The following is a 50,859-nucleotide window of genomic DNA, read 5'->3' as shown; positions in this document are numbered from 1 at the left end:
AATATTTACAATTATACCTAAATGAGTTCGTTTACAAGCTTAATAGACGGTATTTTGAAGAAAAATTATTCGACAGGCTAGTGATAGCAAGGATTACAGGGTTATGACTAATAACGGACAATCAAAATTGTTTAAACAGTTTGGTTAGATAAGCTCGTGAATTACTTAATTTTGCAAGACATTTAATTGTATATGTTAGAAAAAGAAAAAATAAATTTTGAGAAAACTGTCGTCGTAGGAATTGTTACAAAAGAACAAGATGAATCTAAATTGAACGAATATTTAGACGAATTAGAGTTTTTGACCTATACCGCCGGTGGTGAAGTAATTAAACGTTTTTGGCAAAAGCTTGAAAAACCCAACCCAAAAACGTTTGTGGGGACGGGTAAAATGGAAGAAATCAATCTTTATATTAAAGAAAATAAAGTTTCTACCGTTATTTTTGATGATGAACTTTCGCCTGCTCAACAAAAAAATATTACTAAAATTTTAGATTGTAAGGTATTAGACCGAACCAACCTAATTTTAGATATTTTTGCTCAACGTGCCGAAACTTCCTATGCGAGAACACAAGTTGAATTGGCTCAATGTCAGTATCTATTACCACGATTATCAGGAATGTGGACACACTTGGAACGTCAACGGGGTGGGATAGGAATGCGTGGTCCCGGTGAAACGGAGATTGAAACCGATAGACGAATAGTGCGAGATCGAATTGCTTTATTGAAAGACAAAATCAAAACGATTGACAAACAAATGTCGGTGCAACGCGGAAATCGTGGTGCGATGGTTAGGGTAGCTTTGGTAGGATATACCAATGTGGGAAAATCTACGTTGATGAATGCGGTTGGAAAAAGCGATGTTTTTGTAGAGAATAAATTGTTTGCTACCTTAGATACCACCGTTCGAAAAGTAGTTATTAAGAATTTACCTTTTTTGCTTTCGGATACAGTTGGTTTTATTCGAAAATTGCCGACACAATTAGTAGAATCCTTTAAAAGTACGCTGGATGAAGTTAGAGAAGCGGATTTGTTATTGCATGTGGTAGATATTTCGCATCCGGATTTTGAAGATCATATTGCATCTGTAAATCAGATTTTGCAAGACATTAAGAGTGCCGATAAACATACAATTATGGTTTTTAATAAAATTGATGCTTATAAACCTGCTCAATTTGATGAAGATGATTTGATGATTGAACGAACATCCAAGCATTATTCGTTGGAAGAATGGAAAGCCACCTGGATGAGTACTGTGGGTGAAAATAATGCTTTGTTTATTTCGGCAACAAACAAAGAGAATTTTGAAGAATTTAGAGAAAAAGTATACGAAGCTGTTCGGGAAATTCATGTGACTCGTTTTCCTTATAATAAATTTTTGTATCCGGATTATAAGGATGCTGTGGATGAGGAATAGAATTTAGCACAGACTGCGACAGGGATTGAAGAGGAAAGCTTTTTTGATTTTTTTCATACAAATGCCCGATCGAGGAAGCGACCAACGGAAGCTCCCGCAGCCGGAGCAGTTGTTGAAAAAAATCAAGAAACTTGGAACGAAAAGCCCGACCGTTCGCCCCAAAAAACAAAAAGGCTTTTCCTATGATGGAAAAGCCTTTTTTTGTAAGCTTGTATGAGTTTAAAATCCGTAGTTCACACCTACACCCAATACTTGACGAGTTTGGAAACCACGAAAAGCATTGTCATCATAAATGGTTTGAAAAGACAGATTTGTTGACAAAAACTTGTTGATAGTCATCACAATATTTAGTTGATAATCAACATCCACATTTTGTGGGTCTTCTAAATAGTTGGTGTACAAATTCAGGATGTTTTCTGCGGATACGTTTTCGAATAAGTTGAATTTATAGTAACCTGCTGCATAGAAACCGAGTTCGTAACGCATTGTTTTCCCTTCATCTACACCGAAATAATTCACTCCTGTAAATTTGTCTCTTAAGTCTTTGCTAACAAATGTGAATTTTGATGATAATGGTGCTAAATTGAACTTTAGATTATCGCGTTTTTTCCACATCATACCAGGTCCAAAAGTTAAATATGCTGGAGAAAAAATATTAGTGTTTTCGTCTCTAACCTCAACACCGTCCACATTTGTATAAACAAATCCTTTGGTAAATTGCGTTCTAAAGTTTAGAAATGCTGAATAATACCAATACCCGCCTGCTTTTTTTCCGGCTAGGGAATTGAATTCAAAACGGTCATCCGTTTTCTTTTCAAATTCTGAATTTTTGGTTTTTACGATACCGTAAGAAGCAATCACTTTGTTATCCCAAGACCACTCATCACTTTTATAGTTGAAGTCATAATTAAGTCCGAGGTTTCCTGAAATATTGTTTTCACCTCCTGCAACCCAATTGTCAAATGTAGATTGATTAAACAAGAAAGAAATATTTCCTTTTTTAGTCCAACCATTGGTTCGTGTAGTGTCGTTTACAGCTTTTACTACCTCGTCAACACTTTTAACCACTTCTTGTTGAGCGGAAACATTAAATCCAAACAACAAACTTAGTACGATTACTAGTTTTTTCATCCTTTAAATTTTAAGATTTTGCGGGACAAAGTTAGTAATTGTTCTAAATTTAACAATTTTTTTTGCGTTAATGACTTTTATTTAGGTGCTTTATAGAGCGGAACTGCTGAACAAGCTTCGCCAAACATGATGCTTTTGGCTACTTTTTGTAACTGCTGAATCGCAAAAACATAGGCTGTTTCCGGAACAGGCTTTTTAGAACATCCTTTTAAAATAACCGGTTTATTAGTGTAGATAGAATAATCGATTTGATTGAGGATTTCACTATATAATAAGGTGTCGATTTCTTCTTTTTTGCCTAAAATGATTTTTTTTGCAAACGGCTGAAGATGAACCGTAACCAAAATAGTTGCCCAAGCCGGTAAAATCGCATCGGTAGAACAATGAATCGCCACAAATTGGTTTTGATATTGCGACCAATCATAGTTTTTTAAGGCTTCTCGAAAGTCTTTTTCTTTTAACAAAAAACCTTCTTCCAGCCATTGGGCAATATCGATTTGTGTTCGGATTCCTGTGGGATAATAATCCTCTAAATCGAATACTTCGAGGGATGAATTGGCTACTTTGTTGATGATTTCGTTCATGTCTTTTGTTTCAGGTTTCAAGTTTCAAGTTTCAAGTTGCTGAACCTGAAACCTGAAACTTGAAACTTTTTTACAACATTCCCAATTCTAATTTTGCTTCTTCGCTCATTAAATCTTTGCTCCACGGTGGGTCGAAAGTAATTTCTACTTCGCAAGATTTAACGGCATCAAGAGATTTGATTTTTTCTTCTACTTCTCTCGGCAATGTTTCAGCAACAGGACAATTGGGTGATGTTAAAGTCATTAAAACTTTCACGTCGTTGTCTTCGTTGATCATTACGTCGTAGATTAATCCGAGTTCATAAATATCAACTGGTATTTCGGGGTCGTAAATGCCTTTTAGGACTTTAACCACTGATTCCCCTAAGTTTATTTCGTCTTTATATTCTTCCATTTTGTTTACTTAAAAAATTGACTATTTTCTTAACCATATAAGTAGTATAAGGGAATATAAGTTAATCCCAAATTTGATTATATAAGTTATTAATATACGTTTTCTGGCCTTCTTTGTAAATGTTTGTTACATTAAAATTGATTAATAAGCCGATTGGTATTTTTAATAAATTCATGTAAGATAAAATTTGAGCTTCAAAAATCGGCTTCATTTCTGTAACTGATTTTAATTCAACCACTAATTTTTCTTCAATTAAAAAATCACACCTTAATTCAGCATCAACCTCAATACCTTTATATTGAATAGGTATCAATAATTCCGATTGAAATTTAATTTTTCTTAATTCAAGTTCGTGTTTAAGACATTTGTGATAAACACTCTCAAGTAATCCGGGACCAAGACTTTTATGAACTTCAATGGCCGCTCCATTCACTTGATAAACTAAATCTTTTACATCTTGTTTCGTATAATTCATAAATCTTATAATATCTTATATGGCTTATATGGTAAAAAAATTATTGCTTCGCTTCAAAAGCTAACGCATACATTTTTATCTGTTTTATCATTGATACTAAACCGTTTGCTCGTGTGGGAGACAAATGTTCTTTCAATCCTATTTCATCAATAAAATCGGTGTTGGCTTCTAAAATGGCAGACGGTTTTTGGTTAGAAAATGTTCGGATTAAAATAGCGATGATTCCTTTGGTTAAAATAGCATCACTATCGGCTGTAAATGCAATTTTTCCATCATTTTCTTCACCTTGCAACCATACTTTTGATTGACAACCTTTGATGATGTTCTCCTCGGTTTTATATTTTTCATCAATCAACGGCAAAGTTTTTCCGAGTTCGATGATGTATTCATAACGCTGCATCCAATCATCAAACATTGAAAACTCGTCAACGATTTCGTCTTGTATTTCTTTAATTGTCATTGCTTTCTGTTTTTACAAACGAAACTATTTTATTTACAAAAGCTTCGATTTCAACTGGCGGACTATCATGATCGAAGGTTTGTGATTGGTAAACTTTTCCTTCATATACAATTCTGACATTAGCCATTGCTGCACCGTCATAAAAACGTTTTTCTTCCGGTCCTTTATAATTTTCAAGTTGATTTAGATCAATTTTTACAAACAAATCTGTTAATTCTTTAAAATCCTCTTTTGCCAAATGATAGCTTTTTGCCTTTTCTTCTCGTTTTCTAACAATGGAAAGGGTTTCGTTCTGGATTTGTATATTCACATAACTTCCTCTCGAAATGGCTTGGTATTCGATGGTCGCTTTTTTCATTTCTTCTTTTTCCTTTTGACTGCAATCTTTCGTTAAAAAAAGTGAAAGAAAAATTATTGTAATCGTTTTCATAATCTGTTTTTTTAAGACAACATTCGTTTTGCTTTTTTAACGGCTTCTACCAAGGCATCAATTTCTTCTTTGGTGTTATAAAACGCAAACGAAGCTCTCAATGTTCCGGGGATTTGATAAAAATCCATAATCGGTTGAGCACAATGGTGTCCGGTGCGAACCGCTATTCCTAACTTGTCAATTATCGTACCAACATCATACGGATGAATGCCGTCAATATTAAACGAAATTACGGAAGTTTTTTGGTTTGATGTACCATAAATTTTTAATCCTTCTATTTCCAGTAATTTTTTAGTTCCGTATTCGAGTAATTCGTGTTCGTAGGCGGCAATGTTGTCAAAACCAATTTCATTGAGATAATCGATGGCGGTTCCGAGGACAATTCCTCCCGCAATATTGGGTGTTCCTGCTTCAAATTTGTGTGGCAATTCCGCATACGTGGTTTTTTCAAAAGAAACCGTAGCAATCATTTCGCCTCCGCCTTGGTAGGGTGGCAATTTGTTTAACCATTCTTCTTTTCCATATAAAATTCCGGTTCCGGTTGGTCCGCAGATTTTGTGTCCGGAAAACACATAAAAATCACAATCTAAGTCTTGAACATCCGGTTTTAGATGCGGCGTTGCTTGTGCTCCATCGATTAAAACAGCTGCTCCAACTTCGTGGGCTTTTTTAATCATCCATTTGATTGGATTGATGGTTCCCAAAGCATTGGAAATATGATTTACGGTTACAATTTTGGTTTTATCTGAAAGTAATCGTTGGTATTCTGAAAGAATTAATTCACCCGATTCATTCATCGGAATCACAACTAATTTGGCTCCGGTTTTTTCGCATAACATTTGCCATGGAACTATATTGCTGTGGTGTTCTAAGGCAGAAACCATCACCTCATCGCCTTGTTTTAGGAATGATGCAAATCCATTCGCAACTAAATTAATTCCGTGCGTAGTTCCGGAAGTAAAAAGCACTTCGTGACTAAATTTTGCGTTGATGTGCTGTTGAATTTTCAATCGTGAAGCTTCATACGCATCTGTGGCCAACTGACTCAACGTGTGTACACCACGATGAATATTGGCATTAATTTCTTTATAATAATTGGCTTCTGCATCAATCACCACTTGAGGCTTTTGCGAAGTGGCGGCGTTATCGAAATAGACAAGCGGTTTTCCGTTTACGGTTTGAGAAAGTATCGGAAAATCGGCTCTTATTTTTTGACTATCTATCATTTTTATTTAGAAAAATTCTAAATACAAAAGTAGTAAAAAAGGAAGTCGTAACCGCCACAAATTCAAGAATTTTTATGAATTGTGACAGCTGAAATACCTCAAATGCTGTTTTTTTTTCTTATTATTTTATACATTGCACGAAATAACATTTCAAATGAAAAAGATTTTCAAATTTTTAAGTGTTTTGCTTTTATTGGTTGTCGTTTATGTGGGCGTAACAACTTATCCTAAATTAGATATTGTGTCCGGATTTTCTGCCAAAAGTGTGGCATCTGGTCATTTTATTGATAGTCGTTCTCTGGAAGTTATTGAAAGTGGCGATAATGACATTGACAATGTTCGTTTAGCAACCAATGAAATCCATGAAGAAGGAAAGTTTGTTATTTCTTCAGCTTTCGGGTTAAAAAAACGCAAAGCCATTTACCGAGAAGGTTTGGGAGCTACTTTAATAAATGATGATTTTGATGAAACAAAACCGTATTTGGTTCCGAAACGAAATAAAACAGTAATTAATTTACCTTTTCCATATGGAAATCTTGAACAAAAAGACACTCTTTTTCCGGAAGTGAATTACGAAAAACTGAATTTAGCAGTTGATAATGCTTTTGATAAAAAAGGTAAAAAAATAAAGCGAACCAGAGCTCTTTTGGTCATTTACAAAGACAAAATTATCGCCGAAAAATACGAAGATGGTTTTTCTAAAAACACCAAATTCTTAGGTTGGTCAGTGATAAAAAGTATCACGGCAACTTATTTTGGAATTTTGCAAAAGCAAGGAAAAATCGACATTAACAAACCTGTTGGTTTACCGGAATGGGCGAAAGATGAACGTTCTAAGATTACATTACACCATTTGATTCAAATGAATTCCGGTTTGGAATGGGAAGAAGATTACGGTTCAATATCGGATGTAACGAAAATGTTGTTTTTAGAAGATGATATGGCGAAAATTCAATTGGAAAAACCGGCCGCTTTTGCTCCAAATAAGCATTGGAATTATTCTTCGGGAACAACAAATCTGCTTTCGGGAATCTTGCGAAGACAATTTGCAACGCATCAGGAATATTTAGATTTTTGGTATTCGTCATTAATTGATAAAATTGGTATGCATTCGATGTTGATTGAACCGGATATGGCCGGGAATTTCGTGGGTTCATCGTATGGATGGGCAACCGCTCGCGATTGGGCGAAATTTGGCTTGCTTTATTTGCACGAAGGCAATTGGAATGGTGTGCAGATTTTCGATAAAAGTTGGGCGAAGTATGTGGCAACACCTACTCCTACTTCCAACGGTGCTTATGGTGGTCATTTTTGGTTAAATGCCGGCGGAACGTATCCTGATGTTCCAAAAGACATGTATTACGCGAGTGGTTATCAAGGGCAAAAAGTCATCATTATTCCGAGTAAAGAAATGGTGATTGTTCGTTTTGGATTGACGGAAGATGAGGATTTTGATTTTAATGGGATGATGAGGAGGGTTTTGGGGAGTTTGAGGAAATAGACTTTTAATCCTCATAAATCCCTATAAACTAAAGAATTAAGAAATGTTTCCCTTATTTATGAGGGAAACATTTTTTATAAAACATCATTACTTGTTGGGACTTTATACTTCAGAAAATTTTGATTTATAGGCTATTATAAAATATTTTACTTATTTTTATTAACTATCAGGAATATTTATGTATATTTGCATCTGTAAGTTCTTTGAAAGTGTTTTGATAGCACAATACTAAATAGAGTTCACTTAATAGTCATAATTATGACAACCCAAACGGGTATATTAACAGCAGCAGTAACCCTCTGAAAAGACAAAATGATGATGATGTCATCAAGCCGATATTCAAGAGATAATTGAAGTTGTTATAATCTGTTTTATTTTTTGAAGCAGGGGATTTTAAGCGAGTGTAATGGAGAACATTGTTTACGTATTTAGTATTGGGCTTATTGGCAAGAAGCAGGACGATATTGTCCTAATTTAAATATAAAGCAAAATGTCGAGATTAAAAAGAAATCAAAACATCGATGGTTTAATCGAAAGTATTAAAACCATCAAAAAGAGCCAGTGTTCTCTTTCGGTAGAAGACTTAAATGTCTTAAATGAAGCAATTTCTAAACTTCAATTTCTGAAAAAGAAAAAAGGATTAACAAATAAACATCTTCAGCAACATGTTGTTGAAATAGTTGAATTGATTAATAAGTTTTTCATTTAAAATCAGAAATTATGAAATCAAGAAATTATTCTATTAAAAAACTCCGACACTCCTTAAATTATTCCAAAATCATTAAGTCATGAATTTAGGTACAGTTATTAAAAATATCCGCAAACAAAAAGGTCAAACTCAATCAGAGTTTGCCTCTTCTTGTGGTATTACTCAAACTTATCTTTCTCAAATAGAAGGCAATCTAAAAGAACCCAATCTTTCTACATTAAAAGAGATTAGTACCAATTTAGATGTTCCTTTACCAATTTTATTTTTTCTTTCTTTAGATGAAAATGATATTGATCCAGAAAAAAGAAAGGCTTTTGAAATTATAAATCCATCTGTTAAATCTTTGGTAAGTGAATTCTTCGCAGTTTAAAAAATCTCAATTTAAATACTTTTGCTCAAAAGTAGGTTTTGATACTAAAACTGTTGAATTTATACTTGAAAATATTGATAGTTTTTGTTATGAAAAACCTCCAGAACTAAAACCTGATAAAATAAACGGAGGTTTTAAAAAATATAAAGATGGAACTTTGAAAACGCGAATTATTCGGCCATCAAAGGGAAAATTGAAAGTAATACAAAAGAAAATCAAGTCTAATATTCTATCTGAGATTTCCCTACCTGATAATGTTCATGGTGGTGTAAGAAGAAGAAGTAATATATCCAATGCAAAACCTCATCAGGGAAAAAAATTTCAGTTTACAACTGATTTACAAAACTTTTATCCATCAATAAAAAGCAAACAAGTTTATGATTGTTTTCTAAAACTAGGTTTTAGCAATCATTTTTCTTCATATATAACAAAACTTTCAACCTGGAAAGGTGAAGTTCCACAAGGAGCTCCTACCAGTACTGCTGTTTCTAATTTAGTATTCTTAAAAACCGATATAGAATTAATTGATTTTTGTAATAGAAATCAAATTACCTACACAAGATACATCGATGATTTAACATTTTCGTCTCAAAGTGATTTTAGAAATTTGATTCCTGAATTAATGAGTATTGTAATTAAAAGTGGATTTAAAGTTAGCTTCAGAAAAACTCTTTATGCTGGAAATCAAAATGTAACCGGAGTAGATGTGTTTTTAAACAAAATTGATGCTCCAACGAAAATCAAGGAAAAGGTAAATGATGAGAAATATAAAGATATGAAAAGCAATCCTATACAGAATTACATTAATCAGATTCAAAAAACGAATATAAAAAAGAAATAAAATTTTTATTTAGATGGATAACAATGATTGTAAATAAAATCCAAATATTCTTGAGCTTTCAGAGCTTCTGCTGGTTGTAATTTATATGTCTTATATCTTGCATTTCTAGACTGGTCATCTAACCATTTATATTTTGCACCAACTGCATAGTTTATCTTATCAAATACTAATCTCTCTCTCGCCGCATGTCTTCCGTCCATATGATATGCGGATTTTACATCAGAGATATCATTACACATCCTCCCTGATATTTCTATAGGCAAAATAAAATCTTCAACAAAATGAATGCATGAGTAAAAAGCAGTTGTAACAACCCAATCATAATATTTTTTCCCACTAAGTAGCTCGTAACATAATTCTCTGTTACGTTCTCCAAAATCTTTCTTTTTAGCCATAACTTTAGATTTCTTCTGAATAATCAAAACCATCTTTAGCCAATAGCTCCTCATCTAAATCAGTAGTACTAATTAGACTTAAATCTAATGTGTTTTGAAAGAGAGAATGAAAAGAACATTGCATTTCATGAATTTTAGTATATGCAAATTCAACAAACTCATCATTTAATAACAATGATTCATTAAGCGATACAATTACTTTTGGGCTTTTATGAAAAATATTAATATAAATCTTATTTACACTGTATTCATTAGCAGACAGATGGCTTACTAGAGCTTTTGATGACAAATAAACCTGATTTGCTTTTTCAACAAATCGTTCTTTGGCTTTTTGCATAATCATATCCATTACTTCCTTTTTTGCAGATTTTTCACCATCACTGTAGCCACGTGAATAAGCATCGGCGACCACGTTTACATGATAATATAAATCACTAATCTTAGAAGTTTTAGCATTACCTGAATGAAATTCTAAGTAGTTATTAAATTGATTAATGCCGGTAGATTTTGAAAAAGTTGGACTATTCATAATAAAGTAGTAATATTCTGAAACTTAATTAAAAATTCCTTGAAATACGATGTAAAAATATTAAAATTACAAAAATTAGAATTCGTTTATCAACAAATATTTGTTAATAAAAGTTATTTATAATAATTCTAAATAAATTGCCCTACAAATCAAACCCCAAATTCACTCCCAATTTCATCGCAATAATCTTCGTGATGCGTTGTTTGAGTTCAGGGATTTTGATGCTTTCGATGACTTCGTTGGAAAACGCATACAACAATAACGCTTTGGCTTCTTTTTGCGGAATACCGCGTTGTTGCATATAGAACATCGCACTTTCGTCTAATTGACCAATAGTGCAGCCGTGTGAACACTTCACATCATCTGCAAAAATTTCCAATTGTGGTTTCGCGTTGATAGTGGCTTTGTCGCTCAATAAAATATTGTTGTTTTGCTGAAAAGCATCGGTTTTTTGGGCTTCTTTTTCTACGAAAATCTTTCCGTTGAAAACGCCGGTGGAACTTCCTCCTAAAATAGTTTTATAGTTTTGATGGCTTTCGCAATTAGGTGTAGCGTGATTTACTAAGGTGTAATGATCCACGTGTTGCTTGTCGCCAATAATCGTAATTCCTTTTAAGGTGGAATCAATTCGTTCACCAAAATGATAGAAATTCAAGTTGTTTCGGGTGATATTTCCACCAAACGAAAACGTGTGTACCGCTACTCTACTCTCTTGTTTTTGAGAAATATACGTGTTGTCAATCAAGTTAGCCGTTTGTTCATCGTTTTGAATTTTATAGTAATCAACAATCGCTCGTTTTTGAGCAAAAATTTCGGTCACTGAATTGGTCAACACCGGATTACTGTTCAAACTTTGATGACGTTCGATGATTTGTACATGAGCATTTTCGCCTACAATAATCAAATTTCGAGGTTGCACCATCAAGGCACTTTCTTCCCCTGTAGAAAAATGAATGATTTCAATCGGTTTATCGGCCACTTTACTTTTTGGAATGTTGATGTAAGCCCCTTCTTGAGCAAAAGCAGTATTTAACGTGGTTAAACTTTCGTCTTTGCTAGCAATTTGGTTGAAATAGGTATCCAAAACCATTTTATATTTTGGCTTTGTCAGCACAGAAGAAAGCAAGCAAACGTCAATTCCTTCGTGCGTAGTTGACGATAAAAACGAACTGAATTTACCATCCACAAAAACCAATTTATACGTATCAATTTCGTGTAGAAAAAATTTCTTTACATCTTTGAATTCAATCGCATTTTCCCTTTTTGGAAAAACAGAGTAATCATTTTTTAATACAGAATTCAGTGAGGTATATTTCCAAGCCTCCTCTTTTTTGGTTGGGAAACCTTTGTTTTCAAAGTTTTTGATGGCAGAAGTTCGGATGTCATGTAGCTGTGCCGTTACATCGACTTTTTCTTCGAAAGCCATAAAGGATGAAATTAATTTTTCTTTTAAATCCATTTTAAATGTTGAGATTTTAAAAATCTACAAATATTTTATCTTAAACCATTAAGGTATTAAGGTTCATTAAGGTTTGCGACTTAATTTCCCTAATCTCTTAATGGTTTAAATTTATTTTTAAACTTCTTGTTCTTGTTTTATCCAGTCATAACCTCTTTCTTCTAGCTCAAGAGCTAGTTCTTTCCCTCCGGATTTAACGATTTTTCCGTCCATCAACACATGCACAAAATCAGGAACGATATAATCTAATAAACGTTGGTAATGCGTGATTACTAAAACGGCATTGTCGTCGCTTTTTAATTTGTTTACGCCATTTGCTACAATTCGCAACGCGTCAATATCCAAACCGGAATCTGTTTCGTCTAGAATAGCAATTTTGGGTTCCAACATCGCCATTTGAAAGATTTCATTACGTTTTTTCTCACCACCTGAAAAACCTTCGTTTAACGAACGAGATAAAAACTTGCGATCGATTTCTAATAATTCTGATTTTTCACGAATTAGTTTCAGCATTTCATTAGCAGGCATTTCCTCTTTTCCGTTGGCTTTTCTGTGTTCATTGATGGCTGTTTTCATAAAGTTTGTTACCGAAACACCTGGTATCTCAACAGGATATTGAAACGATAAGAAAATACCTTTATGTGCTCTTTCCTCGGGAGCTAATTCTGCTAAATCTTCTCCATCTAATTCAACTGTTCCTTCCGTAACTTCGTAATTTTCATTTCCGGCAATAACGGCTGAAAGTGTACTTTTTCCGGAACCGTTTGGCCCCATGATGGCATGTACTTCGCCGGCTTTGATTTCAAGGTTGATGCCTTTTAATATTTCTTTGTCTTCTATGGAAGCGTGTAAATTTTTTATGCTTAACATTTTTATTTTTTTTAAACCATTAAGGGATTAAGATTCATTAAGTTTATTATCCAACAGAGCCTTCTAGTGAAATCTCCAACAATTTTTGTGCTTCCACCGCAAATTCCATTGGTAATTTATTCAGTACTTCTTTACTGAATCCGTTTACGATTAATGCAATTGCTTTTTCAGTTGGAATTCCTCGTTGGTTGCAATAAAACACTTGGTCTTCTCCAATTTTGGAAGTCGTTGCTTCGTGTTCGATTTTGGCGGATGTATTTTTACTTTCGATGTACGGAAAGGTGTGTGCTCCACAATTATTTCCCATCAAAAGCGAATCACATTGTGAAAAATTTCTAGCGTTATCGGCTCTTGACGAAATTTGAACCAAACCTCGGTAACTGTTTTGCGATTTTCCTGCTGAAATTCCTTTAGAAATAATGGTGGACTTAGTGTTTTTTCCTAAATGAATCATCTTGGTACCGGTATCGGCTTGTTGATAATTATTGGTCACGGCAATAGAGTAAAATTCGCCAATTGAGTTATCGCCTTTCAACACACAAGAAGGATACTTCCAAGTGATAGCAGAACCGGTTTCTACTTGTGTCCATGAAATTTTTGCGTTTTTCTCGCACAAACCTCGTTTGGTCACAAAGTTATAAACGCCGCCTTTACCTTCTTTGTTTCCCGGGAACCAATTTTGAACAGTGGAATATTTAATTTCTGCATTATCTAAAGCAATCAATTCCACTACAGCAGCATGCAATTGATTTTCGTCACGACTTGGAGCGGTACAGCCTTCTAAATAGGAAACATAACTGCCTTCGTCGGCAATGACTAAGGTGCGTTCAAACTGACCTGTGCCGGCTTGATTGATACGAAAATAAGTGGATAATTCCATAGGACAATGAACGCCTTTTGGAATGTAACAAAAACTTCCATCTGAAAAAACAGCGGAGTTCAATGCCGCATAAAAATTATCTTTAGGCGGAACTACACTGCCAATGTATTTCTGAACCAACTCCGGATGTTCTTTGATGGCTTCAGAAATACTCATAAAAATGATGCCTTTCTCCGCCAATGTTTTTTTGAAAGTAGTGGCAACAGAAACGGAATCAACCACAATATCAATGGCCACGTTGTTCATTTTTTTCTGTTCATCTATCGAGATGCCCAGCTTTTTATACATGGCTAATAATTCCGGGTCCACATCGTCCAATGTTTTGTTCGGATCCGCTTTTTTAGGTGCTGAATAATACGAAATCGCTTGGAAGTCAGGTTTTTCATAATGAACATTGGCCCATTCCGGTTCTTTCATTTCCAACCAAGAGCGAAAAGCGTCCAAACGCCAATTGGTCATCCATTCGGGCTCTCCTTTTTTGTGTGAAATTGCCCGAACGATGTCTTCATTTAAGCCAATCGGAAACGTTTCTGAATCTAATTCGGTGTAAAAACCATATTCGTATTCTTTAGTTTCCAGTTCAACTTTTAAATCGTCTTCTGTATATTTTGCCATTGTAGTCTAATTAAAGTGAGAATGATTCTCCACACCCACATGTTCTATTCGCATTCGGGTTGTTAAACACAAATCCTTTTCCGTTTAATCCCCCTGAAAATTCTAAAATCGTTCCGGCTAAGTAGAGAAAACTTTTCTTTTCTACCGCTACTTTTATATCGTTGTCTTCGAATACTTTATCGTTTTCTCCTATTTCTTTGTCAAATTTTAAATCATAAGACAAACCGGAGCAACCGCCACTTTTCACACCTACGCGAACGTAGTCACGAGCAGCATCAAAACCATCATCTTGCATCAAATCGATGATTTTTCTTCTGGCTGTATCTGAAACTTTTATCATAAGTTATTTTGATTTTGTCTAAATAAAGAGCAAATATACGGCAAAACTAGAAAATTAAAATAAATTCTAACATTTTTATAACGAATGGATTGATAGAAAATAGTTATAATAATTATTCAAAAAGCTAAGTTTTTAGTAATTTGCGAAACATTTATATCAATTCAAACGATTTATGAAACTATACCCCATTGAAGCCGGAAATTTTAAACTCGACGGAGGAGCCATGTTTGGCGTGGTGCCAAAAACCATTTGGAACCGAACTAATCCGGCAGACGAAAACAACCTCATCGACATTGCTGCTCGTTGTTTATTGATTGAAAACGGAAACCGATTGACTTTAATCGACACCGGAATGGGCAACAAACAATCGGATAAATTTTTTGGTTATTATTCGCTTTGGGGTGATCATTCTTTAGATAAATCGTTGGCCAAATATGGTTTTCATCGGGACGATGTGACCGATGTTTTTATGACGCATCTTCATTTTGATCATTGTGGCGGAAGTGTTAATTGGAACAAAGACCGCACAGGTTATGAAGTCGCTTTTAAAAACGCTAAATTTTGGACGAACGAAAACCATTGGGAATGGGCAACTAAACCCAATTCAAGAGAAAAAGCTTCTTTTTTGCAAGAAAATATCATTCCAATGCAAGAAAGTGGTCAGCTAAATTTTATCAAAAGACCAAATGCAGATTTTGGCTTTTCTGAAGAATTGAATTTCGGCATTTTTTATGCAGATGGTCATACCGAAAAACAAATGCTACCTCACATTAAATACCAAGATAAAACCATTGTTTTTTGTGCCGATTTATTGGCTACAGCCGGACATATTCCGATTCCATATGTGATGGGTTATGATACTCGACCGCTTTTGACGTTAGATGAAAAAGCCAAATTTATGAATGCGGCCGCCGAAAACAATTACCATTTATTTTTAGAACACGATGTTCACAATGAAATCATCACCGTTGAAAAAACCGAAAAAGGTGTGCGTTTGAAAGAAGTTTTCCGTTGTGAAGATGTCTTAAGTTAGTGTTAATCATCAGAAAAGAAATTAAAAATCACTTATTTTTACAGCCAAATTTACATTTATGAACTCAATAAAATCAATCGTTTTTTTAGGATTATCGTCTTTATTTTTAATTGGTTGTGGTGCTTCAAAATCATCCTTTACCAATTTAAAACCGCTTACTTCTGAAACCGTTCCGTTAAAGAACGGCAAAATTTCTGAGGCAGAATTATTGCGTTGGAGTCATTTAGACCTCATTAAAGATACAATTCCGGGCATGAGTGTTGACCGAGCATATGCAGAACTTCTTAAAAACAGAAAAGGTCAAAAGGTAATTGTAGCGGTTATCGATAGCGGTACCGACATTGAACACGATGATTTAAAAGGTCGAGTTTGGACAAACGCTAAAGAAATTCCAGGAAACGGAATTGACGATGATAACAACGGCTATATTGACGACATCCACGGTTGGAACTTTTTAGGCGATGTGGTTCATGAAACCTTAGAGTTAACTCGTATTGTACGAAAAGGAGATGATGGTTCCGAAACGTACCAAAAAGCACTAAAAAAACTGGATGAAGAAAAGAAGGAAGCTTTAACTAATAAACAACAAATCGATTTTATTATTGCTGCCGATAAAGGAATCTCAGAACATTTGAAAAAAGAAGATTATACTTTACAAGAAGTAAAATCCATTCTGACCACCAACCCAACGTTAGGGAATTACAAAATGGCAATGATGCAATTTTTAGCAAAATCTTCTCGTGAAGAATTCATGAAAGAAGTGAACGAATATGGCGAACACATTTATGACCAATTGAATTATAATTTGAATACCGAATACAATGGAAGAAAAGCCCTGGGCGATAACCACGAGGATTTTTCAACAAAATCCTATGGGAACAACCAAGTTTGGGGTCCGGATAAAAAACATGCCTTACATGGAACACACGTTGCCGGAATTATTGCTCAAGTGCGTGGAAATAATTTAGGTGGTGACGGTGTGGCAACAAACGTCGAAATCATGGCCATTCGTGCCGTTCCTAACGGAGATGAGTATGATAAAGATATCGCTCTTGCCATTCGTTATGCAGCTGACAACGGTGCTAAAGTGATCAACGGAAGTTTCGGAAAAGGCTTTTCTCCTCAAAGAGAATGGGTTCACGAAGCCATTCAATATGCTGCAAGCAAAGATGTCTTATTCGTTCACGCAGCCGGAAATGACGGCGAAAATTTAAATGTAGTTGAAAGTTTCCCAAATGATCGAATAGGCGATAAAGAAATTGCCGATAACTTCATCAAAATTGGTGCTTTAAACTTTGATTACGGTTCTAAAACGGTTGCTGATTTTTCAAACTATGGCAAAACAGATGTCGATGTTTTTGCTCCCGGTGTAAAAATTTATGCCACTGTACCCAACCAAGAATTCAAATATGAACAAGGCACTTCGATGGCTTCACCCAACGCAGCCGGAGTTGCCGCATTGATTCGTTCGTATTATCCAACGTTAACCGCTCCGCAAGTGAAAATGATTTTGAAAGAAAGCGGTATTGCTATCAATAAAACTGTGGTTGTAGGTGGAGATACAACAAACAAATTACCGTTTTCCGAATTATCCACTACCGGAAAAATTGTGAATGCGTATAATGCGTTATTGATGGCAGATAAAATCGCTAACTCAACCGGAAACGTTTCAAAATAAAACTCAAAAACCCATTCGTATGAGAAAAGCTATCGTGCTTCTTTTTATTGCTTTTTATAATTTTATTATTGCCCAAAATAACCCCAATCCCGGTTATTGGCAACAACAAGCCGATTACAAAATGGAGTTGTCAATGGATGTGAAAACCTTTCAATACAGAGGAACGCAAACTTTGGAATATTCCAACAATTCAAATGACACACTTCGCAAGGTGTTTTATCATTTGTATTTTAATGCGTTTCAGCCGGGAAGCGAAATGGATATTCGTTTACAAACCATTACCGATCCTGACAAACGAATGGTGAAAAGTTTTAAAGTTGCGGGTAAAGATGTAACCGAAAGTAGAATTTCGACCCTAAAACCGGATCAAATTGGCTATTTAAAAATCGCTAATTTCAAACAAGATGGACAAGTTGCTGCGACAAAAGTAGTGGGCACCATTTTGGAAGTTACGTTAGTAAATCCGATTCTTCCCAAATCAAAATCGACTTTTACGTTAGATTTTGACGGACAAGTGCCGGAGCAGGTGCGTCGTTCTGGCAGAAATAGTGCCGAAGGTGTGGCCCTTTCGATGACGCAATGGTATCCGAAAATCTGTGAATTTGACTTTGAAGGCTGGCATGCCGACCCTTACATTGGTAGAGAATTTCACGGTGTTTGGGGCAATTTTGATGTAAAAATTACAATTGACAAAACCTATACGATTGGTGCTTCCGGTTATTTGCAAAACAAAAACGAAATCGGTCACGGCTATCAAGATGAAGGCGTGGTGGTGAATCATCCGAAAAAAACCAAAACCTTAACTTGGCATTTCGTAGCTCCAAAAGTACACGATTTTGCTTGGGGTGCCGATAACAATTATATTCACGATAAAATCATGGGTGAAAACGGTGTCGAGTTACATTTCTTTTACAAAAACGATAAAGAAATCCTCGAAAACTGGAAAGCGTTACAACCCAAAACAGCGGAATTGTTGAGTTTTTTCAATAAAACAATCGGGCAATATCCATACAAACAATATTCCGTGATTCAAGGTGGTGATGGCGGAATGGAATATGCGATGTGTACGCTCATTACCGGAAAACGTTCGTTAGGCAGTTTGGTGGGCGTAACCGCTCACGAATTGGCTCACATTTGGTTTCAGCACGTGTTGGCGACTAATGAAAGCAAACACGAATGGATGGACGAAGGATTTACCTCTTTTATTTCCGACATGGCGATGACGCAAGTGATGCCACCTAAAAACAAAAAGGAGGACGAAAACCCGTTTCAAAGTGCATACAACAACTATTTTTATATGGTGAGCACCGGTCGTGAGCAACCGCAATCTACACATGCTGATCGCTATGATGAAAATATGGTGTATGGTATTTCTTCGTACAGCAAAGGAACCGTTTTCCTGACCCAATTGGCGTATGTAATTGGCATGGAGAATATGTTTAAAACCTTAAAACGTTATTACCACGATTATCAATTTACGCATCCAACGCCCAATGATTTTAAACGCTCGGCAGAACGCGTTTCAGGAGCGGTTTTAGATTGGTATTTGGTGGATTGGACGCAAACCACTAACACGATTGATTACGGCATAAAAAACATCGACGATAACGGAAAAGTTACCTTAGAACGCATCGGAAGAATGCCGATGCCGTTGGATATTTTAGTTTCCTACGAAGACGGCACGGTAGAAAGTTTTTATATCCCGAACCCGTTGATGCGATGGGAAAAAGAAAACCCGTATCCGCAAGTAAAACGAACCGTTTTGAAAGGCTGGGATTGGGCGTATCCAACGTATGAATTGCCCCTCTCACAAGCAAAAGCAAAAATTAAATCGGTGGTGATTGACCCGAGTGGTTTAATGGCCGATGTGAATCAAGAGAATAATAGTTATCCTAAAACGAAATAAAGAGAGAATCCGGACGAGAGTTCGGATTTTTTTGTTTTATGATGCTGAAAGGTCGGATGACACTCGCATAGTTTTGTGCCGACCAATAAATCCGGAAGAGAATAATTTACAAACCATGTTCAACTAATATTTTACAATATTCATTTGCTTTGTATTCTAACTTTGGTTTTACATCTTTTGAGCTTCCAACCCTAGCTAAAAATTTTTTCTGTCTTTCAGTATCTGATATTCTTTGATTTAAAAGTCCTACTTGGTGTAGATTGGATTTGATATCTTCACTTATATATCCTAAATTCAAATTGTTTTTAAGTAACTTTATGTCATCTATATAGGCATTATCAATAATGTGAGTTAATCTATTAAAAATATTAAAATCAATCACTCCTAAAATTGTTTTTTTGAATAATTTGCCAATAATTTTTGCTTTATCAATGTCGTTTAGACGATTTAAAGTTATTAAAAGTTTTTCTCCTGCTTTATTAGTTTCACCATCTGCTTCGAGTTTGTCTATGAATTTTTCTCTTTCTGTTAATGGAATATCATTCAATTCATAAAGAAAATTAAGCAATTTTTTTGTGAAAAAGGCTTCAGTGACATTTTGATACAAACTATAACCTTTAAAAGCAATTCCGAAAACTGGAATATCCTTTAGAACTTCAGAATTAGTTAATGAATCTAACCCTATTTCAAGCAATTCTGGTGAAAGATCTTTTACTGCTTTTGATTTTACAGATTGAAAAATGTTGATTTTGTCTTTCATTAATAAGTTTTTTTGAGCTTTCTGCTAAATTATTTATAAACTCAACTTTTAGAAAATTTGTTGAGTATTTCTAACCATATTGGTGAAAATATGCTCAATTATAAATGAGTTTAACCCCACCAAAATACAAAAAAAAACAAACACTTCTGCCATTCCAAAACAAATACACATCACTCAAAACCTTTTCGTACTTTTGCCGCATGTCTTTCACTTATCCCAAACACGAAAAACTCAAAAGCCAAAAGCAGCTAGATTTGCTGTTTTCGGTGGGGAAATCGGGCAACTATAAATGAAAAATACTTTGGAGAGTTGTTAATAGGTATCTTAATTTATCATTTTCTCCAATTCCTTATAAATTTCCAACGAAACTCCTTTCAAAACACGAGCTTCTAAAGCTTTGTTGAATTGATAAAATGCGTAATCCTTTTTTATGCTACCTTTTGTTTCATTTGTAGTGACAAAATTCTTTTCATAAAAAATTGTATTGTTCTCCACATAAAATGAATTTATATACGAGACCTCTTCATTAATCGGACTTTTTTCTCTAGTTAGAATTCGAATTAAGTTGTTGTTGTTTTTATAGAAAATAAAAGCAACTTCTGTTTTGCTTTGTTTAAAATTGGCTACCGCATAGTGCTTGTTTTGAGAGTGTGAAGAACTAATAGCAATAGAATCAATAGGAAAATTGAGTATTTCTGTAAACTCTCCTAAATCTTCTTTAATTCTTTCCACTTTTTCATCAATTTTCAGTACTTTAAATTTATCACTTCGTTGGTAATGAGTTTTTAAGCCCTCTTTTACTTCTATTTTAGCAATTTGATCAAACGGAACGTGGTTCATCAATCCTAAAATTCTCGATTTTTCTCCTTTCAACGTATCGTTTTCTATGAAAACTGTATCAAAAAAGAAGGCGTTTTTTTTACCGTTCTTTTGCGTCACTCGCATTTCTATAGCAGGAGAATTGGGTAGGATGGTTGCATTTCCCTTACTATCATACACCACCAAATTATCAAGATCATAGGCTTTATAGATTGTTTTTTGTTGTTGATTTTCAACTTTAGAAAGCTGGTTTTTAAAGTTTTCCGGCGGAACAATATAAGTTTTACACGAATTTAAAACGATTATAAGTAGTGTAAAAAGAATGACTTTTGCTTTCATATTAATTTGATTTTAAACAGTTCGGGTTCACTTGCACAAAGTTATATTTTATTCTTTTGAGGAATGTAAAACATGAAAAATTTAATAAATAAAGTGTGAAATTGCTAGTAACAAATAATTCAAAATAGCTCAAACTTCACTTTTCAATTCTCCACACTCAAAACCTTTTCGTACTTTTGCCGCATGTCTTTCACTTATCCCAAACACGAAAAACTCAAAAGCCAAAAGCAGATTGATTTGCTGTTTTCGGAGGGGAAATCGGTTTCCAAATATCCGTTGCGGTTGGTTTTTGCTCCGGTGGAATTGGAGAACGAGGAGAAAATTAAGTTTGGGGTTTCGGTTTCTAAGAAATATTTTAAAAAAGCTGTCGATCGCAATTACTACAAACGGTTGCTTCGCGAATGTTATCGGTTGAATAAAAGTATTTTATTCGAAAACCTCGATAAACCGTATGCCATGATGTTTTTTTACCAAAGCAAAGAAGCGATGACTTTTACCGAAATGAACGAAAAAACGGTTCAATTGTTTGAGAAATTAATCAAGGAAATTCAGTCGTAAAAATTGGTTCGATTGTTGTTGTACGTTTTTTGAGAAATTTTCGTTTTATATTTCTCGCAATCCCGAAGCTTCAGGAGCAGAGAAGCAAAGAATTACATTTAGTATGAAATTTTGAAGTTTTTTTGCGACTTTGCGGCTTTGCGAGAAAAAAAATAAATTTTGTGTGAAACTAAAAATTAATCCGTTGATAAATAATCGTTTACACGTTATATTTTATCACGCTTTTTTAGGTTTCACGCAAAGACGCAAAGACGCAAAGCTTGTGTTTCGTTGAGTTATTCATTGAAGATTTTGTTTTAAATGCAATGTTTAAAACCCTTCTCTGCGACTTTGCGACTTTGCGTGAAAAAAATTGCGTGAAACTAAAAAATATTGCGTGAAACAAAAAATCAAACCATTATGAAATTAGCCATAGCCTACCTTTCCCTCTTGGTCTTTCCGTTGATGTGTGGAGGAAATCCAGATAATACTGTTTATGAAACCGCAGTTACAGAAGAAGCCGCTTCTCCGGCAATGATAGACGACAAAGCCGCTTCAGGCAATTTTGAAGCCCAAACCGAACAAAAAATCATCAAAGAGAGCAATCTTCGCTATGAAACGCAAGATTTAGACGCTACCTATAAGCAAATTATTGCATCCGTCAAGAAAAATAAAGCCTATGTGCAAAGTGATGCGGAAGGAAAAGACTACAATTCCCTTTACCGAACGATTACGGTTCGCATTCCAAACGCTAATTTTGATGCTTTTTTGGCGGATGTAGGAAAAGGCGTGGCCTATTTTGACCGAAAAGAAATTTCTGCCCAAGATGTTACGGCCGAATTTATTGATATTGAAGCCCGATTAAAAGCCAAAAAAACGTTGGAAGCTCGTTATCTTGAGTTGCTTTCGAAGGCGACTAAAGTTTCCGAAATTTTGGAAATTGAAAAAGAATTATCGGTTATTCGGGAAGAAATTGAAGCGAAGGAAGGTCAGTTAAAATATTTACAAAACCGCGTTTCATTGAGTACCGTGACCATCGAATTTTATAAAAAAGTAGCCGATGCAGACAATGCCACTGTTTCCTATGGTACTAAAATGTGGAACGCGGTAAAATCCGGCTGGAACGGAATTTCGAGTTTCTTCATAGGTTTACTTCATATTTGGCCTTTTATTCTTATTTTAGTTGCCGTTATTTTTATTATTCGAAAAAAATTGAAAAAGAAAAATGTTTAATACCCTTTTAAAAATTAAAAAAAGATACATACTTCCAATTGTTCTCAGCGGATTTATTGTGGTGGGAAGTAGTTTCAAGGAAGATTTTTTTGAAATTGCCAAGCAAATTGAAATTTTCACTAATTTGTTTAAAACCGTGAACATGAACTATGTGGATGAAACCAATCCGGGAGAGCTGATGGACAAAGCCATCAAAAGTATGTTGGCCGATTTGGATCCGTATACCAACTATTTCAATGAAGCAGATGTGGTGAAATTCAAAATCAACAACACAGGCGAATATACCGGAATTGGAGCCATGATTACCCGAAAAGACGGGAAAATTATCATCAAAGAACCCTACAAAGATTATCCGGCCGACAAAGCAGGATTAAAAGCAGGCGACGAAATTTTTCAAATTGGCGATGTAAATTTAAAAGATTACAAAGAAGATGCTTCTGCCTTGATGCGAGGTGCTAAAAATGCCAAAGTTGAAATAAAATTCATCCGTCAAGGAAAAACACAAACGGCTACCATCGTGTTAGACGAAGTGGAAGTAAAAGCTGTTCCTTTTTATGGCAAAGTAGATGACAAAACCGGGTATATTGTATTGACTCAATTCAACAAAAAAGCTTCATTTGAAACGCAAGCCGCATTGTTAGATTTAAAATCAAAAGGTGCTGAGCGAATTATTTTAGATTTACGCGGAAATCCTGGAGGTTTGTTGAACGAAGCGGTGAATATTTGCAATCTTTTTGTGCCAAAAGGCGAAGTGATTGTGACCACCAAATCGAAAATTGAAAAACACAATCAATCCTATAAAACGACTCGCGAACCGGTTGATTTAGACATTCCTGTGGTTGTTTTGGTAGATGGAAAAAGTGCTTCTGCCAGCGAAATTGTGGCCGGTGCATTGCAAGATTTGGATCGTGCCGTTGTGGTGGGAAGCCGCAGTTTCGGGAAAGGATTGGTGCAACGTCCGTTGGATTTAACGTATGGAACACAAGTAAAAGTGACGATTTCTCGCTATTATACGCCTTCCGGCAGATGTATTCAAGCATTGGATTATTCGAAAAAAGATGCGGAAGGAAAAGCGATTAAAACCGACGCAAAAAACTTCAATGCCTTTAAAACCCGAAAAGGAAGAACCGTTTATGACGGTGGAGGTATTCAACCCGATGTAGAATTAGCAGAAACAAAATTGAGTGCGATTGCCGAAGCTCTTCAAAAAAATGATGCTGTTTTTAATTATGCCACCGCTTATTTTTATAAAAATCCAAATCCCGGCAATACGATTCCAACTATTACAGATGCGGATTTTAATGATTTTAAAGCGTTTTTAAAGAAAGAAAATTTCTCGTTCGACACAGAGACCGAAAAACAATTAAAAAAGACGCTAGAAGCCGCCCAAAACGAAAAAATTGACGAAAACATCAAAGCCGAATACCAAAACTTGATGACTGCTTTGCGAAAAAGCGAAGATATTCAGTTAGACAAAAACAAAAACGAAATCAAGGAGTTGCTTTTGGATGAATTGATTAAACGGTATCAGTATAAAGAAGGACTTTATCAATATTACATCCAAAATAATTCTGAAGTAAAAAAAGGAACTTCTATTTTGGCTAATGCTTCCGAATACAATAAAATTCTTTTAAAATGATAAAAACTTGGGCTTTCACTTTATTTTTTCTGATTAATTGTAGCGTTTTTGCTCAAGAAGAAATCGTTCAATCCATTTATTTTGAAACCAACAAATCCGATGTTGAATCAAAATATGCGGGAGAATTGTCCAATTTTTTGAAAAAAGTAGATAGTACACGTGTAGAAAGCATCGAAATTTTTGGCTATTGCGACGATGTGGGAAAAGACGATTATAACCGGAAATTATCAACTGATCGAGCGAATAAAGTAAAAGCAGAAATCACCAAAAGCGGTATCAAAAGCAAAATTATTGTGACTATCGAAGGAAAAGGACGCATTCTAATTGATGATGATATTGAAGAAAATCTACCGGAGGTTCGTTCCAAAAATCGCCGTGTTGATGTGGTGTTAAATATGAAGCCACAACAGGAGGAAGAAATTAAACTTCCCGGTGTTTATACCACCTTTAACAAAGATAATATTATAGGTGATCGCATTATGCTTTCGGATATGTTGTTTGAAAGAGGGAGCAGTAAATTGTCGATTAAGAGCAAAAACCAACTCGATAAAATTGCCCGGATGTTATTGAAAAATAAAAACATCCACCTGGAAGTGCAAGGTCATGTGTGTTGCACGCCGCCCAACCACAAAGAAGCCATTGACAAAGGAACGAAAAAACGAAAACTGTCGCACAACCGTGCCGAAGCGGTTTACAAATACCTCATCTTAAAAAAAGTGCCTAAAACACGATTAACGTTCAAAGGGTATGGAAACACCAAACCGCTGGGCAAAAGTCCCGAATTAGATAGACGGGTGGAGTTGGTGATTACGAAGGTGTAACAATATTTGAATTAAAGTCGTAAATCAATTTATAATTTTTGAATTTTATCAGGGTTTTGATGCGTATTAAAAACTGCATTCAAAAAAACTGTTTTTGTAGGCTCATCCACAATAAAAAAAGCGATGTAAGGAAACTTTTTAAACGGTAAATACCTGTAATTACTGTCGTGGAATTGATAGAATGGATTTTTCTGAAGGGCTTTATATACTTTTTGATAATCATCTAAAAAAGCAAGAGCTACTTTTTTGCTGGCTTGTTCGATATAATATTCTACAGCATTATCAATATTTTTCAACGCAATGGGAGAAACAATGATCTTATAAGCCATACTTGTTTTTTAAATCACCATAAACTGTTTCTGCATCGGTATAGTTTTTTTTATCTAAACCAACTTGGTCATCCAATTGCTTTTGTTGCTCACCAGTTAGGGAAAATGGTTTGTCTTTAGAAATCTCAAACTTAATTTTCAAGGCTTTCATAAATGCTTTTACAGCTTCTATTTGTGCATCATCCTGTGGGTGAATGGTTATATTAAGTGGTGTCATTTCTAATTTAATTTAGTTATTACAAATATAAGAAATAAAATGTATGATGGTGTTATGGAATACTATACAAACTATTCCCTCTTCATCTGAACATGCTCAATATCATCCTCCAAATACACTTCACTGGTTTTCACAAACCCAAAATTTTCATAGAATTTTTGAAGGTATAACTGAGCGGAAATGGTGATGTTGGTTTCATTTAATTCCGATTTGGTTACCGCGATTGCTTTTTGCATCAAATCATAACCCCATTTTCTGTCGCGGTATTTTTGTTTGACTACTACTCTACCAATGGAAGCCTCTTCAAAATAATCGCCGGGTTTAAAAATGCGGACATAAGCTACTATTTCATTTTGAAATGTTCCAATAAGATGAAGTGCTTTTTCATCTTTGCCGTCAATGTCTTGGTAAACGCAATTTTGCTCTACTACAAACACTTCGCTACGCAGTTGCAGGATTTGATATAGTTCTAATAAAAAAAGTTCGTTAAATCGCTTTATTTTGAATTGTAGTTTCATTGAAATAGTTTCACAAGTTTACTTCCTGCGAATTTAATGAAATTCAAAGATGTTTTTTTAGAAAACGAAACTTATAAAAGCTTCACGGATTTGATGATGGATTCCAACTCATGCATAATGTCCCGTTTCGCCATCGATGGATTATAGCAAAAACCTTCAATCACCAAATAACGGTTATTTTTTTCGTCTCGAATGGCATAATTAATGAAAGGGCCGGCCATGAAATCGTTTTTCAATTCCCAAGTGCCTTTGGTTTCAAAGGTCTTTTTGCCATTCAACATAATATTAAAGAAATAAGGCGAATAGGCTGCTTGCGTAATCATGTAGGTATTGGGAAGAGTACCTTCAATATGCTTTTGACCAATGGAATCACGCATTTGAATGATATTAGCAACCGTGTTGGTATCTTTTTGAATTGTGTTTAAAGGCACTTCATAAATCAAAATACTGGCATTTCCGGAAGGAAGTTCTTTTCGTATCCAAAAGAATTTATCCTCTTCAATGATGAAACGATAAGCAGTCGGGAGGTTCAAACTGGCTTTGAATTTCTTCCTGATTTTACTGTCATTTAAGAGGGATTTGGAGATTCTTCGCTGATTTTCAGCAATATCCGTTTGCTTGAATTTAGTGATGATTTCCGGTGAGTGTTTTGCTAACAAACTGACTATCTCCGCAACAGAATTTCCGGTAATATGGGCAACATTTTGTGGTTTGGCAAACTCGTTTTCAACTAATTCAAAATTGTTCTCCTCTTTCTTCAAGACCACCAAAATGTTCCGACTGTTAGTCATGAAGCCTTCAAACAAATTGGGAGCATATTGTTTGATAGTAAATAAGGGTTCTTCTTGCGGTAGACCATCTACCGGAGCGGCGTAGATGTTTCTGATGCTGTCTCCTACTTCACCATTCCAAAGTTGGTTTTCAATAATAACCGACAAATGATTAATCTTTCCCGAAGAATCTTTTAAAAGATCTTCTTTTTTCTCCTCTTTGCAAGAAATAAACAAAGATGCAACAAACAGTAAAATAACAACTCTTTTCATGCTGGTGTTTTGTAGTAGAAAGAACTTTTATCCACTGATTTTAAGTTTCATTCCCGGTTTAATGTTTTTACCGCTAATACCGTTCCATTTTTTTAAATCGGACACAGTTACACCTTTAATTTTTTGAGAAATGCTGAAAAGAGAGTCTCCTTTTTGAACAATGTAAATTTTTTCTGATTTATAAGGTGACTGTTTTTCAGGTTTCTTTGTCTTTGCTTCTGCCACCACAACTTCCTTATTGGCAGGAAGCATAATTTTTAACGTTGAGCCTAATTTGATGTTATTGTCTTCTAAATCATTCCATTCTTTCACTTGCTCAATCGTAACTCCGTACTTTTTGGCAATTGCACTCAGGTTTTCTCCAGCTAATACAATGTGATTTTCTGTTTTTTGTTTTTCAAGAAAACGCACAATTAATTTTGACCCTACAAGAATATTATCTTGTTCTAACTCATTCCACGTTTTTAATTCTTCGTTGGTTACATCATATTTTTGTGCAATACTGAATAAACTTTCCCCTTTTTCAACTACGTGATAGTTACCTGCTTCAATAGGCTTAACATTTTTAACTTTAATAGTATCGGTTGAAACCACCGCTTTGGAAACCGGACTCTCAACCACCTTTTTAGGTGTGAAGGCAATTCTTTCCTCCTTAATTATTTTAAGATTTCTTCCAGCACTAATGGTATTAGACCTTAATCCGTTCCATCTTTTCAATTCTGAAACTGTGACTCCGTTTTTCTTAGCAATCAAGCCCAATGACTCACCTCTTCTTACTTTGTGATATTTGGTTTTAGATACAACAGAAGCATCTGAAGAAGCATCTGCTACCATTTCTTGTGAAGAAAATGGTTTTTCACGTTTGTTAAAATCATAATCACAATACGCATAAATTTGATTTTCGTTTGAGGTGAAAATGGCTACTTTATCCAATGGCAAACGGACAAAATGTTTTTTGTCTTCCTGGAAAGGAATAAAATCTCTTTTGTAGGAAGGATTCAAAAACTGTAGCTGTTCCACCGGCATGTCCAATAAATCAGACAATTGTTTGAACGACATTTTGTTTTTTACCATAATGGTATCGGTCGCAAAATGATTGACAATTGGTTTTTCGGGCTTAATACCATGTTCTTTATGGTATTCAAACACATACATCGTAGCCAAAAAAGCAGGAACATAACCTTGGGTTTCTTTAGGCAAATAAGGTCTGATGTTCCAATAATTTTGCTTTCCTCCCGAGCGTCGGATTGCTTTACTCACGTTACCCGGACCTGCATTATAAGAAGCTAAAACCAAATCCCAATCGCCAAATATTTTATACATGTTCACCATATATTGGCAAGCGGCATCGGTAGCTTTTAGCAAATCACTTCGCTCGTCGGTAAAAGTCGTGATATCAAGATTATATTGTTTTCCGGTTCCATACATAAACTGCCACAATCCGGTTGCTCCGGCTTTAGAGACCGCTCTTGGATTTAAAGCAGATTCTACGACTGCCAAGTATTTAATTTCTAACGGGACATTGTATTTAGCTAATGCTTCTTCAAAAATGGGAAAATAATATTGTGACAAAGCCATCAAACGCTCATAGGATCTTTTTCTGTTTTTGAGATAATGTTTGATGATATTCTCTAAACCTGGATTGTACTCAATGTGAAAAGCCGATTTTGCATCTAACGCTTTTAAACGTTCTTTTAGTAATTCGGTTGAAAGATCATAGTCAACTTTTTCGTCTATATTGGTGTTTTCGATGTCCGCAATCATTTCGCTGTACAAATCCTGATTGCTCAATTCATTCATCCAGCGTTCATCAACGCAAGCCGCAACGTCATGTTTTTGAAAGGTTGATTTAATGGAGTCTAGATAGGATAATTTGGGTTCTGCAATTGTATTTACGTCTACAAGCGTTGAGTCTTGAGCATAAAAAACGGATGCAGAAAACAGAACAGCGAGAAGTGTGGTATTTCGTAAATTCATTCTTTCTTAGTTAATGTTTTATTTGTCAAATGGTTATGTTTTACAAACATAATTAAGATAAACGATACAAATCGTTTATTTATTGTTAAAAAGTTTATTTTAACTTAAAATTGCGGCTATACCCGGCAACGTACGCCCTTCAAGCATTTCTAACATGGCTCCTCCTCCGGTTGAAACATAGCTCATTTTTGGTTCTAATCCGAATTGTTTTACAGCCGCAACGGAATCTCCACCGCCAACTAAAGAGAACGCTCCATTTGCCGTGGCTTCTGCGATATAATTTCCTAACGCAATTGTTCCTTTCGCAAAAGTTTCCATTTCAAAAACACCCAAAGGTCCATTCCATAAAATCGTTTTTGAATTCATGATAACTTCTTTGAAGTTTTCCAATGATTTTGGTCCTGCATCAAGTCCTTGCCATCCATTTGGAATTTCACGAACATCGACAATCTGAGTATTGGCATCGTTTGAAAAGGCATCAGCAGCCACCACATCAACCGGAATATGAATATGTACATTTTTTTCTTTTGCTAAATGCAAAATATCCAATGCTAATTGCATTTTATCATCTTCACAAATCGAATCGCCAACGTTTCCGCCTAAGGCTTTCACGAATGTAAAAGTCATTCCGCCACCAATAATCATGTGATCCACTTTATCTAAAATATTTTCAATTACGGTGATTTTTGAGGACACTTTAGAACCGCCCAAAACGGCTGTCACCGGTCTTTCACTGTCTTTTAAAACCTTATTTAGACTTTCAATTTCTTTGGCCAATAAGGTTCCAAAGCATTTGTCGTTCGGAAAAAACTGTGCGATAATCGTTGTAGAAGCATGTGCTCTGTGGGCTGTACCAAAAGCATCGTTTACATAAATATCGCCTAAAGAAGCTAATTTTTTTGAAAATTCTACGTCACCGGCTTCCTCTTCTTTGTAAAAACGAAGGTTTTCTAATAATAAAACTTCGCCTGCTTTTAAATCAGCAGCAGCATTTTCAGCAATACTTCCAATGCAATCGGAGGCAAATTTTACAGGAACGCCTAGCACTTCTTCTGTTTTGGAAACGATATGTTTAAGTGAATATTTTTCTTCCACGCCTTTTGGTCTTCCTAGGTGTGACATTAAAATCACGCTTCCGCCATCAGCTAAAATTTTATCGATGGTTGGTTTTGCTCCTTCAATTCTGTTGACATCGGTTACATTGAAATTTTCATCCAAGGGAACATTAAAATCTACTCGGATTAAAGCTTTTTTATTCTTAAAATTGAAGTCGAATAACGTTTTCATGATTTTGTGGTTTGTTTTTAATTGGAAAGACAAATATAAAATTTTAGAATTTAAATTGGTTTGATAATAATCATGTTTCGATTAATTATTCATGTTTACTACCAAAATCCACATTTCTTCGGTGTATGAATTATTTAATTTGTTTTCGATTAGTTTATCGGCATCTTGTCTGGTAGAAACATAATCGAGGTATACATACATGTAATTGTTGACCGGATTTGTAAAATAATTAGGGTCGAGTCCTTTGTCTCTCAAACTTTTCATAAACCGGGCAGCATTCACCCTTTCGTTGAACACATTTACCACCAAATAGTAACCTTTGGGAGAATCGATGTCATTTAAAACCTCTACTTCCAACACTTCATTTTCTTTTGGTGTTTCAGCTTTTGGTGTTTCAGAAACAGCAATAACGGGTTTAGTTTCTGGTTCAATGGATTTAGTTACAGTAGAAACCTCAGCTTTTATTGATGTTTTAGGTTCCTCTTTTTTAACAACAGTTTCTTTTTTGGGTGCTATATCAATCGATTTGGCTGAAACCTCTTTTTTAGTTTCAGGTATCAATTCTGCAATTGGTTTTGTTTCTTGTTGTATTTCTTTTTCAAAAGCAATATTTTGAGTTTTTTCATCAATCACTTTTGAGTTTTCTGAAGTGTCTTTGGCAAATGCTTCTTTTGATTTTTGTGCCAACAACGTTTCGTCTGAACCTTGTAATGGTTGTTTTTGAACAACTTCCTTGTTTGTCGTTTTATCTACGATCTTAAATTTATCGTCTTGATAAACCAATTTAGTATTATCAGTATTATCCTCTTGTTCTTCTTTAATAGGTTTGGTTTCGATAGCCATCGCACTAAAGAAAAGATAAAACACATCTCCCGACGACTTGAATTGAACAGTAGCTTCGTCTAAGTTATTTCCAATAAAGCGATTATTATAGTTTGATAAAGTAGTTAAAAACGAATCATAACCTAAGGTGTTTTTACTATCGGGAATGCGGTACCTAAATTGTTCGTCTTCGATTGTAATTGAGCTATCAAAAAAATTACTGTAACGCCTAGTAATGGTTTTAACGTTGGTAAAATCTTTGTTTTTGGTTGAGCCAAACATAAACAAATCGCCATCTACTTTAAAATCGCCTTCTAAGGCAGCTCCAGCCAATTTTACATTAACATTACCTTCGGGCTGGGTTTTAAATCCTTTGAAAACGACATTTACACTTTCGCTTGAAGCTCCGGCAAATCCATCATGTGAAACAATAAACTTTTCACTCATTGATAAATCTTCATACACAAAAATCATTGTCCAACCCGCAGCAGAACCACCTATTAGTGTTCCTTGTGTGGCTCTTACATTCGCAACAGTATAAAATCCGAATGGATTTCCGAGTTCTTGAACCTGCTGGGTAACATCCGCATAAACCGCATAGGGAGCCGCATCTTTGAATTTTTTGTCTTTTAATCCATCAAAGATAATTTCACCTTTTATTGTTGTGTACTCTTTTTGGTCAGGAAATTTTACCAAAATCTCTTCAAACGATTCTCTGGTTTTGTCGAAAGCAACAAACTTATCTTCTCCTTTTTTATATCCACTTTCATATTTGTAAGTGGCAGACCAATATAATCCGGCATAAACTATTTTTATTGATGCTTCATCTTTTTGAAATAATGCCGCACTACTGGATGAAAAAGTCTGCTTATCGTCATCAATATCAATGTATTCCATATCGATTTCGTCGTTGGTAATTGCATTAATACTTTGGTCGTTATACGGATCGTTGGGCGAGTTTTTTTTATCGATACGGTTTAAAATAGAATTGGCTATAATAGTCATATCTCCTTTTATATTCGCTTTGTATCGCTCTTTAAAAGGGATAGCCATTTGTGCTTGGCACCAACTGACAGAAATAAAAAAAAGTAATAAAAATAAATTTTTACATCTTTTTCGATTCATAACCTTACTTATTTTGCATGGAGCAATTTAGATTTGGGACAACTAATTTGGGCTCAAAGGTACTAAAGACTCACGACAAAACGCATATTTTATCGATTAAAGTGCTAAAAATGGTTTCTTTTTTCATACAAACCAAGTAATTTAACTTGATTTTGTTAAAATTCTGATTTAAAATACCTAAAAACAAAGCTAATCAAAGGCAAAAAATCATTTATATTTGCTTTATGCAATTTACACAAATACTAGGCCAAGAACATATAAAAAATCATCTTACCCGAAGCGTTCAATTAGGACGTATTCCGCATGCACAACTTTTTGTGGGTCCTGAAGGTTCAGGAACATTGGCGATGGCAATTGCTTATGCACAATACCTTCTTTGCAATAATACGGGAAATGAAAATTCTGGTGGAAACGATGCTTGTAACCTCAAATTTCAACATTTTGCTCATCCGGATTTACATTTTATTTATCCAACAGTTACCACCGATGATGTTAAATCGAAACCCAAAAGCATAGATTTTATTAAGGATTGGCGAAGTTTTTTAAATGAAAATAGTTACGGCGGTTTGTTTGATTGGTTCAAAATTTTGGGTGTTGAAAACAAACAAGGTGAAATTCGTGTGGATGATGCTCAAGAAATTTTGAAAACACTTTCACTGAAATCTTATGAAGGTGGTTACAAAGTTATGATTATTTGGATGGCCGATAAAATGAACATTGCCGCATCCAACAAATTGCTGAAAATTTTAGAAGAACCCACCGATCGTACCGTTTTCATTTTAATTACTGAAAAAGAAGAAGATTTGATTCAAACCATACGTTCACGTTGTCAGGTGTTGGATTTTAACGGACTACCGGAAAGTGTGATTGCTGAAGCATTGATTGAAAGACAACAACTTGACCCTAAAACAGCAACTAAAATCGCTCATCAAGCACAAGGAAATTATAACAAAGCAATCAAATTATTGAGCGACGACAACGAAGATTTGCCCTTTGAACAATGGTTTGTACTTTGGGTTCGTGCAGCCTTTAAAGCCAAAGGAAATTCTGCCGCCATTCAAGAATTGATTACATGGAGTGAGGAAATTGCAAAATTGGGTCGAGAAACGCAAAAGAAATTTTTATCTTTTTGTATTGAAATGTTCCGCCAAGCATTGTTACTGAATTATCAAGCCACTTCGTTGGTTTATTTGGAACCAAAAGTTGAAAAATTTAAACTCGAAAATTTTGCTCCGTTTGTCAATGGAAATAATATCTTGGCTATTTATCAAGAGCTCAACGATGCCATGTATCACATTGAACGCAATGGCAATGCAAAGATCATTTTAACCGATTTATCAATCAAATTGACTCGTTTAATTCATAAAAAATAAACGCATGAACAATCCTGCTTCTTTTTTGATTTTACTGCTCTTAACTGTTACTTTTTTGCAATCCGGCTATGATAAATTGTTTTACTGGAAAGACAATTTGGCTTGGTTAAAAGAGCATTTTTCCAAAACCGTAATCAAAAATATGGTTACACAAGCCTTGGCTTTTATATTACTTTTAGAGTTAGTAACTGTAATTTTAGCCATTGCCGGCATGGTTCAACTGCTGTATAACGGCAACCGTGAATACGGTTTTTATGCCGCCATAATGAGTTGTGTAACTCTTCTTTTTTTACTTTTCGGACAACGTTTAGCTAAAGATTATGACGGAGCAAGAACGATTGTAATTTACTTTATTCCAGCTGTTTTGGCTGTGTATTGGTTGAATTAGTTTGTTTCTTTCAAAAAGATTAAATCTACAAACTCGCTTTAAACAAACGTAATTCACCCCAAGTAAACTTCTCTCCTACTTGTTCTTTCAAGCCATTTAATGTTTCCTCGTTGTAGCCTTCAAATGCGGCGGCTAATTCCTTTATTTTGTCTTCCGGTAACACGTCGAATACAGAGATGGTTTTGGCTTCAATTAGCTTGGCTAAATGACCTTGAATCGTTTGTGGTGTTAAAACTCTAATTTTTGCAATTTCTTGAATAGAATTATGTTGCTGCCAAAGTTCATAGGTTTCTTGAACTGTAGATTTTTTTGGTTCTTTGGCTTTTTTCTTTTTCGGAAGATACTGAAAAGGGTCAAAATCAGCTTCTTCCTCTTCTTCGATTAAGGTATTTTGAATGGATTTGAAATGTTCAATCACATTTTCAACCAAAATACTTCGGTAATTTTGAATTTCATTTGAAGTTAAATTTTCTTTGTTTATTTCTTTTCCTTCAGCTAAAACCTCTACCATTTTAACTGCTTTAAACAATTGAAGAACGGTCTTTAGCGTGGATTCTTCTAATTCACTCAACTCTGTGTAGAATTCTTTTACTCTTTTTTTACGTTTGACTTCTTCCATTTTTAAAAGTAAATCAAACATAATTTCATTCCATTTTGGAAGAAAATAATCTTTGGCGGCTTTCACTCTTTCTGCAATAAAAGGAATATTGACATCATCTGCGTGAAAAAGTTTGTCTAATTGAATTCTGAATTTTTTTGCCGGTTCCTCTAAATTTGAAACTTTTTGTTCTTGAATTTCAGCCCAATTTTGATGCTTTGATTTCTCAGACTTTTCTGCATCGGTATTATAATTAAATCGATGGTTTCGCCATTGTTGTGCAATAGCTTCCCAATCGAAACTGTTTTTAATGTATTGAAGAATAAACTGTTGCGTTTCTTTCTGTAATGCATTCACGATGGTTTCTTCATCTGCTTTATTTTCAGCATATTGCATTACTTCTTGGTCGTTGGAAATGCCGTTCATTTGAATTGGTTTCAACAAAACCAAACCTTCCAACGAACGTAATCGCGACAATGCAACGTACGCTTGTCCGGGCAGAAACACTTGAGAAACATCTAAAACGGCTTTATCAAAAGTTAATCCCTGACTTTTGTGAACTGTGATTGCCCAAGCCAACTTTATCGGATAATGAACAAACGTTCCAAGTGTTTCCTCATCAATTTCTTTGGTATTTTCATTAACGGAATAGCGAATGTTTTTCCATTCATATTTCTCCACTTCAATGGTCTTATTTTCTTCGGGAAAATGAACAATAATTTCAGCTTCTGATAAGGATTTGATGAAACCCATTTTCCCATTAAAATAATTCTTTTCCGGTGACAAATCGTTTTTAATAAACATAATTTGAGCACCCACTTTCAGTTGTAAAACTTCTTCTACAGGATAAATTTTTTCAGGAAAATCTCCCACTACTTCAGGTTTAAAGCGATAACTTTTTCCTTCCAATTCCTCAAGAGATTCTGCATTGATCGAATCGGCTTTGGCATTGTGAGTAGTTAATGTAATATATCCTTTATTGGCTTTGATGTCGAAATTGGGCTTCACAAAATCATTTAAGACCACCATGTCTCGCTGTGTAATGGTGTTATTGCGAAGGTTGTTTAAAACGGATATAAATCGTTCATCTGTTTGACGAAAAATCTTAGATAATTCGATGTATAACGGTGGTTTTTCCAGAATTACTTTGGCATTAAAAAAGAAAATTCCTCGGTAATAGTTGCGTAAAACTTGCCATTCATCATTTTTTACAACGGGTGGCAACTGCAATAAATCGCCAATAAAAAGCACTTGTACTCCACCAAACGGAATGTCTTTCCGGCGAACTTTTCGCAACATAAAATCGATAGCGTCTAATAAATCGGCTCTAAGCATACTGACTTCGTCAATAATGAGCAGTTCCATATTGAGCATCACGGCTTTCTTTTGGCCGCTCATTTTAAAATGCTTCACTAAGGTATTTTTAGTCTCGAATTTTTGATATTGCGATATGCTTGAACCGGTGATATATTCGGGAATGAAACCTCCAAAAGGCAGTTGAAACATGGAGTGAATGGTAACTCCACCCGCATTTAAAGCTGCTATTCCCGTGGGAGCAACAACTACAGTATTTTTGTGCGTTGTTTGAATGATTTTTCGCAACAATGTAGTCTTTCCTGTTCCTGCTTTTCCGGTTAGAAAAATAGAGCGTTGCGTTTGATTGATAAACTGCAAGACTTGGCGTGCATCGTTTGTAATTTCCATGTGGCGTTGAGTTTAAAAATGTGAAATTACAAATTTTTGATTAATGAAGAAAGTCTTGTTTTGAATTTTTATAATTTGAATTTCTAGATAACAAAAAAACCTCCCGAAAAGAGAGGTTTAGTTAATTTTAAATCAAAACTTATTTTTTTGTAGAATCAGCTTTTGCTTCTGCTTTTTCTTCTTTCTTATCAGCGGATGAAGACGATTTGTATTTCTCATTTAATAACTTCACAACCTCGTTGGTGATATCATATTCTTCTTTAGCATACAAAACGGTCGCTGCATCACCTGTTCCATAGATATAATTGTATCCTTTTTCTTTTCCGTACTCTTTAATGAACTTTTTTACATCTTTCACCAAACTGTCCATTTCTTTACCGCTTTCTTCTTGTAACTGACGTAAAATGGCTTGTTGAGCATAGGACAACTCTTGTTCTTTTTGTTGCAATTCAGCACCTTTTTGTTGAGCCCACTGTGGACCGTATGTTTGAGCATTTTTTTGAAAGGCTGCTGCTTCAGAACGGAAACGAACAACTTCAGCTTCTAGTTGCTTGCCCATTTCTTCCCCTTTTGATTTATATTTCTCTTCTATATCTTTTGCCTCGGTATACTCCTCCAAAAGTTTAGAAGTATCTACATAAGCGGTTTTGAAATCTTTTTGATCGGCTGCTTTATCACACGATGCCATGGCCAAAAGTAAGCCGAAAACTAAAATTGATTTTTTCATTATGATTGTCTGATTTATAAAATTTTGGTAAAAGTAATAATTCCTGATTAATTGGCAAATTTGATTTGCTTTTTCAAAAAAATGATTAGCATAAGGAAATGTAATTATTTTTGAACGAAATATAGTTTAAAGTTATTTCATTCTGGCTTAATAAATTCAATTAAATCAACAAACAGATTTAAAACAATAAAAGGTGTGCTTTTTGATTAGATAGCTCGAAAATAAGCTTTAAAATGACTTTTAGCTGTTTTTAAAGATATAAATGTGTGAGGAATACTCTAAACTCTTCTTACCTTTCAAGTTTGATATTAAACCAATCCAAAACGCTTTAGAAGGATTCATTTTTCCGGTTTTATACTTTTCAGATAATAAACTCACATAAAAACTATCGTACCACATGGGTTGAACTTTTTTCAGTTTTAAATTCTCTTGTGCAAAAAGTTTTTCCATGGCCGTTTTAGAAAAATGCCACAGATGTCTCGGCACATCATAAGCCGCCCAAAATTTTCCATAGTATTTTGCGTCATATGATTTGTAATTTGGCACTGCAATAAAAATTACGCCATCCGGCTTTAATAACCGTTTCAATTCTTTAATTTGAAATTCTAAATCCGGAACATGTTCTAAAACGTGCCACATTGTTATAACATCAAAAAAATGATCTTCTAATTCAGGATACGTATCGATTATGCAAATTCCTTTTTGTTTTGCGAGAGCTTTTGCTTTATCGCTTGGCTCCATTCCTACCGCTTTCCAATTTTGTTGTTTCGCTTCGGCTAAAAAATCTCCGGTTCCTGAACCAATATCTAATACACTTCCTTTTTCACCACTCCAATAATCTATTAAGCTTACTTTGTCACGGATTGCTTTTCTTTTAATAAAATGATACACTTTTTCAAACAAAGAACGCTTGCTGTCTGTATGAGAGATATAATCTTCGCTTTCATAGTAATTCGGTAAATCCGATAATGCAGGTTGCGGATAGGTTTTTAATAATTGAAGGCTTTCATCCATCAACAATTCAAAATGTTCTCCTGAAACGGAATAATCTTTTACTTTAATATAAGGCTCATTTGAAAAATTCATTATTTATAAAATGCTTTTTTTTGCTTGAACAGGTTGTCTTTGTTTGGGTTTTTAAAATAGTTTCACGTGGAACAATTAATTGATTAGTATTAAACTGAACACTCCCGATAGCTATCGGGACTGCCTACTGAATACTATTTATCTTCCCATATAAATTAATAAAATTGAAATATCACTTGGATTCACACCACTAATTCTAGAAGCTTGCGAAACGGTGACCGGACGAATTTTTTTAAACTTCTCTCTTGCTTCATAAGACAATGATTTGATTTTGTCGAAATCATAATTGTCAGGAATTTTCACGTCTTCTAATCGTTTTAATTTATCAGCGTTGTTACGTTCTTTTTCAATATAGCCGTTGTATTTGACTTGAATTTCTGCTTGTTCAACGGTTTCTTCATCCAATTCATTAACGGAGATATATTCTTTTACTTTATCAAACAGAACAATGTCCTCCAAATCAATCTGAGGTCGGGAAAAAACTTTATACATTTTATCTGATTGAACCATTGGCGAACTTCCTTTTATTTCCAAAACCGGATTTACTTCTTCCGGAGAAATACTTGTTTCTCTGAAAAAAGAGACCATTTTTTCTGCTTCATTAAACTTGTGATTCATTCGAATTAAACGTTCTTCTGATGCTAATCCTAAATCAAATCCTTTTAGTGTTAATCGTTCATCAGCATTATCTTGTCGCAATAACGTTCTGTATTCTGCTCTGGAAGTAAACATTCGATACGGTTCTTCTGTTCCTTTAGTGATTAAATCATCAATTAAAACACCTATGTAGGCTTCATCTCTTTTTAAAACGAAAGGATCACGTTCTTGCACTTTTAATGCGGCATTTATTCCAGCCATTAACCCCTGTGATGCGGCTTCCTCGTAGCCGGTAGTTCCGTTGATTTGACCAGCAAAAAACAGACCATCAACTAACTTGGTTTCTAACGTATGTTTTAATTGTGTTGGTGGGAAATAGTCATATTCAATGGCATATCCTGGGCGAAAGAATTTCACTTTTTCAAATCCTTCGACCGAACGTAAGGCTTTAAATTGTACTTCTTCCGGCAAAGATGTAGAAAAACCATTTACATATACTTCAACCGTATTCCAACCTTCCGGTTCAACAAACAATTGATGTCTGTCTTTATCAGCAAAACGATTAATTTTATCTTCTATGGATGGACAATAACGCGGGCCTGTACTTTGAATTCTCCCATTAAACATTGGCGAACGATCAAAGCCTTCACGTAATAAATCATGAACAGTTTCTGACGTATAAGTCATCCAACACGACTTTTGGTGAATCAATGGTTTTGTGGAATCTAAATAAGAAAATTTATGTGGTTTGTCATCTCCTTTTTCTTCTCTCATTTTGGTATAATCCAACGAACGACCATCAACTCTTGGAGGGGTTCCGGTTTTCATTCGCCCTGATTCAAACCCTAGTTTTACTAAATCTTCTGTAATTCCGTATGCGGCACTTTCGCCAGCTCTTCCTCCTCCGAACTGTTTTTCGCCAATATGAATTAATCCGTTAAGGAAAGTTCCATTCGTTAAAACAACGGTTTTGGCTTTGATTTCAATCCCTAAAGAAGTTTTAATTCCTTTGATAACATTGTTTTCGATAATTAAACCAGCAACCATTTCTTGATAGAAATCTACATTTGGCGTGTTTTCTAACATCAATCGCCATTCTTCTGCAAAACGCATTCTGTCACTTTGAACTCTTGGTGACCACATTGCCGGACCTTTTGACTTATTAAGCATTTTAAACTGAATAGCTGTCTTATCCGAAACAATTCCGGAATAACCACCCAATGCATCAATCTCACGCACAATTTGTCCTTTTGCAATTCCGCCCATAGCAGGATTGCATGACATTTGCCCGATAGTTTGCAAGTTCATTGTCACCAACAAAGTTGAACAACCCATATTCGCTACTGCCGCTGCCGCTTCAGAACCTGCGTGGCCAGCACCAACCACAATTACATCATATTTATCTTGAAACATAGTTTTATTAGATTGTTCCACGTGAAACATTTCACGGAAACTTCATTAAGTTCATTTTATTGTTCCACGTGGAACATCATCATTTTCTCTTCTTCTTTTTGACGCATTAGTTTTTCATCAGCTTCAGATTTGTCTTTAAAGCCGCAATAATGCAAAACACCGTGAGCCATCACTCGCTTTAATTCATCTAAGAAGGAAACATTGAATTCTAACGCATTTTCTTGCACTCTTTCAGTTGAAATAAAAATATCGCCGTGTAAAAAATTTCCTTCACTGTAATCAAAGCTAATAATGTCGGTTAATGTATCATGATTAAGGTATTCTAGATTGATTTTATGTAAATAATTATCATCACAAAAGATATAATTGATTTCGCCTTCATCTTTGCCTTCTGATGAAATTATGGTCGAAATCCAATTGGAAAACAACTTTTCATCACCTAATTCAAAATCGGTTTCATAGTTAAAACTAATCATTCTTCTTAAAGTATTGCTGAACCTTTTGGTTATAATTTGGCCGCAAAGGTAAGCTTTGTCGATTTAAAATTTCAACACTATTTAAATATTGTTGTAATTCCGGAGAAAGTGGTTTAACCGAATTATTGAATTCCTTCTTGTTTGTTTCCGATTGACGCTTGGTATCTTCCCCTTGTTGTTGAACGGCTTTCTCCAATTTCAACATCTCGTAATTGATGTTTAGCATCCGTTGAAGCACTTCATTTTTAAAACCTTTATTCAGAATTTGTTTCTCTGCATCTTTCATTTGATCCAACACTTTTTGACCACCCGGAGTTAAACCTTGCTTCTTCAATTCATCTTCTAACTGTTGACGTAATCGACGTTGCTCTTGAAAAATTTCCATTAATTCACGAGCGTTTTCTTCACCATCATTATTGCCTTGACCGCCACCGCTTCCTTCACCCGGTTTATTGCCTTTTTGATTTCCTTTGCCTTTGTCTCCCTCCTTACCGCCGGTCTTTTCACCTTTCTCACCGTCTTTACCTTCGCCTGGTTTCTCACCCTTTTCTCCTTCTCCGGGCTTTTCTCCTTTTTCTATTCCTTGTTTCATTTTTTCAGAAAGACCCTTTTGCTTTTGAATGATATCCGGCAATTGACCCCCTTTACCTTGACCGGGTTTTGGCTTTCCGCTACTTCCAGAGCCCATGCCAGACATAGACATTTGCATACTATTCATTAGATCCGAAAGAAAATCAGCTAAGCGGTTGGATGCTGCAACAGTGTATTGTTGGTGTGAAACTCCTTTCGATATGATTGCCTCTGCTAAAGATTCAAGCGATTTATCAACATTGTAATGTACATTTCCGATTTCTTCCGTTACTTTCTCTGTAATCATTTCGTTACGCAAAGACATCGCAAACAAACTATCATCAATGTGCTTGAATTGTTGCTTTAAATCCTGTTGAATTTTAAGGTATTTGTTATACGATGGAGCACCTTTATTCAATCCTTTGAATTGCTTCATTAGATCTTCTTGCGAAAAAGAAAATGCTAACAAATTGTCTAGAATTTGGCGAAGCATTTTTACATCTTCTTCCATCTGCTCCATTTCTGCACCGGCCATTCCTTGTTGCATTTGCATACTCATTTGCTTCATTTTCTGAGCAGCACTTTTTTGCTTGGGTTTTGCTTTATCTTTTTGTTCCTTTTGAAGTTCATCGGATGCTCTTTTCATATCTTCTTCGATGCTCTTTTCTTGTTTTTCGTCCGAAGGAATGTCAATTGGAGACTTTAACTCTTTGTTCTCTTTTTCTAATTCTCGTAATTCTTCTTGAATTTTATCAAATTCTTTGTTGATTGCTTCCTGTTTATCTGATGTGTTTTCTTTATCCTCTTTCGATAATTTATCTTGTTTTTCTGCTAATTTGTCTAATTTCTTGATGAGTTGCTCCGCTTTCTTTTCAACATAATATTTCTTAGTCAGTTCAACCAATTGTTCTAAATTCTTAGATTGATTTTTAGAATTTTGTTTGATTTTATCTAACTTTTCTTCAATATCTAAATCCTGAATCTTCTCTGAAAGTTTTTGAAGTTCATCTAATAATTTCTGATTTTCTTCCGATTGCTTTTCGGCATTTTCCGCTCTCTTTTCGAGTTGCTCTTTAAATTCGTCTTTTTCTTCTTTATTGAATTCTTTCAAATTATCCTTCAAATCCTTTGTAAATTCTTTCATCATCTCCTCTTGTTGCTTTTGGCGTTTGATGAAATCACTTATTTTTTGTTTGTCTTTAAATTCTAAGCTTTCTTTTTCTTTACTCATTTTCTGAAGCTTATCTAACTCAGATAGCTGTTTGTCTTGATTCTTTAAAGATTTCTGAATGCTATTGATATTGTCATTTTGTTGTTTGAATTGCTCGTCTTCACGTTCCTCTTCAGTACTAATTCGATCTGAAAAAACAGAAGATTTTGAACTTTTATAATTATGAATCGCATCATTATCAAACACTTCAAAATAATATTCATACGAAACTCCTTCTACCACCGGAAGATTTCCCGGGAAAGTATAAATGAACTGATCAAAGACATCCCTCTTCACGGGAATAGAAGCTTTTAAAGCCGCCTTTTCATTATTTTTAGGATAATAGACGATTTGCAATTTAGAAAGTCCTATATCATCCGAAACTTGTCCGATTAAAATATTCTTCTCCATTCGCAAACTATCAGGTGCATTGTTAACAACAATAGTAGGAAATTGATCTTTAATCGTTGAAATTTGATAGTTTAATTTCTCATAGTGTTTAACTTTATTATTGGAAGTAAGTATTTGATATTCTGTATTTTGCTTAACATTTTTAGACAATTTGAATTCATCATTGTCTTGAATAAAATTGGTAAAACCAGAACCATCGGCATATTCAATTTTTGATGTGGAAAGAGCATTAATTCTCCAACTCACTTTCGTTCCTTCCGGCACAGTAGCATTACCGGAACCTTTGATGATTTCAGCTTTTCGATTTAAATAGGATGGAAACTGTAAAACCATTTCAAAATTAGAAACGGTTGGAACTGCAACGACTGAAAGCTCATAATCATCTGAAGAAACTGCATTCGCTTCAATGTGAAATGCAACATTTTTGGAAGGTTTTGTAAAACGATATTCAAAAACGCCGGGTTTGGATGTTTCCATATAATAACTTTCGTCACCAATAAAAATCATTGCATTTTCTGGAATGACTTTTCCTTCCGATTTTACTTGAAGAACGTAATCTAGCCCTTGTTCGGTTTGTAAATTTTCATTTAAAACCACAAAAGAAAACGGAGCCGGTGGTGAAAATTTTTCATTATATCGCACCACTCGATTCATACTATCGGCAATAATATCGCTGTTTCCCGATAACATAAAGAAGCTCAAAAACAACAACGGAATAACCGCCCACGGAAGGTATTTGGTATTCTTTTTAAAATTAATGGCATTGCTAAACGGAATCGGTTGCAAACTTTTCCCTTTTTGTTCAATGGAAGCCAAAAGCAATTCTGACTGTTGATTGTTTTCGGCTAATTGAAGAAAGTTTGTTAGTTTATCATTCACTTCCGTAAAATGACTTCCAATGATTTGGGACGCTTGGTTGTAATCAATTCCTTTTTGAAGTTTAAATAACTTAAATAGCGGAAACAATATAAATCTCGACAAAAGTAAAACTTGTACAACGACGAATAACCAAAATAATATTGTTCTTCCTAGTGGTTTTAACCAAAGAAAATATTCTATAAAAAGCGTGAAGAAGAAATACAACAACCCTAAACCAACAAATAAAATGACTCCTTTGAGTAATTCGTTGGTGTAATATTTTTTTATAAATGCTTCTAACTTTTGATAAATCAACGACTTTGTTTCCAAAATAATAAGGCTTTTACTTGTAACCGATAAAAGTACAATTTTATTTTTTAGTCAAAAGTTAAAAGTTTTTAAAAGAATTTTATAATTTTAGAGAAACAATTTGAATCATGAAATACTTATGGGCATACAGCATTCCTGTAGTTGGAATTTTATGTATATTTCAACAAGGTTTGTGGTCGTATTTTTTATTGGTTTTTGTGTTTGTTTTAATTCCTATTCTGGAATACATTCTACCGCTTGATCATTCCAATTATTCAGACGAAGAAAAAGGAAAAAGACTTAAAAATAAACTTTTTGATTGGTTATTGTACCTTAACGTTCTAATTTTATATGGAAGTCTCTTTTTTACGTTTACAATCGTTCAGACAAAGTCGTTACAACTGTATGAACTAATAGGAATAGTACTTAGTTTAGGCATTATTCTGGGTTCAAACGGAATAAATGTTGCTCACGAATTGGGACATCGAAAAAAACGTTATGAACGAATTCTAGGTAAACTATTGCTTATTCCGAGTCACTATACTCACTTTTTTATTGAACACAATCACGGTCATCATTTGGATGTTTCTACTCCAGATGATCCTTCAACGGCAAAATACAATCAAAGCTTGTATTCTTTTTGGTGGCAATCCGTTAGCGGAACGTATTTAAAAGCCTGGAAAATTCAGAAAAGAATCAATGAAATCGATACCATTTCTTTTTTCTCCCCAAAAAATGATATGTTTTGGTTTACCATTATTCAAATCACCTATTTGATAAGCTTATATGCTTTTTTTGGTTTAAAAGTCTTATTTGTGGGGATTTCAGCCGGCATAGTAGGTTTTCTTTTGTTGGAAACCATCAATTATATTGAACATTATGGTTTGAAAAGAAAAAACTTGCCTTCCGGACGATATGAACGCGTTTCTGAAAAACATTCATGGAATTCCAATCATATTTTAGGAAGAATCATTTTATATGAACTAACAAGGCATAGTGACCATCATTACAAATCAACGAAAGAATATCAAATTTTAGAATGTCATGAGGAAAGTCCACAATTGCCTTTCGGCTATCCTACTTCAATGGTTTTGTCTTTTATTCCTCCGCTTTGGTATTCAATCATGAACAAGAGAATTCCGGAAGAAATGAAATAAATTATTCTGTACCATCTTGATTCAACATAAAAAAGCAAACTAAATCTTATCTTTGCCAAAATTTTTATACAAATGTCAAGACCTGTTCGCGTTCGTTTTGCACCCAGTCCAACCGGACCATTGCATATTGGTGGAGTGAGAACCGCTTTGTTCAATTATTTATTTGCGAAAAAAAATAACGGCGTTTTTTATTTGCGTATTGAAGATACTGACCAAAATCGCTTTGTTCCCGGTGCGGAACAATACATTTTTGAAGCGTTGGAATGGTTAGGAATTTCACCTTCTGAAACGGTTGGAAAAAACGAAAAATTTGGTCCCTATCGTCAGAGTGAACGTAAACATTTATATAAACAATATGCAGATCAATTGATTCATTCAGGTTGGGCGTATTATGCGTTTGATACTCCGGAAGCTTTGGATGTACACAGAAAGCAACACGAAGAACAAGGAAAAACCTTTATTTACAATTGGCATAACCGTGAAAAATTAGATACTTCATTGGTCATTTCTGACGAAGAAACGAACAAAAGAATTGCTGCCGGCGAAGATTTTGTGATTCGCTTCAAAACACCTGTGAATGAAGTTTTAGAATTGAAAGACATCATTCGTGGTGATATTAAATTTGATACTAACTTGCTAGATGACAAAGTGTTATTTAAAAGTGACGGAATGCCAACCTATCATTTGGCCAACATTGTTGATGATCATTTGATGGAAACATCCCACGTGATTCGTGGTGAAGAATGGTTGCCTTCTCTCCCATTGCACCATTTATTGTATAAGGCTTTTGGTTGGGAAGCACCTGAATTTGCTCATTTGCCATTGATTTTAAAACCTAATGGTAAAGGTAAATTATCAAAAAGGGATGGAGAAATAGGTGGTTTTCCAGTATTTCCATTACAATGGAAAGATTTGAAAGGTTTTAAAGAGGAAGGATATTTTCCTGAAGCATTGATAAACATGTTGGTGATGTTAGGATGGAATGAAGGAAGTGGAATTGAAAAAGAGATTTATTCATTAAAAGAATTGGAAAGTAAATTTTTATTGGAAAATGTTACTAAATCTGGTGGTAAATTTAATCCTGAAAAAGCAAAATGGTATAATCAACAATACTTACAATTAGAAGATAATGAAGTTTTAGCTTTAATATTTAAAGAAATTTTAAGTGAAAAGAATATAACAGTCTCAGATTATAAGTTAAAAAAAATAATTGAATTAACAAAAGAAAGGGCTGTTTTCATTAATGATTTTTGGGAAATAAATAATTATATTTTTCAAAGACCAATGTCCTATGATAATAAAGCACTTGAAAAGAATTGGAAAGAGAACACCGCTTTCTTAATGATTAACTTACTAGATATTTTAGAAAAGATAAATGAATTTAAACAATCTGAGATTGAAAGAGAAGTAAAAGATTGGATAAAAAATAATCAATATAGTTTTGGGCAAATTATGGCTCCTTTTAGGATTTCATTAGTTGGTGAATTAAAAGGTATTGACCTATTTGTTTTATGTGAGTTAATTGGAAAAAAGGAAGTTATCGAAAGAATAGAAAATGTTATTAAATTAAATGAATTAAAATAAATGAATTCCCTAACAATAAAAGTTCCAAGCAATGGTGAACCATTCCTTTGGTTCAAATTTATTAATGATTCGATACTTCAAATTAGTGAAAATTGTGATACTCTTATTGTAGATTTTAATGACATTACTTTTCTAGACACGGATGATTTTGTGGTATTAGCATGTTTATTTGATTTATTTCATAATAAAAAAATCGATATTCAATTTATTAACGGAGGAAAAGAATTAAATAGGCATCTTAAAACTATAAAATTTAAAAAATATTGGTCTAATGGGTTTAATAGGGATAAATTTACTTTTACTCACAACAAAATAACACTTTGCTTATGGCATATATCCAAAGAAATGTTGGGAAGTTATACTAAATATGCAAAAGAATATTATGAAAAAACATTTTTTAATAATAAAGATTTACTTCCATTAGCAACTAATATGACAGAGATATTCAATAATATTTTTGATCATTCTAAATCACCTGTAGATGGATATATTATTACTCAGTATTTTCCGACGACAAAAAAATTATCTTTTTCTGTGTGTGACTTTGGAATTGGCATTGCAGATTCATTGAATAATTATTACAAAAGCAAAAATATGGAAGTGATTACCGATTCTAAAGCAATTAAAAAAGCTCTAGAAACAGGTGTTTCATCATTTTCAACACCTCAAAATAAAGGATTTGGATTAAGTAATGTTTTAGATTTTACCGAGAATTTCAATGGTAAACTTACAATTTATTCTAATAACGGCTTATTGTATAAAAGCTATGATGATGAATTTATATTGTTTGAAACCGGATATAACTTTTCTGGGACATTAATAAAAGTTGAAGTTAGTACTCTTGAATTTGATAAAATTGATGATGAAAATTTAATTTATGAATTATAGAAATGATTTATTAACAATTTTTTTTGTTTGTTAACAATTTTTATATTTATATTTGTTCGACATATTATGGATTCTACAACAAACATACTAGTCAAGGATATTGTAAATAACACCGAAATGAACATTGAGGGTGTAAAGTTATATTGTGTTTTAGAAAAAAATTTAAAACAATATAATAATATCATATTAAATATTGATAATGATATGGTTCTCTCTTCTTCATTCTTAAACTCTTCTTTAGGAAACATTTTAGATAATTATGGATTAGATAGGTTAAAAAATTCATTAAAATTTAAATGTAATAAAAATCAATTTGAAAGAATTAGTACCTACTTACATAAGTATAATGAAATATATAAGAAATAAAAATCCCGATAAATCGGGATTTTTTTTAATGTAAAAACTTTAAATTAACTGATCACTTACAAACAAGTAATCAATTCAACATTAATAAAAAAATGATGTTTAAATATATTGAAAGGTAAATTCTTGAAGTTTATTTAAAAATAAAAGATAATATTTCCGGCAATTACACCCAAATTACCTTTTAGCTTTCCATCGGCTAAGGCAGTAACTTCTTCTTGCTTATTTAGGTTGTTTAAAATATTTGTCACGCCATATTGATAACTCAAACTCAAGCGAATATTTTCAAAACCACCGGAAATTCCAGCGTAAACATTAAAATTAATGGGCGTAATGTCTTCAATGTTTTTTACCCGAAGCAATTCATTGCCTTCGATAAAATTATTTTCGTCAGCATCGTTGAACTTTAATTTACTGTTGACTTGCAAAACCGGACCAAAATCTAGCGAAACCGGACCGCCACCAATTTTGTAACACAACAACAAATGGATTTGAACAGCCATCATTTTTAAATCCACTTCCTTTTGAGAAATACCTGAAAAAGTTTCAATAGAAAATTTGTTTTCAGTAAAATTCATACCATATATCATCGAAAAATTATTGTAGTAATTTCCACGCATGGATAAACCTGCCGTCCAATTCATAGCGGGTTTAACACTAAAATTATCGGTATATAAATTGGTTTGGTTTAAACCCAAACTTATCCCAATATGGTTATAATCGCCTTTGCCATATTGAGCTGAAACAATGCTTGTAAAACCAAGCAAAACCAATGCTAAAAAATATCTTTTCATGATTTGTGTGTAAAGTTGTAACAAACGTACGAGAAATTTCGTATCATTACATATAACCTAAAAACTATTTTTATGACTTTTTACATTATTATTGTATTGGCAGTTTTTTTACTGCTAGCTTCTTTTTTCACTGTCAAACAACAATCGGCGGCGGTAATTGAACGTTTTGGTAAATACAACAGCACGAGACAATCTGGTTTACAACTAAAAATCCCTGTGATAGATAGAGTTGCCGGACGATTAAACTTAAGAATACAACAATTAGATGTTATTATTGAAACCAAAACAAAAGATAACGTATTTGTGAAAATGAAAGTGTCTGTTCAGTTTAAAGTAATTCAAGAAAAAGTATACGAAGCGTTTTACAAGTTAGAATATCCGCACGATCAGATTACATCCTATGTATTTGACGTGGTTCGTGCCGAAGTTCCAAAATTAAAATTGGATGATGTTTTTGAACGTAAAGATGATATTGCCGTTGCGGTAAAACGTGAGTTAAACGAAGCGATGACTACGTATGGTTACGACATCATTAACACCTTGATTACTGATATTGATCCGGACATTCAAGTAAAAAATGCAATGAACAGAATCAACGCGGCCGATCGTGAAAAAACGGCTGCAGAATATGAAGCAGAAGCCGGAAGAATAAGAATTGTAGCGAAAGCAAAAGCTGAAGCAGAAAGCAAAAGACTTCAAGGTCAAGGTATTGCCGATCAAAGAAGAGAAATTGCAAGAGGTTTAGTGGAAAGTGTGGACGTTTTGAATCGTGTTGGAATTAATTCGCAAGAAGCGTCTGCATTAATTGTTGTGACTCAACATTATGATACATTGCAAGCAATTGGTGCCGATACAAATTCTAACTTAATTTTATTACCAAACTCGCCACAAGCCGGAAGTGATATGCTAAATAATATGGTAGCCAGTTTTACAGCCAGTAACCAAGTTGGTGAAGCGATGAAAAAAGGAGCTATTAAAAAAGCAAATAAAAAAAGTGCTCCTAAAGATGAATTCGGTACGACCGAAGATGAAGAATAAAATGAGAGAGACCTTCGGGTCTCTTTTTTTTGGTTTTAATTGGATACCGATTTGAAAGCTAAATTTAATGGAACACGGATTTGATGGATGAAAAGAATTTACGCTGATTTTTTTTGAAGCTTTGCTTAATGGATTTTCAAATATTTTTTTTAAAACAGATTTGAAAAATTTGAAAAATGAAAAACATATTTCTCACAGAAAACACGGAAAACGCAGAAATTTTAGTTTTCGAATTTTTAAGGATGAAAAAACGGTTAGAAATTCATCAAAAACGAATTAGAAACGTTTAAATTCACTTTCATTGAGCGAAGCATAAAATCACATTTCCTTTTATTTTTTCTTCCTAAAAAACGCTCTAAAAAAGCCGTTTTTGATTGTTTTTGATAATAGAATTTTAAAATCAATAGAAAATACAAATAATAGAAAAAGCCACAGTAATTTGTGGCTATTATAGTTTTTGTTTATGAAAATATTTCACTGTGTCATCCTATGTTTGCAAGAGGAAGTTCTTTGAAAATTTTATAAATTTATTTCAACAGAAGAAAGAGAAAGATAAAAGCTATTTTGTGTCATTGGTCATTAGAGACTGTTCGTAATGCTAGTTCCT

48 protein-coding genes and 1 pseudogene are annotated in these 50,859 nt (G+C 34.2%); 20 read left to right on the top strand and 29 right to left on the bottom strand.

Annotated elements, in window-relative coordinates; all coding sequences use genetic code 11:
• A pseudogene (locus ACIQ0M_RS07955) lies at window positions 1–107 on the top strand (IS1595 family transposase); the annotation flags it as partial.
• Between the two features lie 85 nt (window positions 108–192).
• Entirely contained in the window at window positions 193–1,416 is a 1,224-nt protein-coding gene (hflX, locus tag ACIQ0M_RS07950; RefSeq protein WP_396151316.1) for a GTPase HflX, read from the top strand.
• A 219-nt stretch (window positions 1,417–1,635) separates the two neighbouring features.
• Here hflX and ACIQ0M_RS07945 read toward each other — a convergent pair whose 3' ends face one another.
• The 7 genes from ACIQ0M_RS07945 to ACIQ0M_RS07915 all read right to left on the bottom strand — a co-directional run bounded on the left by ACIQ0M_RS07945 (window position 1,636) and on the right by ACIQ0M_RS07915 (window position 6,116).
• Window positions 1,636–2,547, bottom strand: coding sequence for a DUF3078 domain-containing protein (locus ACIQ0M_RS07945; protein WP_396151315.1), 912 nt, complete (start codon window positions 2,545–2,547; stop codon window positions 1,636–1,638).
• Between the two features lie 77 nt (window positions 2,548–2,624).
• Window positions 2,625–3,131 carry a DUF2480 family protein gene (locus ACIQ0M_RS07940; RefSeq protein WP_396151317.1) on the bottom strand — a complete coding sequence of 169 codons (507 nt, stop codon included), beginning with the start codon at window positions 3,129–3,131 and terminating at the stop codon, window positions 2,625–2,627.
• A 70-nt stretch (window positions 3,132–3,201) separates the two neighbouring features.
• Window positions 3,202–3,525: an SUF system Fe-S cluster assembly protein gene (locus tag ACIQ0M_RS07935; protein ID WP_291092549.1), complete on the bottom strand. Its 324-nt coding sequence runs from the start codon at window positions 3,523–3,525 to the stop codon at window positions 3,202–3,204.
• Between the two features lie 61 nt (window positions 3,526–3,586).
• Window positions 3,587–4,000, bottom strand: coding sequence for a GxxExxY protein (locus ACIQ0M_RS07930; protein ID WP_396151314.1), 414 nt, complete (start codon window positions 3,998–4,000; stop codon window positions 3,587–3,589).
• 40 nt (window positions 4,001–4,040) lie between these two features.
• Window positions 4,041–4,460 (bottom strand): SufE family protein, encoded by a 420-nt coding sequence (locus ACIQ0M_RS07925; RefSeq protein WP_396151313.1) that lies wholly within the window; start codon window positions 4,458–4,460, stop codon window positions 4,041–4,043.
• Complete coding sequence (locus tag ACIQ0M_RS07920; RefSeq protein ID WP_396151312.1) at window positions 4,450–4,890, bottom strand: hypothetical protein; 441 nt, start codon at window positions 4,888–4,890, stop codon at window positions 4,450–4,452. Before ACIQ0M_RS07920 ends, ACIQ0M_RS07925 begins: the two co-directional genes overlap by 11 nt.
• An 11-nt stretch (window positions 4,891–4,901) precedes the next feature.
• Window positions 4,902–6,116, bottom strand: a complete 1,215-nt coding sequence (locus ACIQ0M_RS07915; protein WP_396151311.1) for an aminotransferase class V-fold PLP-dependent enzyme — start codon at window positions 6,114–6,116, stop codon at window positions 4,902–4,904.
• A 154-nt stretch (window positions 6,117–6,270) separates the two neighbouring features.
• On the opposite strand from ACIQ0M_RS07915, the gene ACIQ0M_RS07910 reads away from it, so the two are divergent.
• From ACIQ0M_RS07910 to ACIQ0M_RS07895, 4 genes are all read left to right on the top strand, one after another.
• Window positions 6,271–7,617, top strand: coding sequence for a serine hydrolase domain-containing protein (locus tag ACIQ0M_RS07910; protein WP_396151310.1), 1,347 nt, complete (start codon window positions 6,271–6,273; stop codon window positions 7,615–7,617).
• A gap of 490 nt (window positions 7,618–8,107) precedes the next feature.
• The gene (locus ACIQ0M_RS07905; RefSeq protein WP_396151309.1) at window positions 8,108–8,326 is read left to right on the top strand and encodes a hypothetical protein; all 219 of its coding nucleotides are present in this window, start codon (window positions 8,108–8,110) and stop codon (window positions 8,324–8,326) included.
• Window positions 8,327–8,405: 79 nt separating this feature from the next.
• Window positions 8,406–8,696, top strand: a complete 291-nt coding sequence (locus tag ACIQ0M_RS07900; RefSeq protein ID WP_396151308.1) for a helix-turn-helix domain-containing protein — start codon at window positions 8,406–8,408, stop codon at window positions 8,694–8,696.
• Window positions 8,677–9,537, top strand: coding sequence for a reverse transcriptase family protein (locus tag ACIQ0M_RS07895; protein WP_396151307.1), 861 nt, complete (start codon window positions 8,677–8,679; stop codon window positions 9,535–9,537). The genes ACIQ0M_RS07900 and ACIQ0M_RS07895 overlap by 20 nt, the downstream gene beginning before the upstream one ends.
• A gap of 5 nt (window positions 9,538–9,542) precedes the next feature.
• On the opposite strand, the gene ACIQ0M_RS07890 is transcribed toward ACIQ0M_RS07895, so the two are convergent.
• The 6 genes from ACIQ0M_RS07890 to ACIQ0M_RS07865 all read right to left on the bottom strand — a co-directional run bounded on the left by ACIQ0M_RS07890 (window position 9,543) and on the right by ACIQ0M_RS07865 (window position 14,625).
• Entirely contained in the window at window positions 9,543–9,932 is a 390-nt protein-coding gene (locus ACIQ0M_RS07890; protein ID WP_396151306.1) for a hypothetical protein, read from the bottom strand.
• Window positions 9,933–9,936: 4 nt separating this feature from the next.
• Complete coding sequence (locus tag ACIQ0M_RS07885) at window positions 9,937–10,461, bottom strand: hypothetical protein (protein ID WP_396151305.1); 525 nt, start codon at window positions 10,459–10,461, stop codon at window positions 9,937–9,939.
• 142 nt (window positions 10,462–10,603) lie between these two features.
• Complete coding sequence (sufD, locus tag ACIQ0M_RS07880) at window positions 10,604–11,920, bottom strand: Fe-S cluster assembly protein SufD (protein ID WP_396151304.1); 1,317 nt, start codon at window positions 11,918–11,920, stop codon at window positions 10,604–10,606.
• 117 nt (window positions 11,921–12,037) lie between these two features.
• Window positions 12,038–12,790 (bottom strand): Fe-S cluster assembly ATPase SufC, encoded by a 753-nt coding sequence (gene sufC / locus ACIQ0M_RS07875; protein WP_396151303.1) that lies wholly within the window; start codon window positions 12,788–12,790, stop codon window positions 12,038–12,040.
• 46 nt (window positions 12,791–12,836) lie between these two features.
• On the bottom strand, window positions 12,837–14,285 hold the full coding sequence (gene sufB / locus ACIQ0M_RS07870; protein WP_396151302.1) for a Fe-S cluster assembly protein SufB: 1,449 nt from the start codon (window positions 14,283–14,285) through the stop codon (window positions 12,837–12,839).
• A gap of 10 nt (window positions 14,286–14,295) precedes the next feature.
• Window positions 14,296–14,625: a HesB/IscA family protein gene (locus ACIQ0M_RS07865; protein ID WP_396151301.1), complete on the bottom strand. Its 330-nt coding sequence runs from the start codon at window positions 14,623–14,625 to the stop codon at window positions 14,296–14,298.
• Between the two features lie 172 nt (window positions 14,626–14,797).
• Here ACIQ0M_RS07865 and ACIQ0M_RS07860 point away from each other — a divergent pair, with 172 nt between their 5' ends.
• The 3 genes from ACIQ0M_RS07860 to ACIQ0M_RS07850 are packed head-to-tail and all read left to right on the top strand — an operon-like array spanning window position 14,798 to window position 19,242.
• Entirely contained in the window at window positions 14,798–15,658 is an 861-nt protein-coding gene (locus ACIQ0M_RS07860) for an MBL fold metallo-hydrolase (protein WP_396151300.1), read from the top strand.
• Between the two features lie 58 nt (window positions 15,659–15,716).
• Window positions 15,717–17,336: a S8 family serine peptidase gene (locus ACIQ0M_RS07855; protein ID WP_396151299.1), complete on the top strand. Its 1,620-nt coding sequence runs from the start codon at window positions 15,717–15,719 to the stop codon at window positions 17,334–17,336.
• 19 nt (window positions 17,337–17,355) lie between these two features.
• The gene (locus ACIQ0M_RS07850; RefSeq protein ID WP_396151298.1) at window positions 17,356–19,242 is read left to right on the top strand and encodes a M1 family metallopeptidase; all 1,887 of its coding nucleotides are present in this window, start codon (window positions 17,356–17,358) and stop codon (window positions 19,240–19,242) included.
• Window positions 19,243–19,348: 106 nt separating this feature from the next.
• On the opposite strand, the gene ACIQ0M_RS07845 is transcribed toward ACIQ0M_RS07850, so the two are convergent.
• Together ACIQ0M_RS07845 and ACIQ0M_RS07840 are read right to left on the bottom strand one after the other, a co-directional pair.
• Window positions 19,349–20,002 (bottom strand): hypothetical protein, encoded by a 654-nt coding sequence (locus tag ACIQ0M_RS07845; protein ID WP_396151297.1) that lies wholly within the window; start codon window positions 20,000–20,002, stop codon window positions 19,349–19,351.
• A gap of 324 nt (window positions 20,003–20,326) precedes the next feature.
• Window positions 20,327–21,160 (bottom strand): hypothetical protein, encoded by an 834-nt coding sequence (locus tag ACIQ0M_RS07840; RefSeq protein ID WP_396151296.1) that lies wholly within the window; start codon window positions 21,158–21,160, stop codon window positions 20,327–20,329.
• A gap of 183 nt (window positions 21,161–21,343) precedes the next feature.
• Between ACIQ0M_RS07840 and rnpA the strand changes: the two genes are divergently transcribed.
• The 4 genes from rnpA (at window position 21,344) to ACIQ0M_RS07820 (ending at window position 25,390) form a co-directional block, all read left to right on the top strand.
• On the top strand, window positions 21,344–21,718 hold the full coding sequence (gene rnpA / locus ACIQ0M_RS07835; protein WP_396151295.1) for a ribonuclease P protein component: 375 nt from the start codon (window positions 21,344–21,346) through the stop codon (window positions 21,716–21,718).
• Window positions 21,719–22,117: 399 nt separating this feature from the next.
• Window positions 22,118–22,930, top strand: a complete 813-nt coding sequence (locus tag ACIQ0M_RS07830; RefSeq protein ID WP_396151294.1) for a DUF4349 domain-containing protein — start codon at window positions 22,118–22,120, stop codon at window positions 22,928–22,930.
• Window positions 22,923–24,569: a S41 family peptidase gene (locus tag ACIQ0M_RS07825; RefSeq protein ID WP_396151293.1), complete on the top strand. Its 1,647-nt coding sequence runs from the start codon at window positions 22,923–22,925 to the stop codon at window positions 24,567–24,569. Before ACIQ0M_RS07830 ends, ACIQ0M_RS07825 begins: the two co-directional genes overlap by 8 nt.
• Complete coding sequence (locus tag ACIQ0M_RS07820; RefSeq protein ID WP_396151292.1) at window positions 24,566–25,390, top strand: OmpA family protein; 825 nt, start codon at window positions 24,566–24,568, stop codon at window positions 25,388–25,390. The genes ACIQ0M_RS07825 and ACIQ0M_RS07820 overlap by 4 nt, the downstream gene beginning before the upstream one ends.
• Window positions 25,391–25,419: 29 nt before the next feature.
• On the opposite strand, the gene ACIQ0M_RS07815 is transcribed toward ACIQ0M_RS07820, so the two are convergent.
• The 7 genes from ACIQ0M_RS07815 to ACIQ0M_RS07785 all read right to left on the bottom strand — a co-directional run bounded on the left by ACIQ0M_RS07815 (window position 25,420) and on the right by ACIQ0M_RS07785 (window position 32,708).
• Window positions 25,420–25,719 carry a type II toxin-antitoxin system RelE/ParE family toxin gene (locus ACIQ0M_RS07815; protein WP_396151291.1) on the bottom strand — a complete coding sequence of 100 codons (300 nt, stop codon included), beginning with the start codon at window positions 25,717–25,719 and terminating at the stop codon, window positions 25,420–25,422.
• Complete coding sequence (locus ACIQ0M_RS07810; protein WP_396151290.1) at window positions 25,709–25,936, bottom strand: DUF2683 family protein; 228 nt, start codon at window positions 25,934–25,936, stop codon at window positions 25,709–25,711. The genes ACIQ0M_RS07815 and ACIQ0M_RS07810 overlap by 11 nt, the downstream gene beginning before the upstream one ends.
• A 71-nt stretch (window positions 25,937–26,007) precedes the next feature.
• Window positions 26,008–26,454, bottom strand: coding sequence for a GNAT family N-acetyltransferase (locus ACIQ0M_RS07805; protein ID WP_396151289.1), 447 nt, complete (start codon window positions 26,452–26,454; stop codon window positions 26,008–26,010).
• 71 nt (window positions 26,455–26,525) lie between these two features.
• Window positions 26,526–27,497 (bottom strand): DUF4837 family protein, encoded by a 972-nt coding sequence (locus tag ACIQ0M_RS07800; protein ID WP_396151288.1) that lies wholly within the window; start codon window positions 27,495–27,497, stop codon window positions 26,526–26,528.
• 27 nt (window positions 27,498–27,524) lie between these two features.
• Window positions 27,525–29,474 (bottom strand): LysM peptidoglycan-binding domain-containing protein, encoded by a 1,950-nt coding sequence (locus tag ACIQ0M_RS07795; protein WP_396151287.1) that lies wholly within the window; start codon window positions 29,472–29,474, stop codon window positions 27,525–27,527.
• A gap of 99 nt (window positions 29,475–29,573) precedes the next feature.
• The gene (locus ACIQ0M_RS07790) at window positions 29,574–30,761 is read right to left on the bottom strand and encodes a phosphoglycerate kinase (RefSeq protein ID WP_396151286.1); all 1,188 of its coding nucleotides are present in this window, start codon (window positions 30,759–30,761) and stop codon (window positions 29,574–29,576) included.
• 81 nt (window positions 30,762–30,842) lie between these two features.
• On the bottom strand, window positions 30,843–32,708 hold the full coding sequence (locus tag ACIQ0M_RS07785) for an SPOR domain-containing protein (protein WP_396151285.1): 1,866 nt from the start codon (window positions 32,706–32,708) through the stop codon (window positions 30,843–30,845).
• Window positions 32,709–32,932: 224 nt separating this feature from the next.
• Here ACIQ0M_RS07785 and ACIQ0M_RS07780 point away from each other — a divergent pair, with 224 nt between their 5' ends.
• Both ACIQ0M_RS07780 and ACIQ0M_RS07775 read left to right on the top strand, forming a co-directional pair.
• Window positions 32,933–34,081 (top strand): ATP-binding protein, encoded by a 1,149-nt coding sequence (locus ACIQ0M_RS07780; protein ID WP_396151284.1) that lies wholly within the window; start codon window positions 32,933–32,935, stop codon window positions 34,079–34,081.
• A gap of 4 nt (window positions 34,082–34,085) precedes the next feature.
• On the top strand, window positions 34,086–34,469 hold the full coding sequence (locus ACIQ0M_RS07775) for a DoxX family protein (protein ID WP_396151283.1): 384 nt from the start codon (window positions 34,086–34,088) through the stop codon (window positions 34,467–34,469).
• 25 nt (window positions 34,470–34,494) lie between these two features.
• On the opposite strand, the gene ACIQ0M_RS07770 is transcribed toward ACIQ0M_RS07775, so the two are convergent.
• The 6 genes from ACIQ0M_RS07770 to ACIQ0M_RS07745 all read right to left on the bottom strand — a co-directional run bounded on the left by ACIQ0M_RS07770 (window position 34,495) and on the right by ACIQ0M_RS07745 (window position 44,449).
• Entirely contained in the window at window positions 34,495–36,771 is a 2,277-nt protein-coding gene (locus ACIQ0M_RS07770) for a helix-turn-helix domain-containing protein (protein ID WP_396151282.1), read from the bottom strand.
• A gap of 139 nt (window positions 36,772–36,910) precedes the next feature.
• The gene (locus ACIQ0M_RS07765; protein ID WP_396151281.1) at window positions 36,911–37,498 is read right to left on the bottom strand and encodes an OmpH family outer membrane protein; all 588 of its coding nucleotides are present in this window, start codon (window positions 37,496–37,498) and stop codon (window positions 36,911–36,913) included.
• Window positions 37,499–37,738: 240 nt separating this feature from the next.
• On the bottom strand, window positions 37,739–38,584 hold the full coding sequence (locus ACIQ0M_RS07760; RefSeq protein WP_396151280.1) for a class I SAM-dependent methyltransferase: 846 nt from the start codon (window positions 38,582–38,584) through the stop codon (window positions 37,739–37,741).
• A gap of 138 nt (window positions 38,585–38,722) precedes the next feature.
• Window positions 38,723–40,594 carry a tRNA uridine-5-carboxymethylaminomethyl(34) synthesis enzyme MnmG gene (gene mnmG, locus ACIQ0M_RS07755; protein ID WP_396151279.1) on the bottom strand — a complete coding sequence of 624 codons (1,872 nt, stop codon included), beginning with the start codon at window positions 40,592–40,594 and terminating at the stop codon, window positions 38,723–38,725.
• A gap of 56 nt (window positions 40,595–40,650) precedes the next feature.
• Window positions 40,651–41,070, bottom strand: coding sequence for an rRNA maturation RNase YbeY (gene ybeY / locus ACIQ0M_RS07750; protein WP_396151278.1), 420 nt, complete (start codon window positions 41,068–41,070; stop codon window positions 40,651–40,653).
• Window positions 41,063–44,449 carry a hypothetical protein gene (locus ACIQ0M_RS07745; RefSeq protein ID WP_396151277.1) on the bottom strand — a complete coding sequence of 1,129 codons (3,387 nt, stop codon included), beginning with the start codon at window positions 44,447–44,449 and terminating at the stop codon, window positions 41,063–41,065. Before ACIQ0M_RS07745 ends, ybeY begins: the two co-directional genes overlap by 8 nt.
• 107 nt (window positions 44,450–44,556) lie before the next feature.
• Between ACIQ0M_RS07745 and ACIQ0M_RS07740 the strand changes: the two genes are divergently transcribed.
• The 4 genes from ACIQ0M_RS07740 to ACIQ0M_RS07725 all read left to right on the top strand — a co-directional run bounded on the left by ACIQ0M_RS07740 (window position 44,557) and on the right by ACIQ0M_RS07725 (window position 48,423).
• Entirely contained in the window at window positions 44,557–45,585 is a 1,029-nt protein-coding gene (locus tag ACIQ0M_RS07740) for an alkane 1-monooxygenase (protein WP_396151276.1), read from the top strand.
• A 72-nt stretch (window positions 45,586–45,657) separates the two neighbouring features.
• On the top strand, window positions 45,658–47,169 hold the full coding sequence (gene gltX, locus ACIQ0M_RS07735; RefSeq protein WP_396151275.1) for a glutamate--tRNA ligase: 1,512 nt from the start codon (window positions 45,658–45,660) through the stop codon (window positions 47,167–47,169).
• On the top strand, window positions 47,170–48,057 hold the full coding sequence (locus ACIQ0M_RS07730) for an ATP-binding protein (RefSeq protein ID WP_396151274.1): 888 nt from the start codon (window positions 47,170–47,172) through the stop codon (window positions 48,055–48,057).
• 66 nt (window positions 48,058–48,123) lie between these two features.
• Complete coding sequence (locus ACIQ0M_RS07725) at window positions 48,124–48,423, top strand: STAS-like domain-containing protein (RefSeq protein WP_396151273.1); 300 nt, start codon at window positions 48,124–48,126, stop codon at window positions 48,421–48,423.
• A gap of 134 nt (window positions 48,424–48,557) precedes the next feature.
• Here the strand turns inward: ACIQ0M_RS07725 and ACIQ0M_RS07720 are convergent, their stop codons facing one another.
• The gene (locus ACIQ0M_RS07720) at window positions 48,558–49,214 is read right to left on the bottom strand and encodes a PorT family protein (protein WP_396151272.1); all 657 of its coding nucleotides are present in this window, start codon (window positions 49,212–49,214) and stop codon (window positions 48,558–48,560) included.
• A gap of 72 nt (window positions 49,215–49,286) precedes the next feature.
• Between ACIQ0M_RS07720 and ACIQ0M_RS07715 the strand changes: the two genes are divergently transcribed.
• Complete coding sequence (locus ACIQ0M_RS07715) at window positions 49,287–50,252, top strand: SPFH domain-containing protein (RefSeq protein ID WP_396151271.1); 966 nt, start codon at window positions 49,287–49,289, stop codon at window positions 50,250–50,252.
• Window positions 50,253–50,859: the final 607 nt, after the last annotated feature.

The sequence above is a fragment of the Flavobacterium sp. genome, from assembly GCF_044339515.1.
In the GTDB taxonomy this organism is placed as follows: domain Bacteria; phylum Bacteroidota; class Bacteroidia; order Flavobacteriales; family Flavobacteriaceae; genus Flavobacterium.
This window is presented reverse-complemented; position numbering and strand designations above follow the sequence as displayed.

What these genes read in the sequence shown, in the direction of transcription:
- ACIQ0M_RS07930 (WP_396151314.1), bottom strand. Translation starts at nt 4,000, where the DNA reads ATGAATTATACGAAACAAGATGTAAAAGATTTAGTTTATCAAGTGAAT.
- ACIQ0M_RS07715 (WP_396151271.1), top strand. Translation starts at nt 49,287, where the DNA reads ATGACTTTTTACATTATTATTGTATTGGCAGTTTTTTTACTGCTAGCT.
- ACIQ0M_RS07940 (WP_396151317.1), bottom strand. Translation starts at nt 3,131, where the DNA reads ATGAACGAAATCATCAACAAAGTAGCCAATTCATCCCTCGAAGTATTC.
- ACIQ0M_RS07825 (WP_396151293.1), top strand. Translation starts at nt 22,923, where the DNA reads ATGTTTAATACCCTTTTAAAAATTAAAAAAAGATACATACTTCCAATT.
- ACIQ0M_RS07860 (WP_396151300.1), top strand. Translation starts at nt 14,798, where the DNA reads ATGAAACTATACCCCATTGAAGCCGGAAATTTTAAACTCGACGGAGGA.
- sufB (WP_396151302.1), bottom strand. Translation starts at nt 14,285, where the DNA reads ATGGCAAAATATACAGAAGACGATTTAAAAGTTGAACTGGAAACTAAA.
- ACIQ0M_RS07805 (WP_396151289.1), bottom strand. Translation starts at nt 26,454, where the DNA reads ATGAAACTACAATTCAAAATAAAGCGATTTAACGAACTTTTTTTATTA.
- ACIQ0M_RS07845 (WP_396151297.1), bottom strand. Translation starts at nt 20,002, where the DNA reads ATGAAAGACAAAATCAACATTTTTCAATCTGTAAAATCAAAAGCAGTA.
- ACIQ0M_RS07925 (WP_396151313.1), bottom strand. Translation starts at nt 4,460, where the DNA reads ATGACAATTAAAGAAATACAAGACGAAATCGTTGACGAGTTTTCAATG.
- ACIQ0M_RS07840 (WP_396151296.1), bottom strand. Translation starts at nt 21,160, where the DNA reads ATGAAAGCAAAAGTCATTCTTTTTACACTACTTATAATCGTTTTAAAT.
- ACIQ0M_RS07790 (WP_396151286.1), bottom strand. Translation starts at nt 30,761, where the DNA reads ATGAAAACGTTATTCGACTTCAATTTTAAGAATAAAAAAGCTTTAATC.
- ACIQ0M_RS07885 (WP_396151305.1), bottom strand. Translation starts at nt 10,461, where the DNA reads ATGAATAGTCCAACTTTTTCAAAATCTACCGGCATTAATCAATTTAAT.
- ACIQ0M_RS07780 (WP_396151284.1), top strand. Translation starts at nt 32,933, where the DNA reads ATGCAATTTACACAAATACTAGGCCAAGAACATATAAAAAATCATCTT.
- ACIQ0M_RS07795 (WP_396151287.1), bottom strand. Translation starts at nt 29,474, where the DNA reads ATGAATTTACGAAATACCACACTTCTCGCTGTTCTGTTTTCTGCATCC.
- ACIQ0M_RS07920 (WP_396151312.1), bottom strand. Translation starts at nt 4,890, where the DNA reads ATGAAAACGATTACAATAATTTTTCTTTCACTTTTTTTAACGAAAGAT.
- ACIQ0M_RS07725 (WP_396151273.1), top strand. Translation starts at nt 48,124, where the DNA reads ATGGATTCTACAACAAACATACTAGTCAAGGATATTGTAAATAACACC.
- ACIQ0M_RS07945 (WP_396151315.1), bottom strand. Translation starts at nt 2,547, where the DNA reads ATGAAAAAACTAGTAATCGTACTAAGTTTGTTGTTTGGATTTAATGTT.
- ACIQ0M_RS07775 (WP_396151283.1), top strand. Translation starts at nt 34,086, where the DNA reads ATGAACAATCCTGCTTCTTTTTTGATTTTACTGCTCTTAACTGTTACT.
- ACIQ0M_RS07910 (WP_396151310.1), top strand. Translation starts at nt 6,271, where the DNA reads ATGAAAAAGATTTTCAAATTTTTAAGTGTTTTGCTTTTATTGGTTGTC.
- hflX (WP_396151316.1), top strand. Translation starts at nt 193, where the DNA reads ATGTTAGAAAAAGAAAAAATAAATTTTGAGAAAACTGTCGTCGTAGGA.
- ACIQ0M_RS07765 (WP_396151281.1), bottom strand. Translation starts at nt 37,498, where the DNA reads ATGAAAAAATCAATTTTAGTTTTCGGCTTACTTTTGGCCATGGCATCG.
- ACIQ0M_RS07905 (WP_396151309.1), top strand. Translation starts at nt 8,108, where the DNA reads ATGTCGAGATTAAAAAGAAATCAAAACATCGATGGTTTAATCGAAAGT.
- ACIQ0M_RS07900 (WP_396151308.1), top strand. Translation starts at nt 8,406, where the DNA reads ATGAATTTAGGTACAGTTATTAAAAATATCCGCAAACAAAAAGGTCAA.
- ACIQ0M_RS07760 (WP_396151280.1), bottom strand. Translation starts at nt 38,584, where the DNA reads ATGAATTTTTCAAATGAGCCTTATATTAAAGTAAAAGATTATTCCGTT.
- ACIQ0M_RS07850 (WP_396151298.1), top strand. Translation starts at nt 17,356, where the DNA reads ATGAGAAAAGCTATCGTGCTTCTTTTTATTGCTTTTTATAATTTTATT.
- ACIQ0M_RS07855 (WP_396151299.1), top strand. Translation starts at nt 15,717, where the DNA reads ATGAACTCAATAAAATCAATCGTTTTTTTAGGATTATCGTCTTTATTT.
- ACIQ0M_RS07785 (WP_396151285.1), bottom strand. Translation starts at nt 32,708, where the DNA reads ATGAATCGAAAAAGATGTAAAAATTTATTTTTATTACTTTTTTTTATT.
- sufC (WP_396151303.1), bottom strand. Translation starts at nt 12,790, where the DNA reads ATGTTAAGCATAAAAAATTTACACGCTTCCATAGAAGACAAAGAAATA.
- sufD (WP_396151304.1), bottom strand. Translation starts at nt 11,920, where the DNA reads ATGGATTTAAAAGAAAAATTAATTTCATCCTTTATGGCTTTCGAAGAA.
- ybeY (WP_396151278.1), bottom strand. Translation starts at nt 41,070, where the DNA reads ATGATTAGTTTTAACTATGAAACCGATTTTGAATTAGGTGATGAAAAG.
- ACIQ0M_RS07740 (WP_396151276.1), top strand. Translation starts at nt 44,557, where the DNA reads ATGAAATACTTATGGGCATACAGCATTCCTGTAGTTGGAATTTTATGT.
- ACIQ0M_RS07890 (WP_396151306.1), bottom strand. Translation starts at nt 9,932, where the DNA reads ATGGCTAAAAAGAAAGATTTTGGAGAACGTAACAGAGAATTATGTTAC.
- ACIQ0M_RS07865 (WP_396151301.1), bottom strand. Translation starts at nt 14,625, where the DNA reads ATGATAAAAGTTTCAGATACAGCCAGAAGAAAAATCATCGATTTGATG.
- ACIQ0M_RS07810 (WP_396151290.1), bottom strand. Translation starts at nt 25,936, where the DNA reads ATGACACCACTTAATATAACCATTCACCCACAGGATGATGCACAAATA.
- rnpA (WP_396151295.1), top strand. Translation starts at nt 21,344, where the DNA reads ATGTCTTTCACTTATCCCAAACACGAAAAACTCAAAAGCCAAAAGCAG.
- ACIQ0M_RS07935 (WP_291092549.1), bottom strand. Translation starts at nt 3,525, where the DNA reads ATGGAAGAATATAAAGACGAAATAAACTTAGGGGAATCAGTGGTTAAA.
- ACIQ0M_RS07730 (WP_396151274.1), top strand. Translation starts at nt 47,170, where the DNA reads ATGAATTCCCTAACAATAAAAGTTCCAAGCAATGGTGAACCATTCCTT.
- ACIQ0M_RS07830 (WP_396151294.1), top strand. Translation starts at nt 22,118, where the DNA reads ATGAAATTAGCCATAGCCTACCTTTCCCTCTTGGTCTTTCCGTTGATG.
- ACIQ0M_RS07815 (WP_396151291.1), bottom strand. Translation starts at nt 25,719, where the DNA reads ATGGCTTATAAGATCATTGTTTCTCCCATTGCGTTGAAAAATATTGAT.
- ACIQ0M_RS07820 (WP_396151292.1), top strand. Translation starts at nt 24,566, where the DNA reads ATGATAAAAACTTGGGCTTTCACTTTATTTTTTCTGATTAATTGTAGC.
- ACIQ0M_RS07770 (WP_396151282.1), bottom strand. Translation starts at nt 36,771, where the DNA reads ATGGAAATTACAAACGATGCACGCCAAGTCTTGCAGTTTATCAATCAA.
- mnmG (WP_396151279.1), bottom strand. Translation starts at nt 40,594, where the DNA reads ATGTTTCAAGATAAATATGATGTAATTGTGGTTGGTGCTGGCCACGCA.
- ACIQ0M_RS07720 (WP_396151272.1), bottom strand. Translation starts at nt 49,214, where the DNA reads ATGAAAAGATATTTTTTAGCATTGGTTTTGCTTGGTTTTACAAGCATT.
- gltX (WP_396151275.1), top strand. Translation starts at nt 45,658, where the DNA reads ATGTCAAGACCTGTTCGCGTTCGTTTTGCACCCAGTCCAACCGGACCA.
- ACIQ0M_RS07800 (WP_396151288.1), bottom strand. Translation starts at nt 27,497, where the DNA reads ATGAAAAGAGTTGTTATTTTACTGTTTGTTGCATCTTTGTTTATTTCT.
- ACIQ0M_RS07915 (WP_396151311.1), bottom strand. Translation starts at nt 6,116, where the DNA reads ATGATAGATAGTCAAAAAATAAGAGCCGATTTTCCGATACTTTCTCAA.